Genomic DNA, 57,671 nt, shown 5'->3' with positions numbered 1-57,671 from the left:
TATGTCAGCCTGTCAAAAAACAGCTCGATCGCAGTCGTGGTCGGTTACCCGGAACTGGCAAACATCAGCAATACGCTGATGAACCAGACCGGTCAGGCGCTCGAAGTGATAGCCATCATGATGGTGGTTTATCTGACGGTCAGCATCGTGACATCGCTGCTGATGAACCTGTTTAACCGCGTCGTCGCTATCAAAGAGCGCTGAGGAGCACCGTATGCTATTTCCGGTCCTGTCACTCTCTGCCGTTCCCAGCCAACTGCGTACGCCGCTGCTGTGGCTGCGCCGCCATCTATTCAGCAGCGTGCCGCAAACGGTGCTTACACTGTTACTCGCGGTGCTAATGTGGAACGTCGGCAATAAACTGCTGCACTGGGGCATTCTCGATGCCGTGTGGTACACCGCTGACCCGGACATCTGTCGTGCAGCCGCTGGCGCCTGCTGGGCGGTGATCGTGGAAAAACATCGCCCTATTCTGTTTGGTCTTTATCCTTACGATGAACACTGGCGTCTGGTGCTGGCGATGGGAATCTGGTTTTTGGCACTTGGCCTGTCGCTGATGCCACGCTTCTGGCACTCACGCATCCTCTTACCGCTGTGGCTCGTCGCGGTAGTCAGCATTGCCATCCTGATGTCCGGCGGCGTGTTTGGCTTATCTGACGTGCCTTCCAGCGAATGGGGCGGACTGCCGCTGACGATTCTGCTGTTTAGCGGCACCGTCGTCATCGGTATGCCGGTTTCAGTTCTGCTGGCGCTGGGGCGTCGCTCACCGCTGCCTTTTCTACGCGGTCTGTCGGTTATTTTTATCGAAGGTTTGCGCGGCGTACCGCTCATCACGATCCTGTTCGTCGCCGTTAACGTCTTCCCGCTGTTTCTGCCCGCCGGAATGGAAATCAACAAGCTGCTGCGCATCATCATTGGTATCGCGCTGTTTTTCGCCTGCTATCAGGCTGAGGTGATTCGCGGCGGTTTGCAGTCCGTACCACGCGGGCAATACGAAGCGGCGATGGCGCTCAATCTCGGTTATTGGCACACGACGACTAAAATCGTCCTGCCGCAGGCGCTGCGTATCTGCCTGCCTGCCATGACCAACCATATTATCGCCGCCATGAAGAACACCTCGTTCGTCATCATTATCGGGCTGTTCGATATTCTCACCGCCACCAGTTCAGTGATGCAAGACCCGCTATGGCGGCGCTATTACATTGAAACGTACCTTTTCATCTCGGCTATCTATCTGCTGTTTGGCTTCTTGCTCTCACGCTACGCGCTGTGGGTAGAAAAGCGCATCGATGCCAGCCGTAACCCAGAAACGTATCACGGTTAAGCGATAGCCGTTGATGAAAACACCGACAGGAGCTTGGTTATCATGAGCTTAGCCGCAGATACTGTAGTTACAGAGACTCTAGTTACAGACACGTCAATGACAAATCACGTAATGACAGACAGCAACGTCATCATTGAGATCGACGCCGTCAGCAAATGGTACGGCGCGTTTCAGGCACTGAACAACGTGACGTTGAACGTGCAGAAAGGCGAGCGCGTGGTGATTTGCGGCCCTTCCGGCTCCGGCAAATCCACGCTCATCCGCTGCATTAACCGACTGGAAGAGCACCACGACGGGCACATCCGCGTGAATGGCATTGAGGTCAATGACAACATCAAGAACATCAACCGCGTACGCTCCGGCATCGGTATGCTGTTCCAGCAGTTCAATTTGTTTCCTCACCTGAGCGTGCTGGATAACCTGACGATCGGCCCGACGCTGGTTAAACAGCGTAAAAAGCAGGAAGCCATCGATTTAGCGATGCACTATCTGGAAAAAGTACATATCGCCAATCAGGCGCATAAGTTCCCGCTACAGCTCTCTGGCGGCCAGCAGCAGCGCGTAGCCATTGCCCGGGCGCTGTGCATGCAGCCGGAAATAATGTTGTTTGACGAACCCACTTCTGCACTGGATCCAGAGATGATTAAAGAGGTGTTGGATGTGATGCTCGATTTGGCGGAATCCGGAATGACGATGATCGTCGTTACCCATGAGATGGGCTTTGCCAAAACGGTTGCAGACAAAGTGATTCTGATGGCTGACGGCAGCATCGTTGAATCCGCTCCACCGCAGGACTTCTTCAACACGCCTTCACATCCGAGAACGCGTCAGTTTCTGGATCAGATTTTAAGTCATTAATAAAAAAATATCCGCGTCGAGGAACCGACGCGGATAACATGCTTTAACAAGGCTTAGCGAGAGGAGAGCTGTTCCAGACTCTGCTTTGCCATCTGATACAGATAGTGCGCGGTCGGGAACAGTGCGCGATCGTCAACGCGGAATTTCGGGTGGTGCAGCGCATACGGTCCACCGGAGCCGACCATCATGAACGTACCCGGCAGTTTCTGCTGATAGAACGCGAAATCTTCACCAATCGGGCTGGCTTCTACACGGCGTGCTTCAAACCCTTCGTCACTTGCCACGTTCAGCGCAAATTCAACCCACTCTGGCGTGTTGATCACCGATGGCGGCCCTGCGTGCCACAGGAACTCAATTTCCGCACCAAAAGTACTGGCGATACCTGAAACAATCTGACGGAAACGCTGTTCAATCAAATCACGCGCGTCCTGATTGAACGTTCTCACCGTACCTTCAACGTAGGCGGTATCAGGGATAACGTTCCACGTGCTGCCGCTATGAACCTGAGTAATCGACACCACCGCGTTGTTGTCAGACGACACCGTGCGGCTGATGATGGTCTGTACGGCAGAAATCAGCTGACCCAGAATGATAATCGGATCGTTGCCTTCATGCGGTTTCGCCGCGTGACAACCTTTCGCCGCAATCTTGATCTCAAAACGGTCAACGCCCGCCGTCAACGCGCCGTCTTTCCCACCGATGACGCCAACAGGCAGCGTTGGATCGTTGTGGATACCGAAAATCGCTACCGCATTGTCCAACGCACCAACGGCGATAACTTCCGGCGCGCCCAGCCCCGTTTCTTCAGCCGCCTGAAATAAAATGCGTACCGTGCCTTTCAGTTCTGGCTCGATTTTCTTCAGCAGAATCGCCGCGCCCAGCGCAGCGGAAGAGTGAAAATCATGACCGCAGGCGTGCATCACCCCTTTATTGAGCGACGTAAATTCTACGCCAGACTCTTCTTCAATCGGCAGGGCGTCGATGTCCGAACGGACCACGACCAGTGGGCCATCCTGTAGACCGCCGACTTCCGCGACCAGACCGGTTTTCAACGGCAGATCGAGGATGCGAATCCCCTCTTTTTCTAATACCGCACGAATTTTCTTCGTCGTCTCAAACTCCTGATTCGACAGCTCAGGATTGCGGTGTAAATCGTGGCGAAATGCCTGAATAAACTGAGCCAGGGGCTCATGCTGGGGTGCGGTTTTCATCAATTCTTGCTCCACATTATCGTGCCCTGTCTGGCAGGGCGGCCTTGTTCAGGCGTGCAGGTGTGTCTACGTATGCGTTAAATATCGTACTCAAGCGGCTCAGGCAGCTTGGTCAACTGACGCAGGAAACGCTGGGTTTGCGGGTTGTCCGAGAAGCTAATGACCTGCTCCGCCGGACCTTCCTCAACGATATGACCGTCTGCCATGAAGATCACTCGGTCAGCCACTTCTTTCGCAAACTGCATTTCATGGGTCACGATCACCATCGTGGTGTCGTTTTTCGCCAGCTTCTGAATCACCTGAAGCACTTCGTGTACCCTTTCCGGGTCCAGCGCCGAGGTCGGTTCATCAAACAAGATGGCTTTCGGATCGACCGCCAGCGCACGTGCAATACTCACGCGCTGCTGCTGCCCGCCGGATAGCGTCACCGGATACTGTGCCGCCTGTGGCAGCAGACCAACCTGCTCCAGCAGCGCCAGACCGATTTCATCCGCCTGCTTCTTCGGCATTTTTTTCACAACAATCAGCGCTTCCGTCACGTTCTCCAGCGCCGTTTTGTTCTTAAACAGGTTGTAACTCTGGAATACCATCGCGGTCTGACGGCGCAGCGCATAGGCCTCTTTAGAGGAATAACGACGCGTATCCAACGTTTGGTCGCCAATTTCAATCGTGCCCGACTCTGGCGTTTCCAGCAGGTTTAGACAGCGCAGCAGCGTGGATTTACCCGAACCAGATGGGCCGATAATCGCCACGACTTCGCCCTTCGCGATATTCAGACTAATGTTGTCCAACACCACCTGATCGCCAAAGCGTTTAGAAAGATTCTTTACACTGATCATGTCAGCCCCTTATCGCTGTAGCGAGTGATTCAGTTTCTTCTCCAGCTGTTTTTGCAGCCAGGAATAAACAATGATCACCAACCAGTAAATCAGACCCACAACCAGGAAGGTCTCAAAGAAACGCAGAGATTCGGCGGCAATCATCTTGCCTTCCGCGAACAGTTCAGAGACACCCAGCGCAAAGGCTACCGAGGTATCTTTAATCAGGGAAATAAAGGTATTCCCCGTCGCAGGCAGCGCATTCAACATGGCCTGAGGCAACACGATGCGGCGATAGACCTGCGCTTTGCTCATACCAATCGATAAACCCGCTTCCGTCTGGCCGAAATCCACCGAGGACAGGCCCGCACGGAAGATTTCTGCCATATAGGCGGACGTTTTCAGACTAAAGCCGATAATCGCCGCTGTCATGGCGTCCAGATTGGATAATCCGGGGAACAGCTGCGGCAGGCCGAAATAGATAATAAACAGCTGAACCAGCGACGGAATACCGCGGAACAGCGAGATATACAGTTCAACGATTTTTACCACGACGACGATCTTGCTTTCACGGACTAACGCCAGGATAAGGCCGAGAACCATAGCAAAAAACATCGAAACCACGGCAAGAAACAGCGTGGTCGGCAAATACATTAATACCTGGGGAAAGACCTTTAACAGGTAGGCAAGATCGATATTCATGAGTAATACCATTAATGCTTCCACCGGCCATATTGCGCCGGTGGAACAGGGTTATGACTAGGCTATATAACGAATCATCTGGCTACCTACATCACGAATAATCAGTCTACGTAACGATTCGGCCAGAATGACGGCATGAGGTTATTTAGCCGGTGATACCGTGATGTCTTCACCAAAATATTTTTCGGAGATCGCTTTCAGGCGTCCATCTTCACGCATTTTCGTTAATTCGGCATCGAACTGCTTACGCAGCGCATCGCCTTTCTCGTCCTTATGGAACGGGAAGCTCACTTCTTCAATCACCAGCGGCTCACCAACCAGCTTGAACGGCAGGTTACGCTTATTGATTTCCGCCAGCAGGATCGGACGTGAATTCACGTAGCCTTCAACACGCTTAGACAGCGCATCGTTCATCGCACCATCGCGCGTTTCATAGGTACGAATATTTACGCTGCCGTCGGCAAACGCTTTTTTCAGGTTGTTGACGTGGTTGGAACCCAGAACTCCGGCAACGGTCTTCCCTTTCAGGTCGGCCAACGTATTAATGTCCGCGTTGTCTTTGTGGGTCACAATCTGACTGCCGTAGAAGCTGTACGGCTGGGCAAAATTGTATTTTTCCTGACGCGCTGGCGTAATGGCGACTACGTTTGCCACGGTATCCAGTTTTTTCGCTTCCAGTTGCCCCATCAGGCCGCTGAAATCGGCGGTGACCCACTCGACTTTGTAGTTCAGATCTTTCGCAATGGCTTCTGTCACTTCAACGTCAAACCCAACCAGCTTGTTATCTTGCTTGAAACCGCTTGGATAACTTTGGCCGGTTGAACCCACTTTCAGTACTTTTTCCTGCTCGGCGCTGCTTTTCCCAGAATCACAGCCGGCTACAAGAAAGGCGGTCGTCAGCGCCAGAACAGACAACGTTACTTTTTTCATCATTTTACTGCCTCTCTTTTTGAGTTTTTATCTTTCCACTGGTCATACAATTGGTTATCAAGGATTTTTTCCATCCAGATTGTCAGGTGTCCTTTTCCCAGATTCGTCTGCCCGACTTCCCTGAAACCATAATTTTTGTACATCTCAATCAGCCACGGGTGGTTTTTCGCGGTGCCAAGCGACACCGCAGGCGCTTTGAGCTGGTTAATCAGAATTTCTTCTTCCAGCCAGCCCATCATTTGCTTACCCAGTCCCTGCTTTTTATAGCCAGGGTGTGTTGCAAACCAACCCAAATGGGGCAAACCGAACGGACCTGGCTCCGGCCCCCACGGATAGCGGATGGTGAATGACGACACCATCTCCCCCTCTTTTTCCATTACATAAACGCCGTGTGAAGCAATATGCGTGCGCACCATGTCGATGTCCGCATGGGCGGCGGAAAAATTGATGCCCAACTGGCGAATCGGCTCAAACGCCGCCAGCGCCAGTGCCAAAAAAGTTTCATCATCCGCAAGCGTAGCCTGACGAAATACGATACTCATGATGTCACCTTATGCTGGCAGCAGGCCGGAGTTATCCGCATAGCGAATCACGTCATCAACCTTCTGCGGCGCACTGCCAACGTAGTTAGCCGGATTCAGCCATTCGTCCAGATCGGCGGCGGTCACCTGCTCAGAAAGCACCGGATGAGCCAGCAACACCGATTTAAAGGACTGATTTTGCTCGAATGCCTGCATTGAGCATTCGTAAACCAGATGGTGAGCGGTCTGCTTACCAAGACGTTTACCAATCTCGAACATGACTTTCTCGGACAGCAGCAGGCCATTTTGCAGATCGAGATTCGCCAGCATTTGCTTCTCGTTGACGGACATCCCACGCAGGATGCCAAGCGCGTTCTGAAGCTGAGCAGACAGATAGATATTGATTTCCGGCAATGCAATCCACTCCGCACGCCAGCTCATCGCATCACGCTCGTGCTCAACTTTCATGGATTCATGAATCAGCGCGGCGCTCTTGAACAGCGGTGCAGTCAGGCTCGCCAGCCCTTCCAATGCGGCAGGGTTACGTTTATGCGGCATGGTGGTAGAACCGATTTTCCCTTCGGAGAACGGCTCTTCGATTTCGTTAATCTCGGTGCGCATCAGGTTGTACAGCTCGTTGCCGATTTTACCCAGCGTACCGCTGATCAGCACCGCAACAGAGGCGTATTCGGAGAAGCGATCACGGGCAGACTGCCAGCCGATATTCGGCGTATTCAGTCCCAGTTTATCCAGCGTCAGACGCTCGATTTCCGGCCCTTGTTCGCCAAAAGAAGCATAGGTACAGATGGCACCGTTGATGTTGCCGACAAGAACACGTTCCTTGATTTCAGTCAGACGTTCGAGGTGACGGATAAATTCATCCAGCCAGACGGCCAGTTTGAAGCCAAACGTGGTGGGAAGCGCCTGCATACCGTGGGTACGACCCGCCATCAGCGTGTGTTGATATTTCTTCGCCAGACGCTTCAGCTCAACGGCCAGCAGTTGTGTATCTCTTACAACAATATCAAAAGATTGTTTCAGCTGTAACACTGTCGCGGTATCAACGATGTCCTGTGTGGTAACACCGTAGTGAATAAATTCCCCCGCAGCGCCGCACTGTTTCTGAATCGCGGCAATCGTCGGCATCAGAGAGTGCTTCATGCGTGCCGCATCTTTTGCAATCTCTTCAACGTTAAGCGCGCTTGCGTCAGCGTTTTCTGCAATGGTTTTTGCCGCATCCAGCGGAATGACGCCCAGTTCACCCTCGGCAAGCGCCAGGGCAACTTCAACGTCGACCTGCTTAGTCAGGCGATTATGCTCGGACCAGACGCCGCGCATTTCAGGCGTGCCAAAATTATTCCCTATAAGAAGAAAATCAATAAGATGTGATGCCATAATTAACTCGTTAGTGTTGGATTTATCAGGCGGGATTTATATCGTCTTTTTAATTTTTAAAAATATAACATGCGGAAATTATGCGCTTTATACCTTTGGGATCTATCTTAGATCAAAAAGTTTGATTGCAAACTATGCATGTAGAAATGTTCGCTAACACTCTCTGCCGAGCTAAAAAGCCCGTTTGTCATCTTCCTCTTCCTACAATGAAATTCCTTATCCGAATGACCGCTGACGAAGGATTATCATGCTTTCCCACACGACATGGCGTATGCCCCGTACCTTATTGATTACCATGATCATTGTTTCAGCATTCTCTACTCAGGCCCAGGCTCAGGATCGCTACCAGCTGGAAAAGGTGGTTGAAGTCAGCCGTCATGGCGTACGCCCTCCAACAGAATCCAACACGACGACGCTAGAGTCCGGCACGGCACGAGAGTGGCCGCAGTGGGTCACGCACGATGGTGAATTAACCGGACACGGCTATGCTGCCACCGTGCTAAAAGGGCGCTATGAAGGCGAGTATTATCGTCAGCAGCACCTGTTCGCTTCAGGTTGTCCCACGGAGCAGCAGATTTATGTGCTCGCCAGCCCGTTACAACGCACCCGTGCGACCGCACAGGCCTACATGGATGGCATGTTTCCCGGCTGTGGCGTAGCAACGCACACCGTTGAGGATGAAAAACACGATCCGCTATTCCACGGGGATAAAATGGGGATTGGCACGCTTGACCCCGAGCGGGCCAAGGCCGAGGTGCTGAAAGCGATGGGAGGCGATCTTAATATCGCCTATCAGCATCTTCAGCCCAGCATCGAGCAGTTGAAGCAGATCGTATGCAAGGCGGATAAACCGTGCCCGGTGTTTGATAAACCGTGGGCGATAAAGCAGGATAAAGACGGTTCGATTTCTATCAGCGGTCTGAATACGCTGGCGAATATGAGCGAGGTTTTTCTGCTGGAGTACAGTGAAAACCTGCCGCAGGCACAGGTCGCGTTTGGTCACGTCCGCAACACACAGGATCTCACTCCGCTGATGGCTCCAATGACGGCTAAATACGATTTCACCAACGATGTTCCCTATATCGCACAGCGCGGCGGCTCACTACTCATGCAGCAAATCGCACAGGCTCTGGCACAGGGAACGCAGGAAGCGCAGGACACCACACAAGGGGAGCCGCCGGCAGCGCCTTACTTGCTGTATGTGGCACATGACACCAACATCGCCTATCTGCGCACGCTGTTGCCGTTTCATTGGCAACTACCCGGCGACACCGCCGATAACATTCCACCGGCGGGCAGTCTGGTATTCGAACGCTGGCGTGATACCACCACTCAGCAGCGTTTTTTGCGCGTCTATTTCCAGGCACAATCGCTGGATCAGATCCGTTCTCTGACGCCACTGAGCGATCGGCAGCCGCTACTGAAAGAAGAATTGACCTCTCAGGGCTGCCAGCAGACGGAAAAAGGCACGCTGTGTCCTTTTGATACCGTACTAAAATCAATGCGAGAAAGTATAGATAGCAGCGCGCTGGCACCCGTGCATTACGCGCTGTAACGTGCCACGTTACAGGCAGCTACGTCTTGTCGGGTTGAAAAATCCGACAAGTTTTTTGCAGGAGAAGGCAAATCACAGACGAAAAAAAGCACATCTTTCGATGTGCTTTTTCTTGTAATTGGTCGGCGAGAGAGGATTCGAACCTCCGACCCACTGGTCCCAAACCAGTTGCGCTACCAAGCTGCGCTACTCGCCGAATTTACTGCTTTTTCTGAACATCACTGATGTTCTCGTTTGTGTGTGGTGCGAAGAGAGGGACTTGAACCCTCACGTCCGTAAGAACACTAACACCTGAAGCTAGCGCGTCTACCAATTCCGCCACCTTCGCATAACTCACAAACTCTTTTATTAACGAAAAGACGTTAATAAACCAAGTAATCAACTACAAAATCTGGGGTGGCTAATGGGACTCGAACCCACGACAACTGGAATCACAATCCAGGGCTCTACCAACTGAGCTATAGCCACCATAACCACATTTTACGTCTATTACTTGTTACGCGGTACTTCCTTTTTACGGGATACTTTCTTTACTAAAAAAAGTGTACCACCGCAGCTCTTGCACACAACATACTTCATAAAAATATAATGGTGCGCCCGACAGGATTCGAACCTGAGACCTCTGCCTCCGGAGGGCAGCGCTCTATCCAGCTGAGCTACGGGCGCTTAGCGCCGTTGCGGGGCGGGATATTACGGGCTTAGTGACTGGCTGTCTAGTGCTTTTTTATCGAAATGATGCGTTTGATTATGATTTGTTCATTTCAAGCTAAATAACATACAGTTACGCCCTTCCCGCCCCCAGATACTACGATTTACCGCCTGCCAGCGACGTTTTTTTACCTAATCCCAGTGCGAAATAACACAGGCTGACCACGGCTAAAAAGGCGATACCGACCAACAAAGACATCCGCGTATCGATATTGATGTACATACCTACCAGCACACATAGCAAAAATGCCATCGTCAGGTAGTTTACCCACGGGAACAATATCGATTTAAACGGATGTGCGGCCAGCGCGGCACGATGCTGTTCACGAAAGCGCAGTTGGCTAATCAACACCACAAACCACGGTACCATACCCGGCAGTACGCTCGCGCTATAGACATAAACAAAGACTTTTTCCGGGTTAGGGATAATGTAGTTCAGCACCGACCCGGCCATCAGGCAAAGAATCGAAATCATAACGCCCGCAGCCGGTACGCCACTGGCCGTTACTTTACCTAACCAGGCAGGAAGCTGGCGATTGTTGGCCAGCGAATACAGCATACGTCCACAGCTATACATACCGCTGTTACACCCCGACAGCGCAGCCGTCAGCACCACAAAGTTGATGATGCCCGCCGCTGCCGTGATACCGATTTTCGCAAACGTCAGCACAAACGGACTGCCGGACGTGCCGATTTCATTCCAGGGGAAAATCGTGACGATAACGAAGATCGCGCCCACATAGAAAATCAGGATACGCCACAGAATGTTGTTGATTGCTCGCTTCAGCGTCACCTGCGGATTTTTCGCCTCACCGGCCGTGATACCGACCAGCTCAACGCCCTGATAAGACGCCACCACCAGACAGAGTGCAAACAGCAGACCTTTCCAGCCTCCGGCCAGAAAACCGCCGTGTTCGGTCAGATTACTGAATCCGGTCGCCTGACCGTGGTTACCAAAGCCGAAGAAAATAATGCCGACGCCGACGACAATCATCACAACGATGGTGGTGATTTTTATCATTGCGAACCAGAATTCAATTTCACCATATAGCCTGACCGCTGCAAGGTTTGCGCCCGCCACCAGCGCAACCGCGGCGATAGCGGGTATCCACTGTGGCAAATCGGGGAACCAGTACTGCACATATACGCCGATGGCGGTAATTTCAGAAATCCCAACGGCCATCCACATAAACCAATAACCCCATGCGGTGAGATAACCGAAAAAGGGATTCATGTATTTATGCGCATAGACGGCAAACGATCCCGCGACCGGCTCCAGATAGAGCATTTCACCCATTGAGCGCATGATGAAGAAAACGAAGATCCCAGCGACAATATAGGCCAGCAATACCGATGGCCCTGCCCACTTCAGCGCACTGGCCGCGCCCATAAACAGCCCGACGCCAATCGTGCCACCCAGCGCAATCAGCTCAATATGTCGGGCTTCTAACCCCCGATGGAGTTTTTCCTGCTTTACATCTTCTGCCATATATCCTCTGTCTTTATGTTGTGCTTATCCCGGCTGCTGCCGGTTATTGTTCTTATTCGTAAATACGATCGAGTAGAAAGAACATACCCTTGCCTCAAATTAGCGGCCATGAAAATACCGTAATGTGAGAGTGAATAACACATCAGGGATGACGAATACGCCAAAGATAGAATTCTGTATTTCCAATAGGCTGGCAAACAGACAATTAAAATCGAATAGGAATAAAAACTCAGGGTGATATATCGCGGAGAAAGGTTGGCGCGTTGAACGCGCCAATTCAGTGAGGCTACAGACGACCGCTGTAGTGATAAGCGACATACTTCAACAGCTTAAACTGCCGAAAAATACGACTCGGCTGGGACAGCAAGCGATACAGCCACTCCAACCCCAAGTTTTGCCATACCAGCGGGGCGCGCTTCACATGGCCGGTAAAGACGTCATACGTCCCGCCCACGCCCATGTACAACGCATCAGGATAATGGTGGCGACAATCGCGCATCAGAATTTCCTGCCGCGGTGACCCCATTGCCACGGTAACAAGCTGTGCACCACTGGCGCGAATACGCTCAAACAACGCATCGCGCTGCTCTGGCGCAAAATAGCCATCCTGGCTGCCGACAATATTCACGTTCCACTGCGCCCGTAGTTTCGCTTCCGTTTGTGCCAGCACATCAGGTTTACCACCCACCAGAAAAACCGGCGTTCCCTCTTTACCTGCCCGTTCCATTAGCGCTTCCCACAGGTCGGCGCCCGCAATCCGCGTGACGTCAGCCTGCGGGTATTTGCGCCGAATGGAGCGCACAATACTAATGCCGTCCGCATATTTATACTCTGCGCGATCGAGCAGCGTACGCAACGCCACATCTTTCTCTGCCGTAAGCACTTTCTCAGCGTTAATCGCGACAAGTGTTCCCGTTTCAACCCGTTCTCCTGCAAACAGGTAATCAACGAACTGCGCCATATTGCGGAAACCGTGAATGGGCAAATCCCGAATGGTATACAGAGGAATTGTCTCTGTGGTTTTTAACGCTGTCATAGCTGCTCCTTTATCACCGGATCCGGTACGGTATTGGGTGTCGGCACCAGCGGCGTCGCACGCATACGCATCAGACGCTGCCGGATGAGTCCAGCGCTTTCCAGTAACCAGTAGAGCAGCTTGGCAACCAGCAGGCACAGGCCAAATACCAGACAGAAAAACACCACGCGTGAAACAAAAGAATCGACGCCTTCACGCGTCAGCACAATAATATTGAACACCGCGCCGAAACAGAACGCCTGCAAAATCGCGGCCTTGTAGCGATTGCTGTCGTTCTTCCCTAATTCGTACACCCAGTCGAACCACTTGATCACCAACCCGACTGCAATTGCCCCCAACGGGATAAACAGCACACCGCCCATCACTACCAGTGACCCCAGCAGCGTGGGTGATATCGCCAGCCCGGAGTGGTTATTCAACACTTCCCAGGTGAAATAGTTCGCGCTGTTTAACACCAGATTCGGGCGATCCGGCCATAGCCAGGAGGGAATAAAGACGTAGAAATCACGGGCAATCGGTGCCAACCCCTGAAATTCAATCTTGTCGTAGTTCTGCCACAACAGCGCCAGATTCTCCCAGGGCGAGAAGGTGTCGCGGGTTAAGTAGAGAAAGGTATAGAAGGCGTAATCGCCGCTGACATCCAGCCCATAGCGCTTCAGCGCCAGCCAGAACATCCCGACAATCCCGAACGCGCCAGCCGCAACCAGCATCCACAGCGTAATCCAGCCGCGCACAATGCCAATAAACAGAAACAGCGCGAAGGCGATGATCAGATTTGCACGCGTTCCGCCAACAATCACATAGGTCAGCATCCCAAATGCAACGGTGCCGATGAGGAACATCAGCCACGCACGCTGCGTCTGACGCAGGAAATACACCACCAGCATCGCCGGAATGAAGAAGTAGAAGAAGCGTTTCAACGCCACGCCGGACACATCGCTGGAGAAGATCTGGCTGTAAGAGCGCAGCTTAAACAGCAAAAAGCCATTGTTAAGAAAGAAAATACCGACGGTGGCGACCGCGATCAACGCCAGCAACAGCCAGGTCAGATTGGCTTCAACCCGATTCACCGTCAGGAGTGGCGCACGCGACACAGAGGTTTTCTGGCGCAGTCGCGTCTTATAGCTGACGTAATAGATTGCATAGAACGCCGTCGCAGACAGCATCGCCTGAAGCAGGAACTGCACCGGAACGACGTCAACGCCGAACCGGAACACCAGCACACAGGTAAACGGAAAACCAAAATAGAACGTCAATAAATAGAGCAGGGAAAACAGCACGTTAAAATTAAAACGCACCCGCCGAAACTCCATCCAGGTCAGGCTCAGGATAAAGATGACTGAAATCAGGTAGACGACAAACAGTCCACCAAATTGCCCCAGCGTCATGTTGGTTCTCCCATCGCCAACGCCAGCGCATCCCGCCAGCCTTGTAGATAATTGGGATTAAAGAACGCGATTTGGTGTTTATCGACCGATGCCAGTTGGCGCTGCGCCTCACGCACCAACGCTTCATCCAGCTCGTCACCGTAAAACAGCACGGGCAGGCTCTGTTCTGTCAGATCCTGCCAGAACGGATTTTGCCGACTGATCACGAAAGGTACGCCAAACTGAATCAACAGACATAGCGTCCCGATTCCCTGCTGGCGGTCGAAAATAAAATAGCCCAAATCGCAGGTACGCAGCATGTTGAGATAATCATCAAACGCCAGTTGGTCTTTCAGCAGCTGGAAATTTTTCACGCCGAACAGCGCCAAACCGTCTTTTTCCACCTGCGCGATGTAGGATTCGTTATTCGCAGGGTAGCCCATTGGCACAATCACCCGCACATTTTTCCCGAACTGCTTGTGAATCGCCCGCAGCGCTTCCTGATGACGATTCGTACGATCGCCAGAATTGCCGACCAGAATCGTCATCGGCCCTGCCAGCGGTTTATCCACCTGCATGCCTGTTAGTGCCGGATTCATGCGCGTTGGGAAGTACAGCAATGACGTCGGCACACGAGGCACACGCTGCTGATACCACGCCAGATCGCCACGCGTAGCAAACACGTGTCCAACACGCTTTTGCGCCATGCGCCGAAGCCAATAAAACAGGCGATATTTCAGGCTGCTCGCTTCTTCATACAAATCCGCGCCCCATACGTGCCAGTAAACCTGCTCGGATTTGATTTTTCCGCTCAGCAGCGCCAGCCACAGCGTGGGGTTAAACTGACCGTGCAGGAAAAAGCGCATCTTACGGTTCGCTTTCGCCCTGGCGATGACCGCCTCGGCCAACGTTTTCTTATCCACGCAGGTTTCAATACGCAGCGCGGGAAAATCAGCCGATGAAATGCCATCGCGGGACGCCACGATGAAATGCCGAATCTGCTGTTCGGGAAGTTCCGTCGCCAGTACGTCGTTAAAAAAACGTAAAACGGTCTGGTTATGATGCGGGATATCAGATCCCAATACATGAATCAGTGTCGTCATGCTCGCCTACGGTAAATAATGAATACGCAACAACAAAGCAAAAAATAGACCAGGTAGGTTGCCATATAAGCCTGCGCTGCGCCTTGTGCGCCATAAAGCGGGATCAGCCAGTGCGAAAACCCGGTCAACAGGAGGAACTGGCCGACTTCCGTGAGCAGATAAAAGCGCAGCGCCGCTTTCGCGATGACCAAATAGCCAAAGACGTAAGCGCCCACTTTCATCACATCCCCTACCAACTGCCAAACGAAGAGATCTCTCATTGCCGTAAACTGACTGGAAAACAGCAGCCAGATGGCAAAATCTCGCAGTAGCCACACGCAAAAACTAACGCCTGCCACGACGGGCAGCACAAACTTCAGCGAGCGCACAATCTCCTGCGCCAGCGCAGCCTTGTCCGTCAGACGCGACAGTGTCGGCAACAGATAAACGGTAAAGGAGGCAGTAATAAATTGCAGGTACGCATCGGAAATACTGCTGACGCCCTGCCAGATACCCACTTCATCCCAGCTGTAATGAGCTGCTAGCAGGTTACGCATCATGATATACGCCACAGGCAACGTCACCGCGGTCATCAACGCCATCAGCGTAAACTTGCCCAACTGACCGGCAATAGCGCGCTCCCACGCCGGTTTTAGCGACGCCAGCGACAGTGGCGTGCGTCGCAGTAGCATGATGCCTGCTGGAATCACCAGCAGCGCGGGCACCAGCGCCAGCCCAGCCAGTGCGCCAACGTAGCCACCCAGTTTCAGACAGAGCCAAAAGGCTGCCAGCCCGATCAGGCTACCGCCAATCACCGCCAGCGCGTTGCCTATCGCATCCCGATAGCCTTTGAGGATCGCCAGAAACAGGTTGGCGTAGGCGATACCCATTTGGATAAACGCCAACGCACGCACCACATCACGATAGTCGTCATGCCCAAACAACAGATGAGCAATAGGCGTGGCGGCGGCCAGAAAGAGTATCGCCAGCAGGGTAGAGAAGCCCAGCACCAACGTGACAGACGTACCGAGCAGCGGCTTCAGCCGTTCCGGCTGCTGCTGATACTCCGCCACGTATTTGGTGACACCGTTGAAGATCCCTGCGCCGGCTAACACTCCCAGCACCGTAATCAGCTGGCGGAAATTCCCTGCCATTCCCACGCCGCTGGGGCCAAACGTGACCGCCAACAGTTTGACGACAACCAGCCCCGCGCCGATTTTTATCAGCGTAGAGCCAGCCGTCCATATCGATGCTTTCGCCAACGACATATCAGGAGAAGAAGCTCAGAATGGTATTGATGACGGTCCGCTGATTAACGTCCGACAGGTTATAGAACAGTGGTAAACGCACCAGCCGTTCACTTTCCTGCGTGGTATAGCGATCTTCACCGGAGAAATGACCAAAATTCAAACCAGCTGGGCAACTGTGCAGCGGGATATAATGAAAGACCGTCATGATTTCGGCTTCTTTCATGTAATTGATAAACGCGCTGCGGTCGTCCTGATCGCGCAGTTTGATATAAAACATGTGCGCGTTGTGAATGCCATTGGCAGGCACGGTTGGCAACGTAATACGCCCGGCATCGGCCAGAGATTTGAAGGCCGCGTAGTAGTTCTGCCACAGTTTAAGGCGACGCTCGTTGATCGGCCGCGCGGCTTCCAGCTGTGCCCAGAGATAGGCAGCCTGAATATCCGCCATCAGATAGCTTGAACCGATATCACGCCACGTGTATTTATCCACCTGTCCACGGAAAAACTGGCTACGGTTAGTGCCTTTTTCACGGATGATTTCCGCGCGATCCACCAGTCTGGCGTCATTAATCAGCGTGGCACCGCCCTCACCGCCTGAGGTGTAGTTCTTGGTTTCGTGAAAGCTGAAGCAGCCAATGTGACCAATGGAACCCAGAACACGGCCTTTGTAGCTGGACATCACGCCCTGTGCGGCATCTTCCACGACATATAAATCGTATTTCTTCGCCAGCGCCATAATCGCGTCCATCTCGCAGGCCACGCCTGCGTAGTGAACCGGCACGATAATGCGCGTTTTTTCCGTAATTGCCGCTTCGATTTTCGTTTCGTCAATGTTCATAGTATCCGGACGGATATCAACAAACACGATCTTCGCACCGCGCAGCACAAAGGCGTTAGCGGTGGAAACAAAGGTATAGCTCGGCATGATCACTTCATCGCCGGGCTTCACATCCAGCAGGATAGCGGCCATCTCTAGCGAAGCCGTACAGGAAGGCGTGAGCAGGACTTTTTTACTGCCGGAATAATGTTCCAGCCACTGCTGACAACGGCGGGTGAACCCACCATCACCGCACAATTTACCGCTGCTCATGGCAGCTTGCATATAATCCAGTTCCGTACCGACAACCGGTGGCGCATTAAATGGAATCATGTGATCACCTGTATAACCAATACGCCGTGCTCTCAATCGTGGCACCACGGCGAAGATAAAGACGAAGCGCCGCCACGTTGCCAACCTGCGTCGCGACCCGAAGACGAATCAATCCTTGTTGTCGGCACCACGTTTCCGCCAGCGCCATCAGTTGTGAACCGACGCCCCGTACCGTAACGCCAGGCCAAACGCCCAGTAGTCCGATACGTGCATCCGTGTCATCCACTCTGCGTAGCGTGACCCATCCTTGTGGATTGCCAGCGGTATCTTCCGCCAGTAAACAGCAGTGGTCGAACGTACCGCGCACGGCATTTTCAATCCACTGCGCATAGAAACGCCCGCTATCCTCCGGCTGGTACCACGGAGAACGAAAACGGCTCAGCGCAAAAACACGTGATGCCGCGTTCCTCAGCGCTGGGATATCGTCGGGCACGGCTTCACGCCAGCGCGGTAGCGGCGTAACCACGGTAGCCCGTTGCAGCGAGAGACTGAGATCAACCTCGCCTTCTACCAGTCGAAAACCAAGATCGGCAAGTGCATCCGCCAACACCAGATTGTCCGCCGCAATTTTGGCCTGCGTCAGCGTAAATGCGCTCAGCACATCAGGCGTCAACGCGGGCGCAGCAGGGGAAAAACTCAGTTTACCGCTGTTAAGCTGGAAGAATTCACTCTCCCAGCCCAGCGGTTCAACCGTGGCGCGAATCTCTCCCTGTCCTACTGCTACCGGATGGGTCATTGTTTCGCTCCTTCTTTTTCCGCCATCAGACGCAGGTTTTAATCGTTCAGCCCTAAACGTTCGCCGGCATAAGAACCATCCTGCACGCTGCGCCACCATTTTTCGTTGTTCAGATACCAGTTGACCGTTTTTCTCATGCCCGTCTCAAACGTTTCTTCTGGACGCCAGCCCAGCTCACGTTCAATTTTCCCGGCATCGATCGCGTAGCGCATGTCGTGACCAGGGCGATCTTTCACGTAGGTGATGAGATCGCGGTAATGTTCCACACCCGCGGGCTTATTCGGCGCCAGTTCTTCCAGCAGCGCACAAATGGTCTGCACGACTTCAATGTTTTTGCGCTCGTTGTGACCGCCGATGTTGTACGTTTCGCCGATTTCGCCTTCCGTCACCACTTTGTACAGTGCGCGAGCGTGGTCTTCGACAAACAGCCAGTCGCGGATTTGCGCGCCGTCACCGTAAACCGGCAGCGGTTTACCCGCGACCGCATTCAGGATCACCAGCGGAATCAGCTTCTCAGGGAAATGGTAAGGTCCGTAGTTATTCGAGCAGTTGGTGATGATCGTCGGGAACCCGTAGGTACGCAGCCAGGCGCGAACAAGGTGGTCGCTCGATGCCTTCGATGCGGAATAGGGGCTGCTCGGCGCATAGGACGTCGTCTCGGTGAACAGATCGTCTGTCCCGTGCAGATCGCCAAACACTTCATCAGTAGAGATATGGTGAAAACGGAACGCGCACTTGTCCGCATCAGCCAGACTCTGCCAGTAGTGGCGTGCCGCTTCAAGCATGGTGTAGGTGCCGACAATATTGGTTTCGATAAACGCCGCCGGGCCGTCGATAGAGCGATCGACGTGGCTTTCTGCCGCTAAATGCATTACCAGCGCAGGCTGGTAGGTCTTGAAGACGCGGTCCAGCTCAGCACGATCGCAGATATCCACCTGCTCGAACGCAAAACGTTCGCTATCGGCAACGGGAGCCAGAGAAGACAGGTTACCTGCATAAGTCAGTTTATCGACAATAACGACGCTGTCCTGCGTCTCCGTCAGAATGTATCTGACCAACGCTGAACCAATAAACCCTGCACCGCCGGTAATTAAAATACGTTTCAACGCCATACTCCTTTGGTATCAATAACCCACTGTTGTTTCACATCTTCAGGGTTAATCGCTTTAAACTGACGGTGGTCAACCAGCATTACCAGCACATCGGCTTCTTTTAATGCACTGCTGGTATCGACCAGTTTCACCTGCCCAGCCAATACGGACGGCAAGTGTTTAACATTCGGTTCGACGGCTAACGTCACGCCGGTATTCCACTGTGCAATCATGGACGTAATCCCTACTGCGGGGCTTTCGCGCAGATCGTCAATGTCGGGCTTGAACGCCAGCCCGAAGCAGGCCACCGTGACTTCGCTGGCGCGTTTATCCGTTTGTGCCAGATAATCCGCCACGGCCGCTTTAACGCGATCCACGACCCAGAGTGGTTTGCCATCGTTCACCAGTCTGGCGGTATGAATCAAGCGAGCCTGCTGTGGATTCTGCGCCACGATAAACCAGGGATCGACCGCAATACAGTGCCCGCCGACGCCAGGACCGGGTTGCAGGATATTGACGCGGGGATGGCGGTTTGCCAATCGGATAAGTTCCCATACGTTAATGTTTTGTTCGGCACAAATCAGCGAGAGCTCATTGGCGAAAGCAATGTTGACATCGCGGAAGCTGTTTTCCGTCAGCTTGCACATTTCGGCAGTGCGAGAGTTAGTAACCACACACTCACCTTCGAGGAAGATTTTATATAACTCACTGGCGCGCGCAGAGCACACCGGGGTCATGCCGCCAATGACGCGATCGTTTTTAATCAGCTCAACCACAACCTGGCCGGGAAGCACGCGTTCAGGGCAATAGGCAATATTGATATCCGCCGTTTCCCCCACCTGCTGCGGAAACGTCAAGTCCGCACGCGCATCGGCTAGCCATTCGGCCATTTGCTCAGTTGCACCTACGGGGGATGTCGATTCCAGAATCACCAGATCGCCTTTCTTCAGGACTGGTGCGATGGACGCTGCTGCTGCCTGAACGTAAGCCAGATCGGGGTCGTGATCGCCTTTGAAAGGGGTAGGAACCGCGATCAGGAAAGCATCGGCAGGCATGGGTTTTGTCACGGCCTGAAGGTAGCCATTTTCTACTGCCACTTTGACCAATGAATCCAGATCGGGCTCGACAATATGGATTTCGCCGCGATTAATGGTTTCGACTGCCAGTTTGTTCACATCAACACCGATGACTTTTTTCTGGCGCGATGCAAAGGCCGCAGCGGTGGGTAAACCGATATAGCCTAAACCGATTACGGAAATGGTAGTAAAGCTCATAGTGTCACCATAATTTTTATGTCTGTCACCGCAAGGCGACGTTCAACATGACTCCGAGTAATTTTCGGGCGCTGATGGGTGCTACGCTTAGCGATTTTTTATGTCGGCTATCCCTGCCCGACACCCTTCGGGTCGCTGCAAAAAGCAGCGCTAAAAATCATTGCCTATGATTTTTTAACGCCTCAACAATGCGTTGACAGGCCTGACCGTCGCCATAAGGATTGTGGGCGCGGCTCATTGCCTGATACGCTTCGTCATCCGTTAGCAGCATAGATACCGCATCGACAATGTTAGCCACCTCTGTCCCCACCAGCTTGACCGTACCCGCTTCCACCGCCTCCGGTCGTTCCGTCGTATCACGCATCACCAGTACTGGCTTGCCTAACGACGGGGCTTCTTCCTGAATGCCACCAGAGTCGGTCAAAATCATGTAAGAACGATTCATCAGGTACACGAAAGGCAAATAATCCTGCGGCGCAATCAGCATGACATTATCAATACCGCTCAGGATACGATTCACGGGTTCGCTGACGTTAGGATTGAGGTGAACCGGATACACAATTTGCACTTCAGGGTGGCGACGGGCGATATCCGCCAACGCGCTACAAATGCGCTCAAAGCCACCGCCAAAACTCTCGCGTCGATGTCCGGTAACCAGAATCAGTTTCTTGTTGTCGTCCAAAAAGTCATATTTTTCATCGAGGCTGCGGCGCAGCGCGGCATCCCCGAGAATACGGTCACGTACCCAGAACAGCGCATCAATCACCGTATTACCAGTCACAAAAATATGCCGATCAGACAGGTGCTCACGCAGTAAATTCTGGCGGGAATTTTCCGTCGGGGCAAAATGGTACATCGCCAGGTGCCCGGTCAGTTTACGGTTAGCCTCTTCCGGCCAGGGTGAATACAGATTGCCTGTACGCAATCCTGCTTCTACGTGGCCGACAGGAATACGCTGATAAAAGGCCGCGAGGCTGGTTGCCAGCGTCGTCGTGGTGTCACCGTGTACCAACACCAGATCCGGCTTGAACTCTGCCATGACCGGTTCAAGCCCCGATAAAATCCGGCAGGATATCTCACTGAGTCCCTGTCCCGGTCGCATAATATCCAGATCGTAGTCCGGCGTAATATCGAACAAACGCAGCACCTGATCCAACATCTCCCGATGCTGGGCTGTTACGCAAATTCTCGATTCAAAGGCTCCATCCTGAGCCAGAGCATGAACCAGCGGCGCCATTTTAATGGCTTCCGGCCGGGTGCCGAAAACAGTCAATACTTTCACATTGAATCTCTTTAATCAGGTTAGACGCAGACGCTCGCGAGCGCCCAACGCACATTAGCAAGCCGGTTGGTTAGCGCGGACGGCGAGCCAAGGCAACACCGGCGCCAACGAGCGCACCAATCGCACCCCACATCACCATCAGGAATGCCCGGCGTGGGCTGTCGCGCTTCACCGGTTCTTCCGGCGTACGCAAATAACGATACGTCTGGAAACTGGCCTCAAGCGTTGGGCCAACGTTCAGCGTCGCTAACATCGCGCGATTTTGATCGTAATCCAGTTCGTAATGTGGGCCGCTGGTCTGCAACGTCTCCAGTCGGGCTTGGAGCATCGGTCTGCCGAGCAGGAACATTTCCGATGCGGGGATTTCGTCTGCCGGCGTATCCGTCTGACTACGGCTAATACCTTGCTGCTGGGCGATTTTCAGCGCCAGTTCAACGCTGCGGACTTCGCGATCGTAAATCGCTTTTGCTACCGCTTCCTGACGTTTGATCTGCGACTTCATGAAAATGGTTCTGGCAGCCCAAGCCCCCTTGATCTCTTCATTCAGGTGGTTAGCGGCACGCTGGCTGGCAAAAGCCACATATTGACGCAGCAATGTGTTGGAATCCGCAGAGGTTTCCGCCACCAACTTCACGGAATCATTGGTTTTTTTGCCATCGTCACGCGGTATAAACTGAATATTGCTGACCATGTCATCCAGCAGAGCGGCATCCGCTTTCGCGTCGCCTTCCAGACGCTGCTTGTAATAGTCAGTCTGCAACCAGAAATCGCGACGGGTATCGTAAGCCGCTAATTGCATGATGAATTCATCATAAGCATCAGCCGAAATAGACGGTTGCTCTGGCTGAGGAGTGGAAAAAGACCGGGCGTCGAGGTTACGCAGGAATTGCTGCTGCGAATAATACCCCCCTAGCATATTGACCGTCGGCTTGTCGGTAATCGCTGTCGCACTCCACTCCTGTTTAACAAGATAGGAATAGCCTAATGCCACAACGGCAAAAAGCAGGCCGAACGCTATCGGCCACACCTTTCCCTGCCACAGCAGACGAAATAAACCACGGATATCCAGTTCGTTATCAATCAACGCATTCCCGGTAGACAAGTTCTCTGATTTCATTACTTCCCCAAAATTATTTGGTCAGGATGACTGCTTTTGCTCATCGGAATGCCGCATACGGCGTTTGATTCGCTTGATAAAACGGGCGACCCGCCATGCTCGTTTCAGGCAGTAGCCATACAGTAGAAATGCAAGCAAGAATAATGCCAACATCAACCATTCGGGTATAAAAAAGAAATATTCTCCCAACACGCCGACCGCAGCCAACAAAGCCGCAGCAAGCGTAATCAGCACAAATGCCTGGCGGGAAGAAAACCCCGCACGCATCATTAAATGATGAATGTGCTGTCGATCAGGTGAGAACGGGCTCATCCCTTTGCGTAAGCGCCGATACATAATGGCGATCATATCAATCAGCGGGATAGCGATGATCCACAATGCCGTTACCGGATTAATCGGATGCTGTGGGCCTTGTGTCGTTTGAATCAGGATCCAGATCGCCGTGAAGCCAATCATCGTGCTACCCGCATCCCCCATGAAGACCTTGTAGCGTCGCCCAAAGATACCGAGATTAAGCAGAATATAAGGCAGCGTCGCCGCGATCATGGCAAAACACCACAATGCCAGGTTCGTATGGCCACTCAGATACAGCAAAATCCCCATCGCCCCAAACGAGACACTGGACAAGCCGCCGAGTAACCCATCGATGCCGTCCACCATATTGAACGCATTAATCGCAGCCCAAACGGCAAACAGCGTGACCAGATAACCAAACGGCCCCAGCGCCATCTGCCATGGTCCGAAAATGTGTCCCAGATTGTGTAGCGTCAAGCCGGCAAAGGCCATCATCACTACCGCGACAAACGCCTGCACAACGGCACGAATTTTCACACTGATATCAAAACGATCGTCCAGAATGCCGACGAACACCAGCACGCCCGCGCACAGCAGGTAAAGACGGAAGTTAGGGATATATTGGTCGGTAATAAAGTAGGTAAAGCAGATACCCGCATACACAGAAATACCGCCAACCAAAGGCACAAGACCCCGATGACGTTTACGGTAGTTGGGACGATCGACAAGCCCTATTTTACCCGCGATGCTGCGAGCAAAAAAAAGAAAGCCCAGAGAAAATAAGAAAATAAATAGTAATTCGGTACTCATAGTGAGTAAGTTCACCGTTAACAGCTGCGCTGTAGCTGTTCAGTATAGACTCGGTTTACGCCTTATATCCTATCGCCCACATTGATCGCCAGTACAAATTGAGTGATAACCGCGACTTCCGAGTAGAAAGCCCCTTCACATCCGATCAATTAGGGGATAAAAAAAACGCCACGACCCAGCGTGGCGTTCCCCGAGTTATCCGTAATGGATGAACGCCCGGATTTATGAACGTTTCATCATATCGAAGAATTCATCGTTGGTTTTTGTCATCGCCAACTTGTTGATCAGGAATTCCATCGCGTCGATCTCACCCATTGGGTGGATGATCTTGCGTAGAATCCACATCTTCTGCAATTCTTCAGAGGTGGTAAGCAATTCTTCTTTACGCGTACCAGAGCGGTTGTAGTCAATCGCTGGGAAGACGCGTTTTTCTGCGATTTTACGTGCCAGGTGCAGTTCCATGTTACCTGTACCTTTAAACTCTTCGTAAATCACTTCGTCCATCTTGGAGCCGGTATCAACCAGCGCGGTGGCGATGATAGTCAGGCTACCGCCTTCCTCAACGTTACGTGCCGCACCGAAGAAACGCTTCGGACGATGCAGGGCGTTGGCATCCACACCACCAGTCAACACTTTGCCCGAGGCAGGAACAACGGTGTTGTAGGCACGCGCCAGACGGGTAATGGAGTCCAGCAGGATGATAACGTCTTTCTTATGCTCAACCAGACGCTTCGCTTTTTCGATCACCATTTCGGCAACCTGAACGTGACGAGAAGCCGGTTCGTCGAACGTTGACGCAACAACTTCACCTTTCACCAGACGCTGCATCTCGGTAACTTCTTCCGGACGTTCGTCAATCAGCAGAACCATCAGTACGCAGTCAGGATGGTTGTAAGCAATGCTCTGCGCAATGTTCTGCAGCAGCATGGTTTTACCGGCTTTAGGCGGCGCAACGATCAGACCACGTTGACCACGGCCAATCGGCGAAGCCAGATCCAACACACGCGCCGTCAGATCTTCTGTCGACCCGTTACCGCGTTCCATACGCAGACGAGAGTTTGCATGCAGTGGCGTGAGGTTTTCGAACAGGATCTTGTTGCGGGAGTTTTCAGGTTTGTCATAGTTGACTTCGTTAACTTTCAGCAGCGCAAAGTAGCGTTCACCTTCTTTCGGCGGACGAATCTTGCCAGAAATGGTGTCACCAGTGCGGAGGTTAAAACGGCGGATTTGGCTGGGAGAAACGTAGATATCATCGGGGCCTGCGAGGTAGGAGCTGTCTGCTGAGCGGAGGAAGCCGAAGCCATCCTGCAATATCTCCAGCACACCATCGCCGAAAATATCCTCGCCGCTTTTGGCATGCTGTTTCAGAATAGCGAAGATAATATCCTGTTTACGCATGCGAGCCTGGTTTTCCAGACCCATATTTTCGCCAAGAGCAATTAACTCAGAAACTGGCGTATTCTTTAATTCGGTAAGATTCATAGTGGTGGGTTCTTTAACTCGGGGTAAATCTCGAACTATTAACGTGAATGGTATGGCAGGATCATCCGTGCCTCTATAACAGCCTTCAACCACCGGATTCCTGTCTGGTTTCACACCTGAAGCGCATTACATCCGCGCAAAACAACATCCGCATAAACGATATCCGCATAAATCAACGGCAGGAGATCGAAGACACATAAAACCAAGTATTATAAAACTAGTAGTAGACTGCCCAAATCGAACCACGATCGCGTTGTAAAAATTACTTTATAAAACAACGAGTTTTTCGATTTCGACACAGAATAATGCTTTAGACTCTAACTTTCAGGCTTAAGCCTAAGGGCTTAAACATAGGCAAGTACGATATGCAGTGATGAAGAATCTAACACGCTTCCCGACGAGCGGCAAGCAGTCAATATGAGAATTGCATATTGCCCGATTGCGCCCGCCGACAATACCCTTTTGAAGGGTATCAAGCTAATTACAGATTCGCCGTCAGGAACTCTTTCAGTTGCCCTTTGGACAGTGCGCCGACTTTTGTCGCAGCGACTTCGCCGTTTTTAAACAGCAACAGAGTAGGAATGCCACGGATACCATATTTCGGCGCAGTCGCCGGGTTTTCATCAATGTTCAGTTTGGTAACCGTCAGTTTGCCTTCAAACTCTTCGGCGATTTCATCCAGAATAGGAGCGATCATTTTGCAAGGACCGCACCACTCAGCCCAGAAATCAACCAGGATAGCGCCCTCAGCTTGCAGTACTTTCGTGCCGAAACTGTCATCAGTCAGGTGAATTATTTTATCGCTCATATTTTACTCCGCAGGATTATTTCTACCTTGTTGGTGTAGCATTGACCAACAACGGCTTGACTTTATTTCACCGGATACGCTTTCGTAAAGCAATAGTTAGCTGATATTCTACCACACTATGAGCAAAACACACTTAACTGAACAGAAGTTTTCCGACTTCGCCCTGCACCCGCAGGTTATTGAAGCTCTTGAAAGCAAAGGGTTTCATAACTGTACGCCTATTCAGGCGTTAGCTCTGCCATTGGCTCTGTCAGGGCGTGATGTTGCAGGTCAGGCGCAAACCGGTACCGGCAAGACGCTGGCTTTTCTCGCGTCTACTTTCCATTATTTGCTTTCACACCCTGCAAACGCAGAGCGTCAAACCAATCAACCCCGTGCCTTAATTATGGCACCAACGCGTGAACTGGCCGTCCAGATTCACTCTGACGCAGAAGCGCTGTCTCACCTTACCGGGTTAAAACTGGGTTTAGCCTACGGTGGAGACGGCTACGACAAGCAGCTTAAGGTGCTGGAAAACGGCGTTGATATTCTGATCGGCACCACCGGTCGCCTAATTGATTACGCCAAACAAAACCATATCAATCTGGGCGCGATTCAGGTCGTCGTGCTGGACGAAGCGGATCGTATGTACGATCTCGGCTTCATCAAAGATATTCGCTGGCTGTTCCGCCGTATGCCACCAGCAGCACAACGTCTGAACATGCTCTTTTCCGCAACGCTCTCCTACCGGGTGCGTGAGCTCGCGTTTGAACAGATGAATAACGCAGAGTACGTGGAAGTTGAACCGGAACAGAAAACCGGCCATCGCATTAAAGAAGAACTGTTTTATCCATCCAACGAAGAAAAAATGCGTCTGCTCCAGACACTGCTGGAAGAAGAGTGGCCGGATCGTTGCATCATTTTCGCGAATACCAAGCATCGCTGCGAAGACATCTGGGGTCACCTGGCTGCCGACGGTCATCGCGTTGGGCTACTGACGGGCGACGTCGCACAGAAAAAACGTCTGCGTATTCTGGAAGAATTTACCCAAGGTAATCTGGATATTCTGGTCGCAACGGACGTTGCAGCACGCGGTTTACATATTCCTTCTGTGACCCACGTTTTCAACTACGACCTGCCGGATGATTGCGAAGACTACGTTCACCGTATTGGCCGTACTGGCCGTGCGGGACAAAGCGGATTTTCTATCAGCCTGGCCTGCGAAGAGTACGCGCTGAACCTCCCGGCTATCGAGACCTATATTGGTCACAGCATCCCGGTCAGCAAATACAACAGCGATGCGCTGATGAATGATTTACCCGCGCCGAAGCGTTTAACGCGCCCACCGCGCTCCAATAATGGCCCGCGCCGACACAACAATGCGCCGCGCCGCAGTGGAGCGCCCCGTAATAACCGTAAACGAGCGGATTAACCGTCGATGCTGAGCTCTTCTTCACTTTACGCTGCCATCGATCTCGGCTCGAACAGCTTCCATATGCTGGTCGCCCGGGAAACCGCAGGCAGCATTCAGACGCTGGCGAAAATAAAGCGTAAAGTCCGCCTTGCGGCAGGGCTGGATAAACAGAATCGGCTCTCGCAGGACGCAATGCAGCGCGGCTGGCAGTGTCTACAACTGTTCTCCGAACGGTTGCAAGACATCCCGCAGGATCAGGTGCGCGTTGTCGCGACCGCCACCCTGCGGCTGGCAACGAATGCTGACGAGTTTCTGCAACGGGCCCAGGAAATTCTGGGTTTACCGATTCAGGTTATCAGCGGTGAAGAAGAAGCACGCCTGATTTATCAAGGCGTAGCACATACGACGGGCGGCCCGGATGCGCGTCTGGTCGTGGATATTGGCGGTGGCAGCACCGAGCTGGCAACAGGGGTTGGCGCAAAAACGACCCAGTTGATCAGCCTCCCGATGGGATGCGTAACGTGGCTGGATCGCTATTTCAGCGACCGCAATCTGGAAGCCGGTAATTTTGAACGTGCTGAACAGGCGGCACGTGAAATGTTGCGTCCCGTTGCCGCTTCTCTGCGCGAGCAGGGTTGGCAAATCTGCGTCGGTGCCTCCGGTACAGTACAAGCGCTACAGGAAATCATGGTCGCGCAGGGAATGGATGAGTACATTACCCTGCCGAAGCTCAGGCAGCTTAAAGAACATGCGATTCAGTGCGATAAGCTGGAAGAGTTGGAAATTGAAGGCCTGACGCTGGAACGTGCGCTGGTTTTTCCCAGCGGATTAGCCATCCTGTTGGCGATCTTCCAGGAACTCGACATCAAAACGATGACGCTGGCAGGCGGAGCGCTGCGTGAAGGGCTGGTCTATGGCATGTTGCATCTGCCTGTCGATCAGGACATCCGCCATCGCACGCTGGAAACGCTGCAACGTCGCTATCTGCTGGATGTCGAACAGGCGAAACGCGTCAGTACGCTGGCAGACAATTTTCTGCAACAGGTTGCCCGCGACTGGCAGTTAGATAACCGATGTCGCGAGTTACTGCGCAGTGCCTGTCTGGTGCACGAAATCGGTTTGAGCATCGATTTTCGCCAGTCTCCCCAGCATGCAGCCTATTTGATTCGCCATAGCGATCTCCCCGGCTTTACGCCAGCCCAGAAGAAGCTGTTAGCCACACTCCTGCAAAACCAGATTAACCCTGTCGATTTAATGCCGCTGAGTCAGCAGAATGCGCTGCCGGTCAACCAGGCACAGCGCCTGTGTCGCCTGTTGCGTCTGGCGATTATTTTTGCCAGCCGCCGCCGCGATGACACGCTGCCAGCCGTACGATTGCGCGTAGAAGGCGAAACGCTGCGTTTGATTCTGCCTGCTGGCTGGCTGGCGCAGCATCCATTACGAGCAGAAATGCTGGAACAGGAAAGCCGCTGGCAGAGCTACGTACACTGGCCGCTGATGCTGGAAGAAACCCCAGCTTAACGGGGGGAAAGTTTACTCCCCTTCCCCTTTCGCCTTTGCCAACATCGCCCGGATGTTGGCAACGTTCGCCTGACCTTTCTGCATCCGCTCTTGTGCACTAACCACTTTCCGTTCCGTTTCCCACACCACATCATCCTGCGGCAATTCAAGCAGGAAACGGCTCGGCTCAGGGCGAACTAATTCACCATACTGGCGGCGCTCTTTGCAAAGCGTAAAGATGAGTTCACGCTGTGCACGCGTAATCCCCACATACGCCAGACGACGCTCTTCATCAACGTTGTCCTCATCAATACTGCTTTGGTGCGGCAGTAGTCCCTCTTCCATTCCGACCAAAAAGACGTACGGAAACTCCAGACCTTTGGACGCATGCAGTGTCATCAGCTGTACCTGATCCAGCTCCTCTTCACTCTCTCCACGCTCCATCATGTCCCGCAGCGTGAAGCGCGTCACCACCTGCGTCAGCGTCATCGGTTCATCCAGTTCAGACCCTTCCAGCATTTCCGTCATCCAGCTGAATAGCTGATTGACGTTCTTCATCCGCATTTCCGCCGCTTTTGGGCTAGGTGAAGTTTCATACAGCCAGCTTTCGTAGTCCAATCCATGAATCAGGTCGCGCACGGCGGCTACCGGTTCATGCTCTGCCAAACGGGCGATTTCCGCCATCCACTGCGTAAACCGTTGCAGGGATTCCAGCCCACGGCCGGTCAGCGACTGGCTCAGCCCCAGATCAAAACTCGCGCTAAACAGGCCTTTATTGCGTTGCCCCGCCCACTCACCCAACTTCTTCATCGTCGCCGGGCCAATTTCACGTTTGGGCGTATTCACGATGCGTAAGAATGCGCTGTCATCATCCGGATTGGTCAGAACGCGCAGATAAGCCAGCAAGTCTTTAATTTCAGGACGGGAGAAAAAGGACGTGCCGCCGGAAATGCGATACGGAATACGGTTCTGCATCAGCATCTTTTCAAACAGGCGCGACTGGTGGTTACCACGATACAGAATTGCATAGTCGCCATACTGGGTCTTTTTAATAAAGTGATGGGCGATTAGCTCACCAACGACCCGTTCCGCCTCATGATCTTCGTTGTTGGCGGTAATCACTTTAAGCTCATCACCGTAACCCAGCTCCGAGAACAACCGTTTTTCAAAGACGTGCGGGTTATTGGCGATGAGAATATTGGCCGCTTTCAAAATACGCCCGGATGAGCGGTAGTTTTGTTCCAGTTTGATCACATCAAGCGTGGGGAAATCCTGCTGCAGCAGCACCAGATTCTGTGGACGCGCCCCGCGCCAGGAGTAAATAGACTGATCGTCATCGCCAACGACAGTGAAACGCGCACGGGTGCCGACCAGCAGCTTAACCAGCTCATACTGGCTGGTGTTGGTGTCCTGATATTCATCCACCAGCAGGTAGCGTAAGCGGTTCTGCCAACGTTCGCGTACCTCAGCATTCTGCTTCAGCAATAGCGTAGGCAGCAAAATCAGATCGTCGAAGTCCAGTACGTTACAGGCACGCAGATGTTCGTGATAGAGCGAATAGCAATGCACAAACAGCTTGTCGCGTTCAGAACGCGCCGTCGCTGCCGCACCGGCAGGATCGATCAGATCGTTTTTCCAGTTTGAGATCGTCGAGATCAGCTGTTGCAGCAGAACCTTATCATTTTCCAGCCACTGCTCCGTCAGCTCTTTCAGCAGCGCCATCTGATCCTGATCGTCGAACAGGGAGAAATTGGATTTCATCCCCAATGCGGCGTATTCACGCTTGATGATCTCCAACCCCAGCGTATGGAAAGTCGCAATCATCAGCCCGCGTGTTTCTTTGCGCCCCAGCGTTTGCGCCACGCGCTCCTTCATCTCACGCGCCGCTTTGTTGGTAAACGTCACGGCAGCAATATGCCGCGCCTGATAGCCACACTGGCGGATAAGGTGCGCAATTTTATTGGTGATCACGCGGGTCTTGCCTGAACCTGCACCCGCCAGTACCAGACAAGGTCCGGTGACGAATTCGACGGCGTGCTGTTGGCTGGGGTTTAAGCGCATAACGATCTTGCTCACTCATAAAACGGAAGGCGATTGTAGCAGAAAGCCGTATCGATCTTGACCGAGGATTTGTTATTAAGGAAAGCACGTCGCAGTCCACATCTTGCGTTGCAAATGTTACATTGCGCACCGGAATCTCTTTTGCAAAAAAGGTAACAACATGGCAAATACCGCAGCAGCTTTGCACATTCTGGTAGACACTGAACAGCAGGCTAACGATATCCTTGCTCAACTGGAAAAAGGCGCTGACTTCCAGAAACTGGCGCAAAAACACTCGACCTGCCCGTCAAAACGCAACGGCGGCGATTTAGGTGAATTTCGTAAAGGTGACATGGTGCCAGCGTTCGATAAGGCCGTGTTTTCCTGCGAATTGCTGAAGCCGTTTGGTCCGGTGAAAACCCAGTTTGGATACCATGTGATCAAGGTGCTATACCGCAACTAAGCCGTTACGCTGATGCCCCGAACATAAAAAGCGCGCCGACCTTCTGGTTTGGCGCGCTTTTTTCTCTTGGACACCTTAGCCTATTGTCATCAGACTCGCATTTCCCCCCGCTGCCGCGGTATTAATACTCAAAGAACGTTCATTCAGCAGACGTTCAAGCTGAACGTGGGTATCCCCCTGCGCGTAGCCCAACGGCAGGATAATCGGACCGTCTCGTTCGGCAAGCGTTTTACTCAACAGCCGTAACCGATCGGCGTCTCCGTGATAAATGACGCCATGAAAAGACACATCGTCCCGCTGCCAGTCAGGCGTGAACTGAATATGCGACTGCACTTCTGCGGGTAATCGGTCATAGAGCGTTTTCTCCTGTTCACCTTCCGGCCACAGCAGTTGCCCACCGATTGCCAGCACCGCCGCCGTCTGAATCAAGCGATCTTCCTCGTTATCCGCCAGACACAAAATCCGTTCACGCGGCAACAACGTATAGCTATTGCTTTCTCCTGTGGGGCCCGGCAGCTGTCGCGTTATCCCGCTGACGCTATCTTCCCTGTAACGCTGGCACAGCGTCGCCAGACCGTGACATTCCCCGGCAATCGCCCATGTTTCCAGCACCTGAAGCCCCGCCAGCGGCGACGTTCGGGTAGAAATATCGGGAGACGGCTCACGATCCTGCTGCGCAAATCCTGCCGCGAGCGCGTCGTCCGGCCGATGAGCCAACAAGCGGTACAGATAAAGCGGCCCGCCCGCCTTTGGCCCGGTTCCCGATAAGCCTTCACCGCCAAACGGCTGAACCCCGACAACGGCACCAACCATATTACGGTTCACATATTGGTTGCCCACCCTTGCCTTGCCTGTCACACGCTGGATGGTTTCATCAATGCGGGTATGCACGCCCAGCGTCAGGCCGAATCCTGCCGCGTTGATTTGCTCAATCACGGTATCCAACTGCTGGCTTTGATAGCGAACAACGTGTAAAACTGGACCAAAAACTTCTTTTTTCAGCTCGCCTATATTGCCCAGTTCGATCAGCGTCGGCTTCACAAACGTCCCGTGCCGCCATGTCTCTTCATCCTGTGGATACGCGGCCTGAAACACGGTATGGCCTTGCGCCCGCATCGTCTGAATATGCAGTTCCACATTCTCTTTCGCCTCCGCATCAATCAGCGGGCCGATATCGGTCGATAAGCGTTCAGGGTTCCCCATTCGACACTCCGCCATCGCGCCCCGCAGCATAGTCAGAGTGCGATCCGCAATATCGTCTTGCAGACACAAAAGACGCAGCGCTGAGCAACGCTGTCCGGCGCTATCGAACGCAGAAGCGATAACGTCATTCACCACCTGTTCCGTCAGTGCAGAGGAATCGACAATCATCGCATTCAGGCCACCGGTTTCGGCAATCAGCGGTGTCAAACGCCCCTGTGGATCGAGCCTGCCAGCGATGCTGCGTTGCAGCGTTTTGGCAACGGCCGTCGATCCGGTAAATACCACGCCGCGTACCCGTTCATCGCCGACCAACGCTGCGCCAATCGTTTCTCCCTGACCAGGCAATAGTTGCAGCACGCCCTGAGGGACACCCGCCTCACGTAAAATACGTACTGCCTGTGCCGCAATCAGCGGCGTCTGTTCAGCTGGCTTCGCTAATACGCTATTTCCCGCCGCCAGTGCAGCAGAGATTTGTCCGGTGAAGATCGCCAGCGGGAAATTCCACGGGCTAATGCAAACCACCGGCCCCAGCGGACGATGGGTATCATTAGTGAACGTATCCCGCACCTGCCCCGCGTAATAGCGCAAGAAGTCCACCGCTTCGCGCACTTCCGCAATCGCGTTACTGAAGGATTTCCCCGCTTCCCGCACCAGCAAGCCCAGCAGGCTCTGTAACTGATTTTCCATCAGCGAGGCGGCCTGATTCAGTATCGCAGCACGCTCCGCAGGTGGCGTCGCAAACCAGATGGTGCCAGCATGTACCGCCGTTTCTATCGCCAGTTCAACATCCGCCACGGAGGCATCGCGAACATAGCCCACCACATCGTGCACATCGGCAGGATTCACCACGGGCTTTTCTTCACTCGCCACGCTTTCGCCCTCAAGCATCGGTGCGGCATACCACGGCTGAAGTGCGTGACTCAGCAACGTACTGGAGAGCGAAGCCAGCCGGTGCTCGTTCGAGAGATCCAACCCACTCGAATTCTGCCGCTCTCGACCATATAGTTGACGCGGCAGGGGAATGCGGGGATGCGGTGCGCCCATACTCCATTCCACTTTTGCCAGCGCTTCTACACCGCGAATCGGATCGGCGATCAGCGTTTCCAGCGGCATTGAGGTATCTGCGATGCGGTTAACAAATGAAGTATTCGCGCCGTTTTCCAACAAGCGTCGCACCAGATAAGCCAGCAGCGTTTCATGGGTGCCAACCGGGGCATAAATACGGCACGGTCGGTTCAATTTACCGTCCGCAACCGTGCCAACCACCTGATCATAGAGCGGTTCCCCCATGCCGTGCAGGCACTGAAACTCATACTGACCGGGATAGTAATTGTTGCCCGCCATGTGGTAGATCGCGCTTAGCGTCTGGGCATTGTGCGTGGCGAACTGCGGATAAATCAGATTCGGTACGGCCAGCAGCTTACGGGCGCACGCCAGATAAGACACATCGGTATAGACCTTACGCGTGTAGACCGGGTAGCCCTCCAGCCCGTCAACCTGTGCCCGTTTAATTTCGCTATCCCAGTACGCACCTTTCACCAGACGAATCATCAGCCGCCGACGGCTGCGCTGTGCCAATTCAATCAGCGCATCGATCACATACGGGCAGCGTTTCTGATACGCCTGAATGACAAACCCGATGCCATTCCATCCCGCCAGCTGCGGTTCCATGCAGAGTTTTTCCAGCAGATCGAGTGAGATCTCCAGTCGATCGGCTTCCTCCGCATCAATATTGATGCCGATATCGTACTGGCGCGCCAGCAGCGTTAGCGTCAACAAACGCGGGTAGAGTTCTTCCATCACGCGGTCGTACTGTGTCCGGCTATAGCGAGGATGCAGCGCCGATAGCTTGATGGAGATGCCCGGCCCTTCGTAAATCCCGCGCCCGTTCGAGGCTTTGCCGATAGCATGAATCGCCTGCTGATAGGCCGCCAGATACGCGGTAGCGTCGTGTTCCGTCAGCGCCGCTTCACCTAACATATCGTAAGAGTAACGGAAGCCTTTCTCCTCTCGCTCACGGGCATTCGCCAGCGCCTCACCGATGGTTTCTCCAGTAACAAACTGCTCCCCCATCAGCCGCATGGCCATATCAACGCCTTTGCGGATGAGCGGCTCACCGCTTTTCCCGATCATGCGGTTCAGAGAATTCGACAGGTGCGCCTCGTTGTGTGTCGCCACTAACTTTCCGGTAAACAATAGCCCCCAGGTTGCGGCATTCACAAAGAGCGACGGGCTGTGACCAAGATGCGCCTGCCAGTTTCCTCGGCTGATTTTGTCGCGGATCAGCGCATCGCGCGTAGATTTATCAGGAATACGCAGCAACGCTTCAGCTAAACACATCAGCGCCACCCCTTCCTGAGAAGAAAGTGAGAATTCCTGTAGCAGTCCTTGCACGATGCCTGCACGCCCGCTCCCGGCTTTCTGGCTACGTAATTTCTCAGCCAGTCGATAAGCCAGTTGCTGCGTTAATGCCGACATTTCATCGGTAAGTCTTGCCTGTTCAAGCAAGATAGGTACTAATTCATTTTCGGGTCGGCGATAAGCAGAAGTAATGGCTGCGCGGATAACTGACTGGGGAAGAACCTGCTCAGCGAAATCAAGGAAGGGTTGGTGGGTTTCTTCTTCCCGAGATTGCGGCATAATCTCTTCCGCTTCAATGTGGCTGACGTTCGCCCATTGCGGTGTTTCAGGAGTGTCGAGGCCACTTTCGAGGCGTTCGAGGTAATGGAAAATAGCCTGTTTGATCAGCCAGTGCGGTGTACGATCAATTCGCTGTGCTGCAGCCTTGATGCGTTCGCGCGTTTCCTCATCGAGTTTTACACCCATCGTGGTAAAGCCCATAGCGTCCACTCCTGTCATTAGAAGATGCACATCGGGAAAACGTCAATATCGACCATGTTGCAACTTTGTGCAACCTTGTTAACAAATGGAGCGGTTGCAACCCCTTATCACCTTCAGACCTCGTTCCGGCCTGAGTGATGACAATAAAACACAGCGTCGCCGCAACAGCGGCACGAAAAATAATGTGGAGAGTTGAATGACAATAAGCACACCTATGTTGGTGACGTTTCTGGTGTATATCTTCGGGATGGTTCTCATCGGCCTGTTTGCCTATCGCGCAACGAATAACTTTGGCGATTACATTCTGGGCGGACGTCGGATGGGCAGTGTGGTGACCGCATTGTCGGCAGGCGCTTCCGATATGAGCGGCTGGCTGCTCATGGGGTTACCGGGTGCCATTTTCATTTCCGGGATCTCGGAAAGCTGGATCGCGATCGGCCTGACGTTAGGCGCCTACCTGAACTGGAAATGGGTCGCCGGACGCCTACGCGTACACACTGAGGTCAACCACAACGCGCTTACCCTTCCTGACTATTTCACCCACCGCTTTGAAGATAACAGCAAATTACTGCGTGTGATTTCCGCGTTAGTGATCCTGATTTTCTTCACCATTTATTGTGCATCCGGCGTGGTTGCGGGAGCTCGTCTGTTTGAAAGCACCTTTGGCATGAGCTACGAAACCGCGTTATGGGCAGGGGCAACAGCCACCATTGCCTATACCTTTATCGGCGGCTTTCTGGCCGTGAGCTGGACGGACACCGTTCAGGCCACCCTGATGATTTTCGCCCTGATCCTGACCCCCGTGATGGTCATTTTATCACTGGGAGGGATAGACACCTCACTCATGGTGATTGAAGCAAAAAATCCGGCCAATATGGATATGTTCAAAGGGCTGAATTTTGTTGCCATCATCTCGCTGATGGGTTGGGGTCTGGGCTATTTTGGTCAACCGCACATTCTGGCGCGTTTTATGGCCGCCGATTCACACCACACGATCCACAGTGCACGTCGCATCAGCATGACCTGGATGATTCTGTGTCTTGCCGGTGCCGTGACGGTGGGTTTTTTCGGCATCGCCTACTTCCACAACAACCCGGATCAGGCCGGTAGCGTGACGCAAAACAGCGAGCGTGTCTTTATCGAGCTGTCGATGTTGCTGTTCAATCCGTGGATTGCCGGCGTGCTGCTGTCTGCGATTCTGGCCGCCGTGATGAGTACGCTGAGTTGCCAGTTGCTGGTGTGCTCCAGCGCCATCACCGAAGATTTATACAAGCCATTCCTGCGCAAGAATGCCAGCCAGAAAGAGCTGGTGTGGGTGGGGCGCGCCATGGTACTGCTCGTCGCTATCATCGCTATCGCGCTGTCGCTTAATCCTGAAAACCGCGTTCTGGGTCTGGTGAGCTATGCCTGGGCTGGGTTCGGCGCCGCATTCGGGCCGGTGATTTTGATTTCTCTGCTGTGGCCGCGCATGACGCGCAACGGTGCGCTGCTCGGTATGATCGTGGGTGCAGCAACCGTGCTGATCTGGAAACAGTACGCCTGGCTGGGTCTGTATGAAATTATCCCTGGTTTCATCTTCAACAGCCTGACCATTTTTATCGTCAGCCTGCTGGGTAAAGCGCCATCAAAAGCAATTACCGACCGCTTCAATCAGGCGGAAGCTGAATATCAGTCCGAGTAGTCATCACGCCCGTGGCATCATTTGGATGACACGGGCTTATCGTTATCCGAAAGTTGCTCTGATTGCATCGACAAAGGTTTTAATTTTAACCGCCGACCGCCGTCCCATCGGGACCATAACATGAACCGGGCGAGCAGGGCCGTCATAGTCAGATAGCACCTGAACCAGTCGTCCGCGGTCAATTTCCTTACGTAGCACGGCCTCCGGCCCAAGCGTAATACCATATCCCTCTATCGCTGCATGTAGCAACGCGTTCCAGTCATTAGCAAAAAGCCTACCCTGTGGCCTGACTTCTTCGGACTTACCCTCTTTCTGGAATACCCATCGGCAAGACGTCGCGGCGGTGCGTACACCATAAATAAGGCACGCGTGACGTGCGAGGCTGGCTGGCGTCTCCGGCACGCCTTCACGCGCCAGATAGTCAGGCGATGCACAGGCAATCAACGAGTAAGGCTGAAGCGGCCAAGCCACCATCGAACTATCTGCCAATTCACCGATACGAATAATGACTTCAAACCCCTCTTCTATTGGGTCGACCATACGATCATTCAGCGTCAGCGCAATTTGCGTGTCAGGATAGCGGGCAAGATAGTGTGTGATAAACGGCGCGAGTAGATGCGATCCCCAGGTAACCGGCGCGTTAACCTGAATAATTCCTGAAGGTGTCACCTGCATCTCACGGGCGACTGCGTCAGCATCCTCTGCCTCGGCAAGCACAACCTTGCAGCGCTCATAATAACGCAAACCAATATCCGTCAGGCTTTGCTTCCGCGTCGTACGATTCAGCAACCGAACGCCAAGCCTCGCTTCAAGCCACGCCACCTGCTTCGCCACCATCTGTGGAGATATGCCTAACGCTTCTCCGGCGGCGGCAAAAGACCCTAACTCCGATGCTTTGACAAAGACACTCATACTGGTCAGCCGGTCCATTATTCGCTCATATTTGTTGTTTGTTTGCTTTTAAAATCACAATTTATCTTCAAATTGTAGGCAATTAAGCTGCTTTTCTCAAAAGCATTAAGGAGAAGAAGATGAATATCGGCATTATTGGTGCAGGCTTTGTTGGACGGGCGATAGCTAAATTAGCGCTTCAGAACGGTCATCAGGTCATGCTCAGTAACTCACGCGACCCCCAATCACTTTTCAGCCTCCGCCCGATGATCGGCTGCGATATCGGAACCGCCACTCAGGCCGCGCTATTTGGTGACATTGTGGTTATCGCCGTTCCCTTTACCGCCATCGATAAACTCCCTGAACAGGCTTTACGGGGAAAATCCGTCATCGATACCGTCAATTACTATACCGAGCGAGATGGTAAGGTCACCGCACTTGATACGCGCAGCACCACGACCAGCGAGCTACTGGCGTGTTATTTACCAGACGCCAGGATCACCAAAGCGTTCAATGCCATCCCTATGACGCAGCTTGAAAGCGATGGGCTCCCGACAGGCTCAGCCAATCGCCGCGCGCTACCGCTTGCAGGTGATGATGAGCAGGAAAAAGCTATTGTGGCTGAACTCTATGATGCATTCGGATTTGATGTGGTCGATGCGGGAAAATTGTCTGAAGGATGGCGCTTTGAAAGAGGTATGCCGTCTTACTGTATTCGTATGACAAAAGCAGAATTAACCACTGCGCTGACGCTTGCCTCACGCTAAAGCACCGCCAATAGGTAACGTAGATAGCGCAGGCTAAGGGATAACTACGGATAAAAAAAATGCTGCTCCCTGAGGAGCAGCATAGCAATCATCGTGTTTCAGTAAACGTAGAACGTCACATTAACCCGCAACGGCGATACGCTTCATGTCTTTCATGTAACCACGCAGCGTTTGGCCTACGGTTTCGATTGGGTGGTTACGGATAGCTTCGTTAACATCACGCAGCTGCGCGTTGTCCACTTCGGTACCCGCTACCGCTTTGCCCAGATCGCCCGGCTGCAGAGATGCCATGAACGCATCTTTCAGCAATGGAACAGCGGCGTTAGCGAACAGGTAGTTACCGTATTCTGCGGTATCAGAGATAACCACGTTCATTTCATACAGACGCTTACGCGCGATGGTGTTGGCGATCAGCGGCAGCTCATGCAGTGACTCGTAGTAAGCGGATTCTTCGATGATGCCAGAGCTCACCATGGTTTCAAACGCCAGCTCAACGCCCGCTTTCACCATCGCAACCATCAGCACGCCGTTATCAAAGTATTCCTGCTCAGCGATTTTACCGTCGAACTGCGGTGCGTTTTCGAATGCCGTTTTACCGGTCTCTTCACGCCAGGTCAGCAGTTTCACGTCATCGTTCGCCCAGTCAGCCATCATGCCGCTGGAGAATTCGCCGGAGATGATGTCATCCATGTGTTTCTGGAACAGCGGCGCCATGATGCCTTTCAACTGCTCAGACAGCGCATAAGCACGCAGTTTTGCCGGATTGGACAGGCGATCCATCATCAGCGTAATGCCGCCCTGCTTCAGCGCTTCGGTGATGGTTTCCCAGCCAAACTGAATCAGTTTTTCTGCATACGCCGGATCGGTACCTTCAGCAACCAGTTTGTCGAAGCTCAGCAGAGAACCTGCCTGCAACATACCGCACAGAATAGTCTGCTCACCCATCAGGTCAGATTTCACTTCCGCAACGAATGAAGATTGCAGAACGCCAGCACGGTGACCACCGGTTGCCGCAGCCCAGGCTTTAGCAATTGCCATGCCTTCGCCCTTCGGATCGTTTTCCGGGTGAACCGCGATCAGCGTTGGTACGCCGAAACCACGTTTGTATTCTTCACGTACTTCCGTACCTGGGCACTTCGGCGCCACCATTACGACGGTGATGTCTTTACGGATTTGCTCGCCCACTTCAACGATGTTGAAGCCGTGGGAGTAGCCCAGCGCTGCGCCCTGTTTCATCAGCGGTTGTACCGCCTGAACAACAGCGGAGTGCTGTTTGTCCGGCGTCAGGTTAACCACCAGATCAGCCTGCGGGATCAGATCTTCGTAGGTGCCGACAGTGAAGCCGTTTTCGGTCGCTTTGCGCCATGATGCACGTTTTTCTGCAATCGCTTCAGCACGCAGGGCATAAGCGATATCCAGACCAGAATCGCGCATGTTCAGACCCTGGTTCAAGCCCTGAGCACCACAGCCGACGATCACCACTTTTTTCCCTTTCAGGTAGCTCGCCTCATCGGCAAATTCATCACGCCCCATAAAGCGGCACTTGCCCAATTGATCCAGCTGCTGACGCAGGTTTAATGTGTTGAAATAGTTAGCCATGTCGTGCTCCGTATACGGTTTTGTTTGTCTATTCTTCGAGAAAGGATTCCCGCCAGATGGGAATTCACTATGACCCCATCATATGACAGGAATTGCGTTGCTTAAATTGATATATTAGCAACGTCATATTGCACTATTTGCAATATAAAAAACGGCTGCAAGATAAAAAACGGGGCCTGCGTCGCATGGATTTACGTGATCTCAAATTATTCCTGCATCTGGCGGAAAGCCGACACTTTGGCCGTACCGCCAAGGCGATGCACATCAGCCCGTCTACGCTGTCACGGCAAATTCAGCGGATGGAAGAGGATTTAGGGCAGACGCTGTTTCTGCGCGATAACCGCACCGTGCAGCTCACCGATGCCGGCGAGCACCTGAAACTATTTGCCCAGCAAACGCTGCTGCAATACCAGCAGCTACGCCACACGATAGACCAGCATGGGCCGTCATTAAGCGGCGAGCTGCGGATTTTCTGTTCCGTTACCGCCGCCTACAGCCACCTGCCGCCGATTCTGGATCGTTTCCGGGCGCTGCACCCGCTGGTAGAAATTAAACTGACGACTGGCGACGCCGCCGATGCCGTTGAGAAAATTCAGTCGAATGATGGGGATTTAGGGATTGCGGGACGCCCGGAAGCGCTGCCAATCAGCGTTGACTTCATGCCGCTCGACAAACTGCCTCTGGCGTTGATCATCCCGGCGCTTCCCTGCCCCGTGCAATCGCTGGTACGCCAAACCGATCCGGACTGGTCACAGATCCCCTTCATTCTGCCGGAACACGGCCCGGTGCGTAAGCGCATCGATCAATGGTTCCGCCGCAATCACATCGCCAATCCGCAGATTTACGCCACCATCTCCGGGCATGAAGCGATGGTATCGATGGTCGCGCTAGGCTGTGGTATCGCGCTGATTCCCAACGTCGTGCTGGAGAACAGCCCGGAACCCGTACGCAACCGAGTTTCCGTCTTCGTCGAACAGGTGATGGAACCACTTGAACTCGGCGTTTGCGTACAGAAAAAACGGCTTAGCGAACCGCTGATTGCCGCCTTTTGGGACATATTACAGGACACACCATGAAGATCGCCTTCACGACCATTATCGCCGCCGGTGTGACGCTGGTCGCCTTCAACTACAATGCGCAAGCCGCCAGTTTCCCCTGCGACAAGGCCACTTCGGAGCAAGAGAAACTGATTTGTGCCAGCCCGCTGCTCGGACAACTGGATGAAGAACTGGCGCAGGCCTGGAAGACATCTCGCGCGTTCCTGACCGCGTACAGCAACAGCGCACCGTGGGAGAAAACGCTCAATCAGTTTCAGCGCAGCTGGCTTACCACGCGCGATCAATGCAAAGACGAAGACTGCCTACGTCAGCGCTATCAGCAGCAGTTAAATCGGCTGCGCTATCTGAATGACATCGCGCAGCACGCGCTCCCTTCGCCGATTACCCCCGTGAAAAGCACGTCCTGCTTCCACGGTTCATTCAGCTATGAGTATGTGATGTCAGGGCTTTCCGCCGAGGAATATCGCGATCTGGGGGATTATTTTCGGGAAATGTACGATCAGAAAGCGCCCTACCACGCCGTCAGCCTGACCATGACCAACCAACGTGGCAAGATTGAAAGCGGCGCGTCCATTGCGTTCCGTTACGGCAACAAGCTGGATGATTCCGACTTCACCGCCCGTCAGATGAGCGATGTACAAGCCATCGGCAAAGGCGAAAGCAGCTTCGGCCAGCAGGTGAAAATACTGCTCACCTGCATTGACGATGACCATCTGCAAATCGCCACCTTCGGCAGCAATCAGGAAGAAGGTTACCTGTTTAACACGTTGCTGGAGCGCGATAAAACCCAGTCGGAGCAGCAGAAAACGCCGTAGCGCTGGCTATCTCTGGCGCTAGCGTTCGAACCATTTATCCGCCGAAAAGGCCCGCGTATCGGACTCCGTTTCCTGCGCGGCTTTCTTCATGGTTTCGATATTCATCAGGTAATGGTAGAGCGGTTCAAGCTGGGTAAAACCCTGTGACAGACGCGTCACCAAATCGCCAGAAAACAGCGCTTCCATATCCTGCCGGGTACATATCGCGGCAAACGATTTACGGTTATACCAGTAGGCCAGTTCCGGCTCCTGATCTTTAATCAGCTGGCGTTTGTAGCTGTCGCCCTCCAGGGTGAAGGTCTCTCCCAGACAGCTTGCCACTTCAAGAAACTGTGACGGATTACCCCGCAGCGTCTGACGGAACAAATCCATCGTATTGCGCGTTGCGCTGTAATAGCCCAGCCCGTAGCGCCAGGTATCCGGCGTGATTTCAAAGAAATACACCGGTGCATCCGTCCAGTCTTTGCGTGTCCGCTTGAAAGTGAGCCACATATGGCTGCGGTAGCGTGATTTATCGTGAGAAAAACGCGTATCGCGATGAATACGGGAGAGAGTCTTACCGATAGCGGGACGCGTTTCAAAATGGTCGTCAATCTGCAACATGGTCAGACTGAGCTCATCCACCAGCGTACGGAACGGGGCAACCAGTTGCTCATCGTAAACCGCACGATGCTCGTCAAACCACGCTTTATCGTTGTACTGACGCACCTGCTGGAGAAACGTTAAACCCGCTTGAGAAAAACCTGTGAACTGCGTTGCCATAAAGAAATGCCATCCCTGTTGCTGTCAGATGACATTAAAGATAACGCCACCGACGGTGAAACACCATCGGCGGCGTGACACACTTATCCAAAGGATGAGTATTAAGGGATATTGAGCTCACCGTCTAGCGACTCGATCCGTCTGTAGTTTTCTACCGCCTCGCAAAGATCTTTATTTGATAAATAAACGGGGCTATCTTTTTCGAAAGGATGCCCCTTATATGCACAACGATGGACGACATAATTTTTCCACGCAGCTTGATCTGCTTTGAAAAGCTTAACTGCATCTTCCTCACCTTCCATAGGAATAAGTTTGGATAGAAAGCTTATTGCTTCTTTATTTTTTTGTTCTAACTTTTCAGTAGAATCAGCAAGCATTCGGTCTGTGCAAATGTAAATTTCATGATAGTTTTCCCCTTTCATTATATCTTTACATAACGTTTTTTCCATTAATTCCAGTTTACTCAGATAAATTTCACTAAATGCAGGAGATATACCGCTCACAGCAAATAGTATCAACACACATAAATAGATGTTTTTCATTTTTTCATCCTTAAATAACCCGCTCGGTTTCTTCCAGCCTCAAACTTTAACAAATAAGCATCACTCTCTATTTTCTTTATTAAGATATCGATGTCATTCTTTGCAGCGATAGGAATTGTCGTTTCCCCAAGTATTCCTTGATAAGCCAGATCCACCAGAATATCTCTGATGCCGGGGTGAAGTTCAGCCCAATCGACCCTATCGGGTACATTAGCGGAATAATGTGCATATCGCTTTTTTGCTATTTCTATATATCCACCATAAATAATATTAAACAGATCCATCTGTTGCTGATGCGTAATCACGCCAATTTTTTCTTTATACATTTTCACGAAAGTGGCGGCGGCACCGCCCTTTAACCCAGCCCCCGTCGCTATTAAACTCGCTTTTTCACTCCCAATACCAACTCTGAGCATATCCGAATAAACTTCTCCCTTGGTTCTATTCCCCATATCATAACCTCGCCCCAACGTCACACCAGACTTATCATTTCCTGGCCAGTGAATAACTCGGCTAAAATCACGACTATTAGGTATATCATTCCCTTCGCCATCAAAGGTTATTTGCCCTTGAGGTACTCTTAGCATTGAGTAAATTCCTTTTTATTAATACGCAGCACCAATGTAAAAAACTATTCAGCATCTATTTGGGTTAGTAATTAATAAATCAATAAAAACAGCCACACATAAAATGATTATCAATGACTATATATTTATTACCAAATAGAACTAAACACCACTATCATTCCAGATACTATAACCTGATGTTCCCGCAACTTTGTGCTCCCATGATATGGAGTTATATTTTAATAAAACTTTCTCATATGGCATAACGTCATTGTCATTAATAGAGTGCGGGTAACTACAAGAAATATCAACAATGCGGGCATCTGTTAATTTAATGACATAAAATAACTCTAATTGCCCGACGGAATTTATCCTATACAAAAAGAAATTTGCACTTAGTTTTTCATTGGAAGAGGTAGAAACACCAAGCAATGGTGACGATTTATCGATAAGTTTAATTATTTCAACAGGATGACAAGATAGATTATCAGCATGACTCATTGAGTGATTTAAACTTAACACCTGAATCTGATCTTCATGACCAATTTGGCTTCTATTACCAATTGACTGTAATGTTGAACAGCCAGAAGAAATTAACCCTTGCTTATCACCCGTCAACTCTAAATAGATAATACTCGACATTTTTAGCAGCCTCTAAGAATAAATATGATCAATGCACTGATGGTGTATCAAGCTTGAGTGAAAGTTTTCGCCCATCTGACGTCTTCATTTCCACAAGGTTACTTTGGGTCACCTGCATCAGAGAAAGGCATAGCTTCATCATCAATGCGAGTATTTCTTCAGGAGGTAACGAACTATTAATAAGGCTATTCTTTAATTGTTCATTTAACTGAATGGCAAGTTTTTCTTTATTTTTCATACTCGGTCTCCATGTGTTATTCCACTTTTCACCAAACTAACCTAGAAAATAATTATTAGCAATATTTAAAGAAATTAGAAAAACAAACAATTAATTTGAAAATAATAATAACAGACTAAAATTAGATTGATTCAACAACACCATGAGACACCTGCTGGAGAAACGTTAAACCCGCTTGAGAAAAACCTGTGAACTGCGTTGCCATAGAGAAATGCCATCCCTGTTGCTGTCAGATGACATAAAGATAACGCCGCCGACGGTGAAACACCATCGGCGGCGTGAAGGGAACACTCAACGTTTAACCGCTAACTTAACCCGCTAAAAAGAAGCGGAACGCCGGATTATTGGTTTCGTCATGGCATTCATAGCCCAGCGCCTGTAGATGCTGCTCGAATTCCCGATCGCCCGCTTGCAGTTCGAACGCGGCCAGCACACGGCCAAAATCTGTGCCGTGACTGCGGTAATGGAACAGCGAAATATTCCAGTGCGTCCCCAGCGTATGCAGGAATTTCAGTAACGCGCCCGGCGATTCTGGAAACTCAAAGCTATAAAGCCGTTCCTGTAGCGGTTTGGAGGGGCGTCCGCCGACCATGTAGCGGACGTGCAGCTTCGCCATTTCATCGTCGGACAAATCCACCACTTCATAACCATCTGCAGAAAGCTCAGCGATAATCTCCTGCCGCTCCGCATAGCCACGCGTCAGACGCACGCCAACAAAAATGCAGGCGTCTTTGGCATCCGCGTAGCGATAGTTGAACTCGGTAACGGAACGACCGCCCAGTAGTTGGCAAAATTTCAGGAAGCTGCCCTGTTGCTCGGGGATCGTCACGGCCAGCAAGGCTTCACGCTGTTCACCCAGCTCGCAGCGTTCGGAAACGTAGCGTAACCCGTGGAAGTTAACGTTCGCACCGGACAGAATATGCGCCAGGCGCTCACCCTGAATCTGGTGCTGCTGGATGTACTTTTTCATCCCCGCTAACGCCAACGCGCCGGACGGTTCAGCAATCGCACGAACATCTTCGAACAGATCTTTCACTGCCGCACAGATGGCATCACTGTCGACGGTAATCACGTCATCCAGATATTCCCGACACAGGCGGAACGTTTCATCGCCGATGCGCTTCACCGCGACACCTTCAGCAAACAGCCCGACACGCGGCAGATCGACCGGTTGCCCGGCATCCAGCGCCGCACGCAGACAGGCGGAATCTTCCGCTTCCACGCCGATCACCTTAATCTGCGGCATCAGCTGTTTGATCAGGACGGCAACACCTGCCGCCAGACCGCCGCCACCGACGGGCACAAACACGCGATCCAGATGGGCATCCTGCTGTAGCAATTCCAGCGCCAGCGTGCCTTGACCCGCAATGACTGCCGGGTGATCGAAAGGCGGTAGAAACGTCATTTTCTGCTGCTGCGACAGTTCAATGGCCTTTGCCTTGGCTTCATCAAAGTTCGCGCCGTATAGCAGCACTTCGCCGCCAAAACCACGTACCGCATCCACTTTGATATCGGCCGTCGCCACTGGCATCACAATCAGCGATTTAATGCCCAGCTTGGTGGAGGAGAGCGCCACGCCCTGCGCATGGTTACCCGCCGACGCCGTCACCACGCCGTGTGACTTTTGCTCATCACTCAGCCCCGCCATCATCGCGTACGCGCCGCGCAGCTTGAAGCTGTGCACCGCGTGCCGATCTTCACGTTTTACCAGAATGACATTACCCAGCCGCGAAGAGATCTTCTCCATCTTCTCCAGCGGTGTGACCTGCGTGACTTCATACACGGGCGAGCGCAAGATCGCACGCAGGTACTCCGCGCCTCCCGGCGCGGCAGGAAGAGGTTGTGACACAGCCATCAGCATTAGCCTCCCAGCTTGCTTTTATCCCGCACCGCGCCTTTATCCGCGCTGGTTGCCAGGCTGGCGTACGCGCGCAGCGCAAAAGAAACCTGACGTTCACGATTGTGCGGTGTCCAGGCCTGATCGCCTCTCGCTTCTTCCGCTGCACGGCGGCTTGCTAAAGCATTGTCATCCAGAACCAGCGCAATGCTGCGGTTCGGAATATCAATCGCGATAATGTCACCGTCCTGTACCAGTGCAATGGTGCCGCCGCTGGCTGCTTCAGGAGACGCATGGCCGATAGACAGACCAGAAGTACCGCCGGAGAAGCGTCCGTCAGTGATCAGCGCACAGCTTTTACCCAGCCCCATCGATTTCAGGTAGGTGGTTGGATACAGCATTTCCTGCATACCCGGCCCGCCTTTCGGTCCTTCGTAACGGATCACAACCACGTCGCCCGCCACGACCTTGCCGCCCAGAATGGCGTCTACCGCATCATCCTGACTTTCATAAACTTTTGCCGGACCGCGGAAGACCAGACTGCCTTCATCCACGCCTGCGGTTTTCACGATACAGCCATTCTCTGCCAGATTGCCGTACAGCACGGCCAGACCGCCATCCTGACTGTAGGCAAATTCGCGGGAACGAATACAGCCTTCCTGACGATCGGTATCCAGTGAATCCCAGCGGCAATCCTGCGAAAACGCCTGCGTGGTGCGGATACCCGCCGGACCGGCGGAATACATGCTTTTCACACTGTCATCCTGCGTCAGCATGACGTCATAGGCTTCCAGTGTTTCCGGCAGCGTTTTGCCCAGCACGTTGTTCACTTCACGGTTCAGCAGACCAGCTCTGTCCAGCTCGCCCAGAATACCGATCACACCACCCGCGCGGTGTACGTCTTCCATGTGGTATTTCTGCGTACTCGGTGCCACCTTACACAGGTGCGGAACCTGACGTGACAGTCTGTCGATGTCGGTCATAGTGAAGTCCACTTCACCTTCCTGCGCCGCAGCTAGCAGATGCAGAACGGTATTGGTGGAACCCCCCATCGCGATATCCAGAATCATGGCGTTTTCAAATGCGGCTTTATTGGCGATGTTGCGCGGCAGCACGCTCTCATCATCCTGCTCGTAGTAACGCTTCGCCAGACCGACAATGCGTTTGCCTGCGTTCAGGAATAGCTGCTTACGGTCGGCGTGCGTCGCCAGCAGCGAGCCGTTGCCCGGCTGAGACAGACCCAGCGCTTCGGTCAGGCAGTTCATGGAGTTAGCGGTAAACATACCGGAACAGGAACCACAGGTCGGGCAGGCAGAACGTTCCACCTGTTCGCTCTGTTCATCGGAAACCTTCGGATCCGCGCCCTGAATCATGGCATCCACCAGATCCAGCTTGATGATCTGATCGGATAATTTGGTTTTCCCCGCTTCCATCGGGCCACCAGACACGAAAATCACCGGGATATTCAGGCGCAGCGACGCCATCAGCATCCCCGGGGTGATTTTGTCGCAGTTGGAGATACACACCATCGCATCCGCGCAGTGGGCATTCACCATGTATTCCACCGAGTCGGCAATCAGTTCACGGGAAGGCAGAGAATAGAGCATACCGCCGTGGCCCATCGCGATGCCGTCGTCCACTGCGATCGTGTTGAATTCTTTCGCGACACCACCAGAAGCTTCGATTTGCTCGGCAACCAGTTTACCCAGATCGCGCAAGTGCACATGGCCGGGCACGAATTGGGTGAAGGAGTTGACCACGGCGATAATGGGTTTACCAAAATCATTGTCGGTCATCCCGGTGGCGCGCCACAAGGCTCGGGCGCCGGCCATATTACGGCCGTGCGTGGTGGTGGCTGAACGGTACTTAGGCATGCTCTATTACTCCAAAAATTACGAATTGGGCGATGATGGAACGTATCACCGCCTGACTGTCTGTCTTAATTGATTACAGATTTATCGGATCCAACCAGCCCCATTTATCTTCGGTTTCACCCGTGAAGAGGCCAAAGAACGCCTCCTGCAAGGCTTTGGTGACCGGGCCGCGTTTGCCGATGCCGACCTGAATACCGTCTACGCTACGCACTGGGGTAATTTCCGCCGCCGTGCCGGACATAAACACTTCATCCGCCAGATACAGTGACTCGCGGGACAGCACCTGCTCACGCACTTCATATCCCGCGTCCTTCGCCAGCTTGATGATGGCATCACGCGTAATGCCCGGCAGCGCCGAAGAGGTAAACGGCGGTGTGAAGATAATACCGTCCTTCACTTCAAACAGGTTCTCGCCCGCGCCTTCAGAAACATAGCCGTGGACATCCAGTGCAATCCCTTCCTGATAGCCGTGGCGACGTGCTTCGCTGCCCACCAGCAGGGAGGATAGATAATTGCCACCCGCTTTAGCGGCGGTTGGAATGGTATTCGCCGCGACACGATTCCAGGACGACACCATCGCATCAATGCCCGCTTCCAGCGCTTCTTCACCCAGATACGCGCCCCACGGAAAGGCCGCGATAATCACATCAGTTTGGTAACCGTCTGGCGGGTTAACACCCATCCCCACATCGCCAATGAACACCAGCGGGCGGATATACGCACTGGTCAGATTATTTTTACGCAGCGTTTCACGACAGGCTTCCATCAATTCATCCACACTCTGCGCGACTGGCATACGGTAAATTTTTGCCGAATCACGCAGGCGCTGCATGTGCTCGCGGTGACGAAAAACCACAGGACCTTTGTGTGAATTGTAGCAACGAACGCCCTCAAACACAGAGGTACCATAATGCAAGGCGTGCGACATCACGTGTACTTTTGCTTCAGCCCATGGAACCATTTCGCCATTGAACCAAATGTAATCCGCTTTTTTTGTCATTCTTTTTTTTCCTTACTCTTTATGCGTTAGGCGCTGATCTGCTGTGATGTCGTCATCGGTTGAATGTCAACGCAGGCAATATCCAACAGCTTACTTAGTTGTGTTGACAATAAATCCACCGAGCGATGGCTGGCAACGGTCAGTTCAATATTAATGTGATCGGCATTGGTGGTTTGCACCATATTCATCGCGCAAACTTTGAAACCGCGATGACGGGTAACACGCAATACACGCTCCAGAACCTCGGGACGAAAGCGTGCCTGAATCGAAAGTTGATGATGTGTCATTCTGTTGTCTCCAGCACTTATTCTGTGTAAGTCGGCCATTATTGGGTGTTGTCGAGCCTATTCGGTTTTATCGAGCATCGTTTCGTTACCCGCCCCCGGCGGAACCAGTGGCCAGACGTTTTCATATTCATCGATCGATACGTGCAGTAAATAGGGTCCTTCGCTGTTAAACAGGGCATCCAGCGCGACATCAATTTGATCTTTACGAGTGATGCGCTGGCCGGGGATATCAAACGCGCTCGCCAGCGTCAGGAAATCAGGGTTATCGGAGAGGTCGGTTTCACTATAGCGTTCATCAAAGAATAACTGCTGCCACTGACGTACCATGCCTAACCGTTGGTTATCCAGCAGCACGATCTTCAACGGCAGCCGTTTTCGTTTGATGGTGCCCAGTTCCTGAACGTTCATCATGAAAGAACCGTCGCCAGAAATGCAGATAACCATATCATCCGGGCGCGCAACCTGTGCTCCCACCGCCGCTGGCACGCCGAAGCCCATTGTGCCAAGGCCGCTGGAAGTAATGAAATTCTCAGGACGGCTGAACGTCATATGTTGTGCAGCCCACATCTGGTGCTGGCCGACGTCGGTCGTCACCACGGTATCCGCATCCATTCGTTCAGAGATCGTTCTCAGCAGCGCAGGCGCATAAATCGCCTGACCGGGATGATCATAACGCCATGGGTATTCCGCCTTCATCATGGTCGCCTGCTGACGCCACGCGCTGACGTTCAGCGGCTGTTGCAGCGCCGGTAATATCGTTTTCAGATCGCCTTGCAACGCCACATTGGCATGGCGCAATTTGCTCAATTCTGCTGGGTCGATATCCATGTGAATAACGCTGGCATGAGGCGCGAAGGCATTCAGCTTGCCGGTCACGCGGTCATCAAAACGCGCCCCGACAGCGATTAACAGATCGCATTCCTGCACAATCAGGTTCGCCGCCTTCGTGCCGTGCATACCAATCATACCGAGGTAATAGGGATGATTGGCATCCACGACACCCAAGCCTTTCAGCGTCGAAACGGAAGGGATATCCGTTACACTCAGGAATTCGCGCAGTGCCGGAACCGCATTCGCCATGCCGACTCCGCCACCAACGTACAGTACCGGTTTTTGTGCTTTCGCCAACAGGGCACATGCCTGCGTGATATCTTGCTCGGGGAAATCAACATCGTTAGCAACAGGCGCAAAGTTCGGGGTGAAATCGCCCACGGCCAGCTGAATGTCTTTAGGAATATCGACTAGAACAGGGCCGGGGCGACCGCTATTGGCAATCGCAAACGCTTCTGCCATCACTTCCGGCAGTGATTCGAGAGACTCAACCAGAAAACTGTGTTTTGTACAGGCCAGCGACAGCCCCAACACGTCGATTTCCTGAAAAGCATCGGTACCAATCAGCGCCGACCCAACCTGTCCGGTAATCGCCACCACAGGCACAGAATCCAGCAGCGCATCGGCCAAACCGGTGATCAGGTTGGTAGCACCAGGGCCAGACGTCGCAATGCAAACGCCCACGTTACCTGTGGCGCGGGCATAACCAATCGCCGCCATTGCTGCGCCTTGCTCATGGCGACACAGCAGGTGTTTAACGCCGCCGTCATAAAGTGCATCATAGACGGGCATTATCGCGCCACCCGGATACCCAAAAACGGTGTCCACTCCCTGTGCTCGCAACGCTTGTACCACCCACTGAGCTCCATTCATAGTTATTTCCCCGACATCTTATGGGAATAACAGAATTTTATGCTGATGTTCATTTTCTGTTCCTTTCCGTTATAGATTACGCCCAACAAAAAACCCCCGACCTTTCGGTGCGGGGGTTTTCTTGAATTAGGCCTTGATTTCTAAGCCATTCTTCGTCCAAGTGCAGCCCCGCACGGTGGGATAATAATCACCACCACGCTAATCACGACTAGGCTAATCACTAGGGATAGGGCTTTCATAATAGGTTGTTCATTAATCTTCTGTCGAACGAATGCCTACAGAGTTATCACAGTAAGATATGGCATGACAACAAATTTTTTTCATGACGCCCCGTAAGAATTACCTATGATACGGAAAAAAATACAACGTAATCATAAGGTAGAATCGCATCAAATTATTTTCATCCATTGACGTAAAAATGAACGTTGCGCGGCGAACATGGCAAGTGAATAAGAACGTTGCCGATCGCCAGATAACGTTAAGCGAGCGATTAGCGCTAAATCATTGCGACGTATCACGCACAAATTTTCGTCATTGCTGAAACAGAGCATTATTTCATGATACCGCCGCGCAGACCGATAACGACGACCTCTACTTCTTCTCCCTTGCCAGACATGATGCAAGCCATCAGCAAAGGGGAAATAGTATGTCATTGGCAGTTACCTATACTCGGGCAATGATTGGCGTACAAGCGCCGGACGTTTATATCGAAGTTCACATCAGCAGTGGGCTACCGGCCTTAACGCTAGTTGGCTTACCAGAAACTACCGTTAAGGAAGCGCGCGATCGCGTGCGCAGCGCACTCATCAATTGCGGATTTACCTTTCCAGCCAAGCGCATCACGGTCAACCTTGCTCCCGCAGACCTGCCAAAAGAAGGGGGACGCTACGACCTGCCGATTGCTCTGGCGATTCTGGCGGCATCAGAACAAATCGATGGGGAAAAGCTAATCCGCTACGAGTTTCTTGGCGAATTAGGCCTGTCTGGCACGCTACGTGGCGTCAATGGCGCAATTCCCGCCGCACTGGAAGCCATAAAGTCAGGCCGCCAGCTAATCCTGCCAGATGACAATAAACGGGAGATGACGCTGATACCGCAAGGTGAAGCGTTAATGGCTGGGCATTTGTTGGAAGTGTGTGCTTTTCTCAGCGGGGAAGAGGAGTTACTCAGTTGCTCCGATATCGCACTGGCTCCGCAGTCAGAAGAAGATGCACTCGACCTGAAGGATATCATCGGTCAGGAGCAGGCTAAACGCGCGTTGGAAATCGCGGCGGCTGGCGGTCACAATCTGCTATTGCTGGGGCCGCCGGGAACAGGAAAGACCATGCTGGCGAGCCGATTAGGCAATCTGATGCCGCCATTAAGCGATGAAGAAGCGCTGGAAAGCGCCGCCATCAACAGCCTCATCAACATTGATGCCACCATGACGCGCTGGCGTGCCAGACCGTTCAGAGCGCCTCACCACAGTTCTTCTATGGCCGCACTCGTGGGGGGAGGATCGTTGCCAAAACCCGGAGAAATCTCACTTGCTCACAACGGCGTGCTGTTTCTGGATGAATTACCGGAGTTTGAGCGACGCGTTCTGGATTCTCTACGAGAGCCTCTGGAGTCCGGTGAAATTATCATTTCCCGGACGCGCGCCAAAGTGTGCTACCCGGCACGCGTGCAGCTCGTCGCTGCAATGAATCCCAGCCCATCAGGCCACTATCAGGGCATCCATAACCGCTTACCCGCACAACAAATACTGCGCTATCTCAGCAAACTTTCCGGTCCCTTTTTGGATCGCTTTGACCTTTCGATCGAAGTTCCTTTGCTACCACCAGGGGTTTTATCTCAGCAACGTCATCAGGGAGAAAGCAGCGCAACAATTCGCGAGCGCGTGCTGATCGCACGGCAGATACAGCTGAAGCGGGCAAATAAAATCAACGCGCTGCTCACCTCACGCGAAATAGAACAACACTGTGCGTTAGAAGCGCCTGATGCGGCTTATCTGGAAGAAGTGATGAACAAACTCGGCTTATCCGTACGCGCCTGGCACAGGATATTGAAAGTCGCACGCACGATCGCTGACCTCGGCGATCGGAACAGCATAGAGAGAAAGCATATTGCCGAAGCACTGAGCTATCGCAGTATGGATCGATTGCTCATCCAGCTCCACAGAAGTCTTGAATAGCAAAGCGTTAGATGTGTTCACCGCAAAAGAAAATGGGGCTAACGCCCCACTCTTAATTAATCATCGCTTTCCGTGTATTCTTCCACCGCATCCATCTGTGGCTTACCGCCAGATAAGGTATGGAAGCGTTTAGGGCGACGGACACGTTCCAGATACTTGGACCAGATTTTTTCCAGTTCTGTTTCCGCTTTACGTTCGCCGCGACACATGGCGACAAACGATGTTTCTTCCTCAGTCACTGGTTCACGTTTGCCCAAATCCAGCTCGTTAAACGCGTAACCGTGGCGTTCCAACAGTTGTGCTTCTTTAATCGTAAAGTCGCCATGTCGGGAAAAACCACGCGGGTAGAACTTGTTATCAAAAAAACGATGAGTGGTAGAGAAGCTTTCTGCCATCTTACACGCTCCTAATTCTTCTATGGTCGTGTTGTTTATGGCGCGGAGTATTAGATAGGCTTGACATTGTGTAAAACAAAACATTTAAATCATTACGACAAAATTTTTTTGGAGATGGGCGTGGATACCGAATTACTAAAAACCTTTCTGGAAGTCAGCAGGACAAGACACTTTGGCCGTGCTGCCGAATCCCTGTATCTGACGCAGTCAGCGGTGAGTTTTCGGATTCGCCAGCTAGAGACACAGCTTGGTGCCAACCTGTTCACACGCCATCGGAACAATATACGCCTGACTCCCGCAGGAGAACGGCTTCTGCCCTATGCGGAAAGCCTTATCGGTACCTGGCAGATCGCCAAAAAAGAAGTCGCTCGCTCGCAACAACATAGCCTACTGTCAGTGGGTGCCACCGCTTCACTATGGGAAGCCTATCTGACTCCCTGGCTACAATCGCTGTACCAACAGCGCCCGCTGCTCCAATTAGAAGCACGCATTGCCTTACGTCATTCACTGGTAAAACAACTCCATGAGCGTCAACTGGATCTGTTGATTACGACCGAGCAACCCAAAATGGAGGAGCTGGCGAGTCAGTTACTAGGAAATTTTTCCCTTTCGCTGTTCGCGGCAGAAGCGCATCCACCTGGACAGGAATTGCCCTATATAAAATTGGAGTGGGGTGCGGACTTTCATCAGCAGGAACATCGCCTCTTAGCCAGCGATCAGCTTCCCGTTTTGACAACAACATCAGCTCATTTGACCCGCCAGTTGCTTGAAACAACCGGCGGTTGCGCGTTTTTACCCAGCCATTGGTTACAAACCTATTCCAATCTGCGGATAGTCGGCGATAGCCAGCCAGTCGTGCGCCCGTTTTATGCCGTTTGGTTACAAAATAGCGATCAACAGACAATGATCCGCCAGTTGTTGAAAACGCCTATTTTAATCAATGCATGATCCATCCAGCTCATAGGCGATTTAAGCACGTCTGGCTAACCAGAAGGTGCTTAACGCTTTCTGTAACCCGATGAAAGCAAACAGCAGGAAGCCGATGACGATTTTTGTCCACCATGAACTTAAGGTGCCATCAAATGTGATATACGTTTGAATCAGCCCCTGAATCAGTACGCCAAACAGCGTTCCCAATACGGTGCCAACACCGCCGGTCAGGAGCGTACCGCCGATTACGACGGCCGCGATGGCGTCCAATTCCACACCGCTTGCTGCCAGAGCATAACCCGCCGAGGTATAGAGTGAAAAAACAATGCCTGACAGTACCGCTAATGTACTGGAAAGCATGTATATCTGAATCGTCGTCCGCCTGACGGGCACGCCCATCAGCTCCGCAGAATAGCTATTACCGCCAATCGCATAAACACGGTTACCGAAACGGGTACGATGCGCCATCACAATCCCCAGCAGCACAACAACCAGCATAATCAGCGCCAGAAAGGTAAAACGTCCCCCATCAGGCATGCGCCATGCTAAACCTGCCAGTTGGCTATAGACCGGATGATCGATGGGTATCGACTCCTGAGAGACGATGAAGCTCATGCCACGAACAAAGAACATACCCGCCAAGGTGATAATGAATGCAGGCAACTTGAGCGTATCAATAATCCACCCCATCACCCCGCCAAACATAGCTCCCATCACCAGTGCGATGGCGAATGCAAAGAAAGGATCGATGCCATATGTCCCGATCAATTTGGCCAATAACACGCCGGTAAAGGCAATAACTGACCCCACGGAGAGATCGATCCCGCCAGAGAGAATGACAAACGTCATCCCTACCGCCACGATCCCCAAAAAAGCATTATCCGTCAGTAAATCAAAGAAAACTCGCGTCGAAGCAAAGCCAGGAAACTGGCTGAGACAGAATAAATAACCTGCAATAAATACCAGAATCGTCATCAACAGGGGGAAGTGGCGTTTCAGCATTATGTTTTCCTCCTGAACAGGTGATGCAGCGAAATACGCGGAGATTGCATAACCAAAACCAGCAGAACGACGAGTGCCTTCAAAACCAGATTGAATTCCGGTCGATAGCCCGAAAGCAGGATGCCGGTATTCATACTCTGAATAATCAATGCACCAACAACAGAGAGCAGCAAATTAAAACGACCGCCGAGTAGCGAACCTCCACCGATCACAACGGCCAGAATCGCGTCTAATTCCAACCAGAGACCCGCGTTATTCGCATCGGCACCACGGATATCCGCCGTTACAATAACGCCCGCTACGGCGGCACACACGCCGCATATGACATAAGCCGCGATTAATACCAGCTTCGTACTCACACCAGCGTTGCGAGCCGATCGCAGATTAATGCCAACTGATTCGATAAACAGCCCAAGCGCCGTTTTACGCGTCAGAATCCACAGCGCCAGCAATACCACGCAGGCAATAATCACCGGCATAGGCAGATAGAACAGAGTTCCGCTGCCTAACTTGGCTAACCCAGCGTTATCAAACGTAATAATCTGCCCTTCGGTAATCAACTGAGCGATGCCCCGTCCGGCCACCATTAGCATTAGCGTCGCAACAATCGGCTGAATCTGTAATACCGCAACCAGAAACCCGTTCCACAGTCCACAGAGTGCGCCAACCAATAACGCAGTCAGCAGCACAGAAGGGAGTGGGTGACCAGCAGCAGTCAGCGTTGCCGCTGTCGCTCCTGCGATCGCCATAACTGCGCCAACCGATAAGTCGATACCGCCAGTGGCAATCACCAACGTCATGCCTAATGCCAGCAGCGCAACGGGGGCTCCACGGTTAAGAATGTCGATAAGGCTACCGAACAAGCGTCCATCCTGAATGTGGAGGGAGAAGAAGTTTGGCGAGACCATGCTATCAATCAACAAGATAGCAACCAGCGCCAAAAGCTGTGGCACGCCCTTGGTGAACGTTAGACGCACTTTTTTGGCAGGTTTGACGTTATTGTCTGTCATCGGCTGCTCCCGTTTGTACTGCGATAGCCTGCATCACTGCGGCAACCGAGATCTCGCTATGTTCGAGATGTGCAACGTGTTGCCTGTCGCGTAGCACAATGATGCGATCGGCATAGCCTGTCAGTTCTTCCAGCTCAGAAGAAATCACAAGTAACGCCATTCCCTGTT

At 52.5% G+C, this 57,671-nt stretch carries 52 protein-coding genes and 4 tRNA genes (2 of these 56 running past the window's edge); 13 read left to right on the top strand and 43 right to left on the bottom strand.

Annotated features, from left to right (window positions below; genetic code table 11):
- The 3 genes from AB8809_RS01255 to AB8809_RS01245 all read left to right on the top strand — a co-directional run.
- Window positions 1-204: the end of an amino acid ABC transporter permease gene (locus AB8809_RS01255; protein ID WP_015842084.1), read on the top strand. It extends 1,020 nt beyond the left edge of the window; 204 of the gene's 1,224 nt are visible here — the last part of the coding sequence; the start codon falls outside the window, past its left edge; its stop codon occupies window positions 202-204.
- Between the two features lie 10 nt (window positions 205-214).
- Window positions 215-1,324, top strand: a complete 1,110-nt coding sequence (locus AB8809_RS01250) for an amino acid ABC transporter permease (protein ID WP_225181818.1) — start codon at window positions 215-217, stop codon at window positions 1,322-1,324.
- 96 nt (window positions 1,325-1,420) lie between these two features.
- Window positions 1,421-2,182, top strand: coding sequence for an amino acid ABC transporter ATP-binding protein (locus AB8809_RS01245; RefSeq protein ID WP_219607241.1), 762 nt, complete (start codon window positions 1,421-1,423; stop codon window positions 2,180-2,182).
- Between the two features lie 53 nt (window positions 2,183-2,235).
- On the opposite strand, the gene AB8809_RS01240 is transcribed toward AB8809_RS01245, so the two are convergent.
- The 6 genes from AB8809_RS01240 to purB form a co-directional block, all read right to left on the bottom strand.
- Complete coding sequence (locus AB8809_RS01240; RefSeq protein ID WP_015842087.1) at window positions 2,236-3,393, bottom strand: M20 peptidase aminoacylase family protein; 1,158 nt, start codon at window positions 3,391-3,393, stop codon at window positions 2,236-2,238.
- 77 nt (window positions 3,394-3,470) lie between these two features.
- The gene (locus AB8809_RS01235; RefSeq protein WP_180779369.1) at window positions 3,471-4,232 is read right to left on the bottom strand and encodes an amino acid ABC transporter ATP-binding protein; all 762 of its coding nucleotides are present in this window, start codon (window positions 4,230-4,232) and stop codon (window positions 3,471-3,473) included.
- Window positions 4,233-4,241: 9 nt separating this feature from the next.
- On the bottom strand, window positions 4,242-4,913 hold the full coding sequence (locus tag AB8809_RS01230; RefSeq protein WP_043882002.1) for an amino acid ABC transporter permease: 672 nt from the start codon (window positions 4,911-4,913) through the stop codon (window positions 4,242-4,244).
- Between the two features lie 141 nt (window positions 4,914-5,054).
- A complete protein-coding gene (locus AB8809_RS01225) occupies window positions 5,055-5,846 on the bottom strand; it encodes an amino acid ABC transporter substrate-binding protein (RefSeq protein ID WP_015842090.1) in 792 nt (263 codons plus the stop codon).
- A complete protein-coding gene (locus AB8809_RS01220) occupies window positions 5,843-6,385 on the bottom strand; it encodes a GNAT family N-acetyltransferase (protein ID WP_349856663.1) in 543 nt (180 codons plus the stop codon). The genes AB8809_RS01225 and AB8809_RS01220 overlap by 4 nt, the downstream gene beginning before the upstream one ends.
- Window positions 6,386-6,394: 9 nt before the next feature.
- Complete coding sequence (purB, locus tag AB8809_RS01215; protein ID WP_015842092.1) at window positions 6,395-7,759, bottom strand: adenylosuccinate lyase; 1,365 nt, start codon at window positions 7,757-7,759, stop codon at window positions 6,395-6,397.
- 247 nt (window positions 7,760-8,006) lie between these two features.
- Between purB and AB8809_RS01210 the strand changes: the two genes are divergently transcribed.
- Window positions 8,007-9,314, top strand: a complete 1,308-nt coding sequence (locus tag AB8809_RS01210) for a histidine-type phosphatase (RefSeq protein WP_349856664.1) — start codon at window positions 8,007-8,009, stop codon at window positions 9,312-9,314.
- A gap of 119 nt (window positions 9,315-9,433) precedes the next feature.
- On the opposite strand, the gene AB8809_RS01205 is transcribed toward AB8809_RS01210, so the two are convergent.
- The 18 genes from AB8809_RS01205 to trxA all read right to left on the bottom strand — a co-directional run bounded on the left by AB8809_RS01205 (window position 9,434) and on the right by trxA (window position 26,290).
- Window positions 9,434-9,510 (bottom strand) — tRNA-Pro (locus tag AB8809_RS01205).
- A 45-nt stretch (window positions 9,511-9,555) separates the two neighbouring features.
- Window positions 9,556-9,642, bottom strand: a tRNA-Leu gene (locus AB8809_RS01200).
- 64 nt (window positions 9,643-9,706) lie between these two features.
- Window positions 9,707-9,782, bottom strand: a tRNA-His gene (locus AB8809_RS01195).
- Between the two features lie 121 nt (window positions 9,783-9,903).
- Window positions 9,904-9,980, bottom strand: a tRNA-Arg gene (locus AB8809_RS01190).
- A 139-nt stretch (window positions 9,981-10,119) separates the two neighbouring features.
- Window positions 10,120-11,511: an amino acid permease gene (locus AB8809_RS01185; RefSeq protein WP_349856665.1), complete on the bottom strand. Its 1,392-nt coding sequence runs from the start codon at window positions 11,509-11,511 to the stop codon at window positions 10,120-10,122.
- A gap of 286 nt (window positions 11,512-11,797) precedes the next feature.
- Window positions 11,798-12,547, bottom strand: a complete 750-nt coding sequence (gene wecG / locus AB8809_RS01180; protein WP_256554183.1) for a lipopolysaccharide N-acetylmannosaminouronosyltransferase — start codon at window positions 12,545-12,547, stop codon at window positions 11,798-11,800.
- A complete protein-coding gene (wzyE, locus tag AB8809_RS01175) occupies window positions 12,544-13,935 on the bottom strand; it encodes an ECA oligosaccharide polymerase (RefSeq protein ID WP_349856666.1) in 1,392 nt (463 codons plus the stop codon). The genes wecG and wzyE overlap by 4 nt, the downstream gene beginning before the upstream one ends.
- Window positions 13,932-15,017, bottom strand: coding sequence for a TDP-N-acetylfucosamine:lipid II N-acetylfucosaminyltransferase (locus tag AB8809_RS01170; protein ID WP_300996153.1), 1,086 nt, complete (start codon window positions 15,015-15,017; stop codon window positions 13,932-13,934). Before AB8809_RS01170 ends, wzyE begins: the two co-directional genes overlap by 4 nt.
- Window positions 15,014-16,264, bottom strand: a complete 1,251-nt coding sequence (gene wzxE, locus AB8809_RS01165; RefSeq protein ID WP_349856667.1) for a lipid III flippase WzxE — start codon at window positions 16,262-16,264, stop codon at window positions 15,014-15,016. The genes AB8809_RS01170 and wzxE overlap by 4 nt, the downstream gene beginning before the upstream one ends.
- 1 nt (window position 16,265) lies before the next feature.
- Window positions 16,266-17,396 carry a dTDP-4-amino-4,6-dideoxygalactose transaminase gene (gene rffA / locus AB8809_RS01160; protein WP_181845223.1) on the bottom strand — a complete coding sequence of 377 codons (1,131 nt, stop codon included), beginning with the start codon at window positions 17,394-17,396 and terminating at the stop codon, window positions 16,266-16,268.
- A 4-nt stretch (window positions 17,397-17,400) separates the two neighbouring features.
- On the bottom strand, window positions 17,401-18,132 hold the full coding sequence (gene wecD, locus AB8809_RS01155; protein ID WP_349856668.1) for a dTDP-4-amino-4,6-dideoxy-D-galactose acyltransferase: 732 nt from the start codon (window positions 18,130-18,132) through the stop codon (window positions 17,401-17,403).
- A 38-nt stretch (window positions 18,133-18,170) separates the two neighbouring features.
- Window positions 18,171-19,244 (bottom strand): dTDP-glucose 4,6-dehydratase, encoded by a 1,074-nt coding sequence (gene rffG / locus AB8809_RS01150; RefSeq protein WP_180779377.1) that lies wholly within the window; start codon window positions 19,242-19,244, stop codon window positions 18,171-18,173.
- Window positions 19,235-20,497 (bottom strand): UDP-N-acetyl-D-mannosamine dehydrogenase, encoded by a 1,263-nt coding sequence (gene wecC, locus AB8809_RS01145; protein ID WP_349856669.1) that lies wholly within the window; start codon window positions 20,495-20,497, stop codon window positions 19,235-19,237. The genes rffG and wecC overlap by 10 nt, the downstream gene beginning before the upstream one ends.
- Before the next feature lie 157 nt (window positions 20,498-20,654).
- Complete coding sequence (gene wecB, locus AB8809_RS01140) at window positions 20,655-21,779, bottom strand: non-hydrolyzing UDP-N-acetylglucosamine 2-epimerase (protein ID WP_015842103.1); 1,125 nt, start codon at window positions 21,777-21,779, stop codon at window positions 20,655-20,657.
- A gap of 70 nt (window positions 21,780-21,849) precedes the next feature.
- Window positions 21,850-22,896 (bottom strand): ECA polysaccharide chain length modulation protein, encoded by a 1,047-nt coding sequence (gene wzzE / locus AB8809_RS01135; protein WP_015842104.1) that lies wholly within the window; start codon window positions 22,894-22,896, stop codon window positions 21,850-21,852.
- 21 nt (window positions 22,897-22,917) lie between these two features.
- The gene (gene wecA, locus AB8809_RS01130) at window positions 22,918-24,015 is read right to left on the bottom strand and encodes a UDP-N-acetylglucosamine--undecaprenyl-phosphate N-acetylglucosaminephosphotransferase (protein ID WP_182100867.1); all 1,098 of its coding nucleotides are present in this window, start codon (window positions 24,013-24,015) and stop codon (window positions 22,918-22,920) included.
- A gap of 207 nt (window positions 24,016-24,222) precedes the next feature.
- The gene (gene rho, locus AB8809_RS01125; protein ID WP_180743812.1) at window positions 24,223-25,482 is read right to left on the bottom strand and encodes a transcription termination factor Rho; all 1,260 of its coding nucleotides are present in this window, start codon (window positions 25,480-25,482) and stop codon (window positions 24,223-24,225) included.
- Between the two features lie 481 nt (window positions 25,483-25,963).
- Complete coding sequence (gene trxA, locus AB8809_RS01120) at window positions 25,964-26,290, bottom strand: thioredoxin TrxA (RefSeq protein WP_010283883.1); 327 nt, start codon at window positions 26,288-26,290, stop codon at window positions 25,964-25,966.
- Between the two features lie 118 nt (window positions 26,291-26,408).
- Here trxA and rhlB point away from each other — a divergent pair, with 118 nt between their 5' ends.
- Window positions 26,409-27,701: an ATP-dependent RNA helicase RhlB gene (rhlB, locus tag AB8809_RS01115; RefSeq protein ID WP_015842107.1), complete on the top strand. Its 1,293-nt coding sequence runs from the start codon at window positions 26,409-26,411 to the stop codon at window positions 27,699-27,701.
- 6 nt (window positions 27,702-27,707) lie between these two features.
- Window positions 27,708-29,204: an exopolyphosphatase gene (gene ppx / locus AB8809_RS01110; protein ID WP_180779381.1), complete on the top strand. Its 1,497-nt coding sequence runs from the start codon at window positions 27,708-27,710 to the stop codon at window positions 29,202-29,204.
- Between the two features lie 12 nt (window positions 29,205-29,216).
- On the opposite strand, the gene rep is transcribed toward ppx, so the two are convergent.
- Window positions 29,217-31,244: a DNA helicase Rep gene (gene rep / locus AB8809_RS01105; RefSeq protein ID WP_015842109.1), complete on the bottom strand. Its 2,028-nt coding sequence runs from the start codon at window positions 31,242-31,244 to the stop codon at window positions 29,217-29,219.
- 160 nt (window positions 31,245-31,404) lie between these two features.
- Between rep and ppiC the strand changes: the two genes are divergently transcribed.
- Window positions 31,405-31,686: a peptidylprolyl isomerase PpiC gene (ppiC, locus tag AB8809_RS01100; RefSeq protein ID WP_015842110.1), complete on the top strand. Its 282-nt coding sequence runs from the start codon at window positions 31,405-31,407 to the stop codon at window positions 31,684-31,686.
- Between the two features lie 75 nt (window positions 31,687-31,761).
- Here ppiC and putA read toward each other — a convergent pair whose 3' ends face one another.
- The gene (putA, locus tag AB8809_RS01095) at window positions 31,762-35,730 is read right to left on the bottom strand and encodes a trifunctional transcriptional regulator/proline dehydrogenase/L-glutamate gamma-semialdehyde dehydrogenase (protein ID WP_349856670.1); all 3,969 of its coding nucleotides are present in this window, start codon (window positions 35,728-35,730) and stop codon (window positions 31,762-31,764) included.
- Window positions 35,731-35,926: 196 nt separating this feature from the next.
- Between putA and putP the strand changes: the two genes are divergently transcribed.
- Window positions 35,927-37,411, top strand: a complete 1,485-nt coding sequence (gene putP, locus AB8809_RS01090; RefSeq protein WP_349856671.1) for a sodium/proline symporter PutP — start codon at window positions 35,927-35,929, stop codon at window positions 37,409-37,411.
- A 42-nt stretch (window positions 37,412-37,453) separates the two neighbouring features.
- Here putP and AB8809_RS01085 read toward each other — a convergent pair whose 3' ends face one another.
- Window positions 37,454-38,341 (bottom strand): LysR family transcriptional regulator, encoded by an 888-nt coding sequence (locus AB8809_RS01085; protein ID WP_349856672.1) that lies wholly within the window; start codon window positions 38,339-38,341, stop codon window positions 37,454-37,456.
- Between the two features lie 101 nt (window positions 38,342-38,442).
- On the opposite strand from AB8809_RS01085, the gene AB8809_RS01080 reads away from it, so the two are divergent.
- Window positions 38,443-39,069 carry an NAD(P)-binding domain-containing protein gene (locus AB8809_RS01080; RefSeq protein ID WP_349856673.1) on the top strand — a complete coding sequence of 209 codons (627 nt, stop codon included), beginning with the start codon at window positions 38,443-38,445 and terminating at the stop codon, window positions 39,067-39,069.
- Window positions 39,070-39,189: 120 nt separating this feature from the next.
- On the opposite strand, the gene ilvC is transcribed toward AB8809_RS01080, so the two are convergent.
- Entirely contained in the window at window positions 39,190-40,668 is a 1,479-nt protein-coding gene (gene ilvC, locus AB8809_RS01075; RefSeq protein WP_015842115.1) for a ketol-acid reductoisomerase, read from the bottom strand.
- A 185-nt stretch (window positions 40,669-40,853) separates the two neighbouring features.
- Between ilvC and ilvY the strand changes: the two genes are divergently transcribed.
- Together ilvY and AB8809_RS01065 are read left to right on the top strand one after the other, a co-directional pair.
- Entirely contained in the window at window positions 40,854-41,744 is an 891-nt protein-coding gene (gene ilvY / locus AB8809_RS01070) for an HTH-type transcriptional activator IlvY (protein WP_349856674.1), read from the top strand.
- Entirely contained in the window at window positions 41,741-42,541 is an 801-nt protein-coding gene (locus tag AB8809_RS01065) for a lysozyme inhibitor LprI family protein (RefSeq protein WP_349856675.1), read from the top strand. Before ilvY ends, AB8809_RS01065 begins: the two co-directional genes overlap by 4 nt.
- A gap of 18 nt (window positions 42,542-42,559) precedes the next feature.
- On the opposite strand, the gene AB8809_RS01060 is transcribed toward AB8809_RS01065, so the two are convergent.
- The 11 genes from AB8809_RS01060 to ilvL all read right to left on the bottom strand — a co-directional run bounded on the left by AB8809_RS01060 (window position 42,560) and on the right by ilvL (window position 52,232).
- Window positions 42,560-43,303 carry a DUF2461 domain-containing protein gene (locus AB8809_RS01060; RefSeq protein WP_349856676.1) on the bottom strand — a complete coding sequence of 248 codons (744 nt, stop codon included), beginning with the start codon at window positions 43,301-43,303 and terminating at the stop codon, window positions 42,560-42,562.
- 101 nt (window positions 43,304-43,404) lie between these two features.
- Entirely contained in the window at window positions 43,405-43,845 is a 441-nt protein-coding gene (locus tag AB8809_RS01055) for a lysozyme inhibitor LprI family protein (protein ID WP_180779389.1), read from the bottom strand.
- A complete protein-coding gene (locus AB8809_RS01050) occupies window positions 43,842-44,432 on the bottom strand; it encodes a calcium-binding protein (protein WP_349856677.1) in 591 nt (196 codons plus the stop codon). The genes AB8809_RS01055 and AB8809_RS01050 overlap by 4 nt, the downstream gene beginning before the upstream one ends.
- Window positions 44,433-44,573: 141 nt before the next feature.
- Window positions 44,574-45,053 carry an Hcp family type VI secretion system effector gene (locus AB8809_RS01045; RefSeq protein ID WP_349856678.1) on the bottom strand — a complete coding sequence of 160 codons (480 nt, stop codon included), beginning with the start codon at window positions 45,051-45,053 and terminating at the stop codon, window positions 44,574-44,576.
- A gap of 28 nt (window positions 45,054-45,081) precedes the next feature.
- Window positions 45,082-45,291, bottom strand: a complete 210-nt coding sequence (locus AB8809_RS01040; protein ID WP_039286275.1) for a hypothetical protein — start codon at window positions 45,289-45,291, stop codon at window positions 45,082-45,084.
- A 310-nt stretch (window positions 45,292-45,601) separates the two neighbouring features.
- The gene (gene ilvA, locus AB8809_RS01035; protein WP_015842122.1) at window positions 45,602-47,146 is read right to left on the bottom strand and encodes a threonine ammonia-lyase, biosynthetic; all 1,545 of its coding nucleotides are present in this window, start codon (window positions 47,144-47,146) and stop codon (window positions 45,602-45,604) included.
- A gap of 5 nt (window positions 47,147-47,151) precedes the next feature.
- Window positions 47,152-49,002, bottom strand: coding sequence for a dihydroxy-acid dehydratase (gene ilvD / locus AB8809_RS01030; RefSeq protein WP_015842123.1), 1,851 nt, complete (start codon window positions 49,000-49,002; stop codon window positions 47,152-47,154).
- 73 nt (window positions 49,003-49,075) lie between these two features.
- The gene (locus tag AB8809_RS01025; protein WP_349856679.1) at window positions 49,076-50,002 is read right to left on the bottom strand and encodes a branched-chain amino acid transaminase; all 927 of its coding nucleotides are present in this window, start codon (window positions 50,000-50,002) and stop codon (window positions 49,076-49,078) included.
- 26 nt (window positions 50,003-50,028) lie between these two features.
- Window positions 50,029-50,289 (bottom strand): acetolactate synthase 2 small subunit, encoded by a 261-nt coding sequence (ilvM, locus tag AB8809_RS01020; protein ID WP_010294673.1) that lies wholly within the window; start codon window positions 50,287-50,289, stop codon window positions 50,029-50,031.
- Window positions 50,290-50,346: 57 nt separating this feature from the next.
- On the bottom strand, window positions 50,347-51,993 hold the full coding sequence (gene ilvG, locus AB8809_RS01015; RefSeq protein ID WP_349856680.1) for an acetolactate synthase 2 catalytic subunit: 1,647 nt from the start codon (window positions 51,991-51,993) through the stop codon (window positions 50,347-50,349).
- A gap of 140 nt (window positions 51,994-52,133) precedes the next feature.
- A complete protein-coding gene (gene ilvL / locus AB8809_RS01010; protein ID WP_071531109.1) occupies window positions 52,134-52,232 on the bottom strand; it encodes an ilv operon leader peptide in 99 nt (32 codons plus the stop codon).
- A 407-nt stretch (window positions 52,233-52,639) separates the two neighbouring features.
- Between ilvL and AB8809_RS01005 the strand changes: the two genes are divergently transcribed.
- Window positions 52,640-54,166, top strand: a complete 1,527-nt coding sequence (locus AB8809_RS01005) for a YifB family Mg chelatase-like AAA ATPase (protein WP_349856681.1) — start codon at window positions 52,640-52,642, stop codon at window positions 54,164-54,166.
- 56 nt (window positions 54,167-54,222) lie between these two features.
- Here the strand turns inward: AB8809_RS01005 and AB8809_RS01000 are convergent, their stop codons facing one another.
- Window positions 54,223-54,561 (bottom strand): DUF413 domain-containing protein, encoded by a 339-nt coding sequence (locus tag AB8809_RS01000; RefSeq protein ID WP_014701822.1) that lies wholly within the window; start codon window positions 54,559-54,561, stop codon window positions 54,223-54,225.
- A gap of 120 nt (window positions 54,562-54,681) precedes the next feature.
- Here AB8809_RS01000 and hdfR point away from each other — a divergent pair, with 120 nt between their 5' ends.
- Window positions 54,682-55,509, top strand: a complete 828-nt coding sequence (gene hdfR, locus AB8809_RS00995; protein ID WP_015842127.1) for an HTH-type transcriptional regulator HdfR — start codon at window positions 54,682-54,684, stop codon at window positions 55,507-55,509.
- A 21-nt stretch (window positions 55,510-55,530) separates the two neighbouring features.
- Here hdfR and yjfF read toward each other — a convergent pair whose 3' ends face one another.
- The 3 genes in view from yjfF to ytfR are tightly spaced (each overlapping or abutting the next) and all read right to left on the bottom strand, a layout consistent with a single transcriptional unit that may run on beyond the window.
- Window positions 55,531-56,493 (bottom strand): galactofuranose ABC transporter, permease protein YjfF, encoded by a 963-nt coding sequence (gene yjfF / locus AB8809_RS00990; RefSeq protein ID WP_180779397.1) that lies wholly within the window; start codon window positions 56,491-56,493, stop codon window positions 55,531-55,533.
- Window positions 56,493-57,503: a galactofuranose ABC transporter, ATP-binding protein YtfT gene (gene ytfT, locus AB8809_RS00985; protein ID WP_349856682.1), complete on the bottom strand. Its 1,011-nt coding sequence runs from the start codon at window positions 57,501-57,503 to the stop codon at window positions 56,493-56,495. The genes yjfF and ytfT overlap by 1 nt, the downstream gene beginning before the upstream one ends.
- On the bottom strand, window positions 57,490-57,671 hold the final stretch of the coding sequence (gene ytfR, locus AB8809_RS00980; RefSeq protein WP_349856683.1) for a galactofuranose ABC transporter, ATP-binding protein YtfR. It continues 1,339 nt past the right edge of the window; 182 of the gene's 1,521 nt are visible here — the last part of the coding sequence; its start codon lies off the right edge, out of view; the stop codon is at window positions 57,490-57,492. Before ytfR ends, ytfT begins: the two co-directional genes overlap by 14 nt.

The organism is Pectobacterium aroidearum, assembly GCF_041228105.1.
In the GTDB taxonomy this organism is placed as follows: domain Bacteria; phylum Pseudomonadota; class Gammaproteobacteria; order Enterobacterales; family Enterobacteriaceae; genus Pectobacterium; species Pectobacterium aroidearum.
Note: the sequence above shows the minus strand (reverse complement) of the source record. Positions and strands in the feature narration are given on the sequence as shown.

Bases quoted from the DNA above. Each gene is read 5' to 3' on its own strand.
- AB8809_RS01250 (WP_225181818.1), top strand. From the start codon at position 215: ATGCTATTTCCGGTCCTGTCACTCTCTGCCGTTCCCAGCCAACTGCGT.
- AB8809_RS01245 (WP_219607241.1), top strand. From the start codon at position 1,421: ATGACAAATCACGTAATGACAGACAGCAACGTCATCATTGAGATCGAC.
- AB8809_RS01240 (WP_015842087.1), bottom strand. From the start codon at position 3,393: ATGAAAACCGCACCCCAGCATGAGCCCCTGGCTCAGTTTATTCAGGCA.
- AB8809_RS01235 (WP_180779369.1), bottom strand. From the start codon at position 4,232: ATGATCAGTGTAAAGAATCTTTCTAAACGCTTTGGCGATCAGGTGGTG.
- AB8809_RS01230 (WP_043882002.1), bottom strand. From the start codon at position 4,913: ATGAATATCGATCTTGCCTACCTGTTAAAGGTCTTTCCCCAGGTATTA.
- AB8809_RS01225 (WP_015842090.1), bottom strand. From the start codon at position 5,846: ATGATGAAAAAAGTAACGTTGTCTGTTCTGGCGCTGACGACCGCCTTT.
- AB8809_RS01220 (WP_349856663.1), bottom strand. From the start codon at position 6,385: ATGAGTATCGTATTTCGTCAGGCTACGCTTGCGGATGATGAAACTTTT.
- purB (WP_015842092.1), bottom strand. From the start codon at position 7,759: ATGGCATCACATCTTATTGATTTTCTTCTTATAGGGAATAATTTTGGC.
- AB8809_RS01210 (WP_349856664.1), top strand. From the start codon at position 8,007: ATGCTTTCCCACACGACATGGCGTATGCCCCGTACCTTATTGATTACC.
- AB8809_RS01185 (WP_349856665.1), bottom strand. From the start codon at position 11,511: ATGGCAGAAGATGTAAAGCAGGAAAAACTCCATCGGGGGTTAGAAGCC.
- wecG (WP_256554183.1), bottom strand. From the start codon at position 12,547: ATGACAGCGTTAAAAACCACAGAGACAATTCCTCTGTATACCATTCGG.
- wzyE (WP_349856666.1), bottom strand. From the start codon at position 13,935: ATGACGCTGGGGCAATTTGGTGGACTGTTTGTCGTCTACCTGATTTCA.
- AB8809_RS01170 (WP_300996153.1), bottom strand. From the start codon at position 15,017: ATGACGACACTGATTCATGTATTGGGATCTGATATCCCGCATCATAAC.
- wzxE (WP_349856667.1), bottom strand. From the start codon at position 16,264: ATGTCGTTGGCGAAAGCATCGATATGGACGGCTGGCTCTACGCTGATA.
- rffA (WP_181845223.1), bottom strand. From the start codon at position 17,396: ATGATTCCATTTAATGCGCCACCGGTTGTCGGTACGGAACTGGATTAT.
- wecD (WP_349856668.1), bottom strand. From the start codon at position 18,132: ATGACCCATCCGGTAGCAGTAGGACAGGGAGAGATTCGCGCCACGGTT.
- rffG (WP_180779377.1), bottom strand. From the start codon at position 19,244: ATGGCGTTGAAACGTATTTTAATTACCGGCGGTGCAGGGTTTATTGGT.
- wecC (WP_349856669.1), bottom strand. From the start codon at position 20,497: ATGAGCTTTACTACCATTTCCGTAATCGGTTTAGGCTATATCGGTTTA.
- wzzE (WP_015842104.1), bottom strand. From the start codon at position 22,896: ATGAAATCAGAGAACTTGTCTACCGGGAATGCGTTGATTGATAACGAA.
- rho (WP_180743812.1), bottom strand. From the start codon at position 25,482: ATGAATCTTACCGAATTAAAGAATACGCCAGTTTCTGAGTTAATTGCT.
- trxA (WP_010283883.1), bottom strand. From the start codon at position 26,290: ATGAGCGATAAAATAATTCACCTGACTGATGACAGTTTCGGCACGAAA.
- rhlB (WP_015842107.1), top strand. From the start codon at position 26,409: ATGAGCAAAACACACTTAACTGAACAGAAGTTTTCCGACTTCGCCCTG.
- ppx (WP_180779381.1), top strand. From the start codon at position 27,708: ATGCTGAGCTCTTCTTCACTTTACGCTGCCATCGATCTCGGCTCGAAC.
- rep (WP_015842109.1), bottom strand. From the start codon at position 31,244: ATGCGCTTAAACCCCAGCCAACAGCACGCCGTCGAATTCGTCACCGGA.
- ppiC (WP_015842110.1), top strand. From the start codon at position 31,405: ATGGCAAATACCGCAGCAGCTTTGCACATTCTGGTAGACACTGAACAG.
- putA (WP_349856670.1), bottom strand. From the start codon at position 35,730: ATGGGCTTTACCACGATGGGTGTAAAACTCGATGAGGAAACGCGCGAA.
- putP (WP_349856671.1), top strand. From the start codon at position 35,927: ATGACAATAAGCACACCTATGTTGGTGACGTTTCTGGTGTATATCTTC.
- AB8809_RS01085 (WP_349856672.1), bottom strand. From the start codon at position 38,341: ATGGACCGGCTGACCAGTATGAGTGTCTTTGTCAAAGCATCGGAGTTA.
- AB8809_RS01080 (WP_349856673.1), top strand. From the start codon at position 38,443: ATGAATATCGGCATTATTGGTGCAGGCTTTGTTGGACGGGCGATAGCT.
- ilvC (WP_015842115.1), bottom strand. From the start codon at position 40,668: ATGGCTAACTATTTCAACACATTAAACCTGCGTCAGCAGCTGGATCAA.
- ilvY (WP_349856674.1), top strand. From the start codon at position 40,854: ATGGATTTACGTGATCTCAAATTATTCCTGCATCTGGCGGAAAGCCGA.
- AB8809_RS01065 (WP_349856675.1), top strand. From the start codon at position 41,741: ATGAAGATCGCCTTCACGACCATTATCGCCGCCGGTGTGACGCTGGTC.
- AB8809_RS01060 (WP_349856676.1), bottom strand. From the start codon at position 43,303: ATGGCAACGCAGTTCACAGGTTTTTCTCAAGCGGGTTTAACGTTTCTC.
- AB8809_RS01055 (WP_180779389.1), bottom strand. From the start codon at position 43,845: ATGAAAAACATCTATTTATGTGTGTTGATACTATTTGCTGTGAGCGGT.
- AB8809_RS01050 (WP_349856677.1), bottom strand. From the start codon at position 44,432: ATGCTAAGAGTACCTCAAGGGCAAATAACCTTTGATGGCGAAGGGAAT.
- AB8809_RS01045 (WP_349856678.1), bottom strand. From the start codon at position 45,053: ATGTCGAGTATTATCTATTTAGAGTTGACGGGTGATAAGCAAGGGTTA.
- AB8809_RS01040 (WP_039286275.1), bottom strand. From the start codon at position 45,291: ATGAAAAATAAAGAAAAACTTGCCATTCAGTTAAATGAACAATTAAAG.
- ilvA (WP_015842122.1), bottom strand. From the start codon at position 47,146: ATGGCTGTGTCACAACCTCTTCCTGCCGCGCCGGGAGGCGCGGAGTAC.
- ilvD (WP_015842123.1), bottom strand. From the start codon at position 49,002: ATGCCTAAGTACCGTTCAGCCACCACCACGCACGGCCGTAATATGGCC.
- AB8809_RS01025 (WP_349856679.1), bottom strand. From the start codon at position 50,002: ATGACAAAAAAAGCGGATTACATTTGGTTCAATGGCGAAATGGTTCCA.
- ilvM (WP_010294673.1), bottom strand. From the start codon at position 50,289: ATGACACATCATCAACTTTCGATTCAGGCACGCTTTCGTCCCGAGGTT.
- ilvG (WP_349856680.1), bottom strand. From the start codon at position 51,993: ATGAATGGAGCTCAGTGGGTGGTACAAGCGTTGCGAGCACAGGGAGTG.
- ilvL (WP_071531109.1), bottom strand. From the start codon at position 52,232: ATGAAAGCCCTATCCCTAGTGATTAGCCTAGTCGTGATTAGCGTGGTG.
- AB8809_RS01005 (WP_349856681.1), top strand. From the start codon at position 52,640: ATGTCATTGGCAGTTACCTATACTCGGGCAATGATTGGCGTACAAGCG.
- AB8809_RS01000 (WP_014701822.1), bottom strand. From the start codon at position 54,561: ATGGCAGAAAGCTTCTCTACCACTCATCGTTTTTTTGATAACAAGTTC.
- yjfF (WP_180779397.1), bottom strand. From the start codon at position 56,493: ATGCTGAAACGCCACTTCCCCCTGTTGATGACGATTCTGGTATTTATT.
- ytfT (WP_349856682.1), bottom strand. From the start codon at position 57,503: ATGACAGACAATAACGTCAAACCTGCCAAAAAAGTGCGTCTAACGTTC.